The organism is Bacteroidota bacterium, assembly GCA_038746285.1.
Classification (GTDB): Bacteria; Bacteroidota; Rhodothermia; order Rhodothermales; family JANQRZ01; genus JANQRZ01.
This window is the reverse complement of the sequence record JBCDKT010000014.1, coordinates 1-55866: the sequence shown is the minus strand read 5'-3', so window position 1 is coordinate 55866 and position 55866 is coordinate 1. Positions and strand designations below refer to the sequence as shown.

Genomic DNA, 55866 nt, shown 5'->3' with positions numbered 1-55866 from the left:
CGACGAGCTCGCCTTCGCACTCCACGTCGCCGCCCACATCGGGCGCGAGATGCTCCTCGCTTGGCAGCACGCCGAGGCCCCGAGCCGGGTCTACACTGCGGGCGGCACGGGGTCCGACGTTACGCCGCCCCGCCCCTTCGTCAACCACCTCGGGTGAGCCATGAGCATCCAGAACCTCTACCGGTTGGGCCAGCACTCGTTCGGCGTGTTCAGCGCCCAGATGAACATCGCGGGGCAGAACATCGCCAACGCCGCGACGCCAGGCTACTCGCGCCGCCGCCTCACCCTCGCCACCATCGGCCCGCCGGGGCGAGGGCCGCAGTTCGGCTCCTCGTTCCCAACCGTCGGCGTCGGTGTGTCGGCTGAGCGCCTGGAGCGGATGCGCGACGGGCTGCTGGTGTCGGCGGCGGACGACGCCCGCACCCGGTTCGGCGGTGCCGACGAGGAAGCGCGCCTGCTGGGCGCGGTCGAGGGCTTGTTCGGGGTCGGCAGCGGGGCCTCGCTGCAGGACACGATGGGCGACTTCTGGAACGCGTGGAGCGACCTCGCGGGCAACCCCACGGACACCGGCGTGCGCACTTCGCTGCTCAGCCAGGCCGAGACCGTCGCCGGAACGCTCAACGACCTCGACAGCAACCTCAACCGGCTCGCGGGCGAGACCCAGACCGCGCTCGGCGAGAGCGTGGGCGAAGTCAACGGGCTGCTCGACGAGATCGCCGCGCTCAACACCCAGATCCGCGCCGCGCAGGCGGCCGGCTCGCCGGACCTCGCGGCGGAGGACCGGCGCGACGCTGCCGTCGCCGCCCTCTCGGCCTACGTCCCCGTCAGCGTCTCCGAGGAGTCCGACGGCTACGCGGTCACCATCGACGGCATGATCGCCGTGCAGGGCGACCAAGCGCTCGGCCTCACGCTCGACACGGCACCTGGGGAGCCCGCCAGCGTCCGGTTCGAGGGTACCACCGTCGCCTTCTCGGCCTCCGACGGCAAGGTCGGAGCCCAGCTTCGCACGCTCAACGAGACCATCCCCGGCACCCGCGACGCGCTCAACAGCTTCACCGAGGCGCTCGTCACCGAGGTCAACGCAAAGCACGCCGCCGGCTTCGGGCTCGACGGCAGCACGGGGCTCAACTTCTTCGACCCGGCTGGCCTCACCGCCGGGTCCATCCAGCTCTCCAGCGACCTGGACGATCCTGCGAAGATCGCCGCCTCCGGTGTGCTGGGCGAGCTCGGCAACTCCGACGTAGCGCTCGCGCTCGCCAAGCTCCGCGAGGGCTTCGACCAGCAGGTCGTCGACCTCGTCTCGGGCGTCGGGACCCAGCTCCGGGCCGCCCAGACGGCGGCCAACGGGCACGCCTCCGTGGTGTCCCACCTCGACGCGATGGCGCGGGGCGTCTCCGGCGTCTCCATCGACGAGGAGATGACCTATCTCCTCGAAGCGCAGCAAGCCTTCGCCGCCGCCGCCCGCATCATCAACACCGCCGAGGAGATGATGGATACGCTTCTAGCCCTGTAGCTCTCGAACCCTACCCTCCCATGATCTCATCCCGCATTGCGCGCCAGGAGAGCCTCTACGTCTCGTACGCGAACTCTGCCATCCCCGGGATCCGGCGCGACCTCGCCGGCTTTCAGGAGCAGCTCATCACCGGGCGCCGGGTCAACCGGCCGTCGGACGACCCGGTGGCGTTCGCCCAGGCGCGGATGCTAGAATCCCTCGACGAGCGCTACGCCCAGTACGGCCGCACGATCGACTCGTCGCGGCTCTGGGTCAACCGAACGTCGGACGAACTCAGCAACCTCACCGAGCGCTTCGCCGAGGCCTACGAGGAAGGCTTGCAGGCGCTCAACGACACCCTCAACGAAGGCGACCGCGAGGCCATCGCCGGCCGCGTCGAGGCACTGCTGGACGAGGTGATCGACGGCCTGAACGCCCAGTCCGGCAGCGAGTACCTCTTCGCCGGGACGCGCACCACGACCGCGCCGTTCGACGAGGACGGGGCTCCCACCGGCGACCTGAGCGGGGCGCGCAACCGGCAGATCGGCCCGAACACCGAGCTTGCGATCAACATCTCCGGCGAGCAGGTGCTCGATCCTGGCGAAGGCTTTACGATCGTCGAGAGCCTGCAGAACCTCGCCGACGCCTTGCGCGGCGCCGACATCGGCGTGCCGGGCGACGAGCCGTCGGACCTGGCCGAGGCCGTCGGGCAGGTGGGCACAGCGCGCGACCACCTCATCGACCTCGGGGCCGCGCTGGGTGCCACGGCGCGGCGCCTGACGACGGCCGAGTACCAGCTCCAGAACGCCTCCATCGAGACCGAGCGCCGCCGCTCCGAACTCGAGGACGCCGACTACTTCGAGACCGTCACGGCGTTTCAGCAGGCCCAGACCACCCTCGAGGCCGCCCTCGCCACCACCGCGTCTATCACTCAGACTACCCTGCTCGACTACCTCCGCTAGCCGGCATGCCCCTAGTCTGACCGTGCCCCATGACCCCCGCCACGCGCCCATCCCCTAGTCCGGCCAGTTCGCTCGGGAGCCTGGAGCTCCGGTGCCCACCACTGCCGCACACGCTCGTCGAGGCCCTCAACCTCGTCGACAACCCGGCGCAGATCAACACCAAGACCGTGACGTCGCTGCTCGAGCGCGACCCGCTCGTGATCGCCCGGCTGCTCCAGACAGTCAACTCGGCGTACTACGGCCTCCCGCGCACCATCAGCAGCCCCGAGCGGGCCGTCGTCATGCTCGGGCCGGTGGCCGTCGTGGGGATTATCGTGGGGATGAGCATGCTTCGGCTGCGCTCCGTGCTCGAGGGCCCCGCCAGCGACTGCTTCTCGCGGCTCATCCTCCACAGCATCGCCACGGCCTACCTCGCCGACTCTCTGACGAAGGACCAGAGCCCGTGTGTGACCCCGCCCGCCGGCCGGACGCGGACCGGGTCGGGCTACACCGCAGGCCTCCTCCACGACTTCGGCAAGATTATCCTCGTCTACAACGTCCCCGACAAGGCGGTCGCGCTCTACGACGAGGGCTCGCTCTCGGTGCGCGCCGAGAGCGCATGCGAGATGGAGAGCCTCCTGTTCGGGTCCGACCATACGGAGGCCGGCGCGTTCGCCGCTCGCAAGCTCCGGTTCCCGGACCCGCTCGCCCACGTCGCCCGGCACCACCATGCCCCGGAGCAGGCCGATCCCGAAGCGGCCCCGCTCGTCCGCGCCGTGGCCGTGGCCAACCTGGCTGCCGGCGCGATGGGCTACGGCTTCACCGAGGCCCGCTCGTGGGAGGCCTGCACGGCCGACCCAGTGTGGGCGCTCTATGCGGAGCATGCCCCGCCCTGCACGCCCGAGGCGCTGACCGACCTGCTGGCCGCGAAGCAGACCGACCTGGACGAGTACGTCCGCTCCTTCACCATGCCCACCCCCTAGGGCGTGTGAACATTCACCCGAACCGGCTCTCACGGGCCAGATTCCATCCTCGCGGCGTTGCACTCGTCGCCCGATGCTATGGCATCGACGTGGAGTCGCTTCGCTCCTCGATGCTGCGCATTCTCGTGCGCCTTGCGAGGCCGCAATCGTGACCTCGCGCGAGCCTAGTCTTGCAATTGTCCACACGCCCTAGTCCACCTACCGCGGCCCCACTATGCCTGCCTCCCCCTCTGCCCTCAGCGGCCTCGAGCTTCGCTGCCCCCCGATGCCCGAGACCCTCCTCGAAGCGCTCACCCTCTCGAAACAGCCCGACCGGGTCACGCCGGCGAGCGTCACGGCGATGCTGCAGAAAGATCCGCTGGCCGTAGCCTGGCTGCTCAAGATGGCCAACTCGTCGCTGCACGGCCTCCGCCGGGGTATCAGCACGCCGGAGCGCGCCGTGCTCATGCTCGGCCCGATGCAGGTGCTCGGCCTCGTCGTGGGCATGAGCATGCTCAGGCTCCGCTCCGCGCTCAGCGGCCCCGCCGGACCGAGCTTCAACCGGCTCATCCGCCACAGCGTGGCGGCGGGCCACCTCGCGCGCTTCCTGGTCGAGGAGCTGCCGGCCCAGCACGGCGCGGCCCCGAAGGCGAGCCTCAAGGGGGTCGGGATGACGGCGGGGCTGCTGCACGACTTCGGCAAGATCGTCCTCGTCTACAACTTCCCCGACAAGGCCGTCCCGCTCTACGACCAGTACGGCCTCACCGAGACCGACGTGGCGGCGCTCCAGGAGCGCGAGCGCCACCTCTTCGGCTGCGACCACACCGAGGCCGGCGTCTTCGCCGCAAACGAGCTCGACTTCCCCGACATGCTCGCCCAGGTCATCCACTTCCACCACCGTCCGAGCCAGGTGCCGGGCGACGCCGCCATGCGCCACCTCGTCGCCACCTCGTCGCTGGCCGACCTCGCCGCGCGCGCCCTGGGCTACGCCTTCACCGCCCCCTGCTCGCAGGAGACGTGCAGGGCCGACCCCATGTGGGCCCACTACCTCCCCTTCGCGCCGGCGGCCATCGGTGCCCCGGAGCAGCTAGCCGACGCGGTCTTCGCGCTGAAGGAGCACCTCGACCAGCAGGTCCAGTCGTTCTCCCCACCGAGTATGGCCTAGGTCGTGTGGACAGTTGCAGGGTCAGGTTCGCACGCGGTCACGATCTCGACCTCGCGATCTCGACCTCGCAAGGCGCACAAGAATGCGAAGCCTCGAGGAGCGAAGCGACTCCACCCAGATGCCGCAGCATCGGGCAGAGCCTGTCCTGAGCGGAGTCGAAGGAAGTGCAACGCAGCGAGGGTGGAATCCGGCCCGTGAGAGACGATCTGGGCAGACGTCCACACGGCCTACGTGCTGCGACAAGCTCCCGTTGACAGGTATGTCGTCCTGAACGTGGTTCAGACCGCGCAGCAGCGGCGCAGCCCATCTACGGGCCACGCCCCAGATCCCGGATCGGGGTCCGGGATGACAAAGAAGAAAGCCTGTCCGTCTCAACGTGCCAGAGGACTAAGGCTTTGTTTTCACCCTCTAGCGTCATCCTGAACTCGCTTCGGGACCTCGGGCGTGCGCCTCAGGCTCGGCGAGGCCCCAGGACCGGGCACGACGGCCCTCCTGTGCTTCCGAACGCGCCCTAGACGAGCCCCCAACGCCGCGCCGGTCAGGGGCAGCGCCGAACGCCAGCGCCCCCCCTTTTGCGTGGGCGTCCGGGCACAGGAACGATCCTATATCCTGCCTGCATAGCTACTTAGCCGAGATTTTCTGGTGCCGCGCTTAGTGCGGCTGACGGGGACTCGATAACTGGACCAACATCACGAACCATCCTACCCCCAGCCACACACCAATAGGTACACCATCATGGGTATCGGAGACCTCAACAGGATCAACTCCAACGTCCAGTCGCTCCAGGCGCTGGGCTCGTTCAACAAGACCAATGACATGCTCGGCATGCGCCAGCTCCGCCTCTCGACTGGCATGCGGATCAACCGCGCCGAGGACGACTCGGCCGGCTACGCGATCGCCAAGAAGCTCGAGAGCCGGGTGCGCGGGCAGGCCCAGGCCATGTCCAACGTCGGCGACGCCAAGAGCATGCTCACCGTCGCCGAAGGCGCGCTCGGCAACGTGATGGACATCCTCCAGACGATGAAGGAGAAGTCCGTCCAGGCCGCCAACGACTCGCTCGGCGACTCCGAGCGCAACGCCATCCAGAACCAGATCGACGCCCTCTCGAGCGAGATCACGGACATCCTCGAGACGGCCGAGTTCAACGGCAAGGACCTCTTCACCGACGCCGCCGCCGGCACCGACCTCTCGTTCCACGTCGGCTCCGACAAGGGCGACAGCTTCGACGTCAACATCGGGCGCACCAGCAAGAAGGCGCTGATCGGCAACGGATCGAGCGTTGACACCTCCGGCCTCACCGCCGGCGACGTCACCGTGCGGGCCTACAACGGCACCTCGGCGAAGGACTACACCGTCACGCTCGACACCACAGTGGACGAAGCCGCCGACACCGAGAACCGGATCGCGGCGGGTGCCACGTTCACGCCCGGGGCCACCTCGTTCGCCGTCGGCGAGACGGTCGAGTTCCGCGCCGTCACCAATGAGGTTGGTAGCGCCACCGACGCGCAAAAGGCTGCGAGCATGCGCCTCGAGATCAAGAACGCGGACGGTGAGTTTGAAACCGTCTCTGGCTTCGACGACATCGACCTCAGCGATGGCGCGGGCGACGTCACGGTCGGCCTCAACGGCCTGTCGTTCGACATCACCGACGCCGCTGACGGCACCGACGAAGGCACGATCGCCGACGGATTCACCTTTTCACTGACCACGGGCGGCCTGACCGACGGTGACGGTGGAGTGGCGTACAACGGAGCCACGGGGACGTATACGTCCAACGATGGCCTCCTCCAGTTCAGCGGCGACTTCGCCGGCGCCGCCGCCAGCGACACGTTCTCCGTCTCGGCCGACACCGGCGGCGTCAACGTCACCTCCAACGACGCCGCCCGGGACTCGATCGATACAATCGAGACCGCCATCCAGGCGCTCTCGGATCAGCTCGGCTCGATCGGCGACAGCCAGTCGCGGCTCTCGTTCAAGCTGGACAACCTCCAGACGGCGATGACCAACAACGAGGCGGCCCGGAGCCGGATCGAGGACGCGGACTTCGCCAAGGAGCAGATGGAGATCGTGAAGCTCCAGATCCTCCAGCAGACCGGCATCGCCTCGCTGGCCCAGTCCAACGCGGCCCCGCAGTCGATCCTCTCGCTCCTCGGCTAAGCCGGGATCAGTAGACCGGCAGCAGGTCGCACGCAGGCTGAGCCGCCGCTTCCCCCGGGAGGCGGCGGCTCGCTCATTGGGCCAGGCCGGCGGCGCTTAGTGGTGCCTACTCAGACCCGATAACCAGAGCAGACCCACTCCTTACTTCCTCCCCCCTATTCCCATGCATGCTGCCTCTCGGATGCGCCAGTACCAGCAGCAGGACGTCACGACCTCCTCGCCCGAGCGCCTCGTCGTGAAGCTCTACGACCTCGGCATCGCGGCCTGCTACCGGGGCGACCGCGCGAAGACCCGCGCGGTCCTCGTCGAGTTGATGTCGGCGCTCGACCATGAGCAGGGCGGCGACTTGGCCGCCCGGCTCTACGGGCTCTACGTCTTCTGCCTCGACGAGAGCGCCCGCGGCGACCTCGCCGTTGTGGCGGACCTCCTCGGCGGCCTCCGCGAAGCGTGGCAGGACGGCGTCCTGAGCCGCGCTGCCTAGCCCTTCTCCACCAGCCGACTGGAACGATGACCATTTCCTCTCTCAACGGCGGCGATCCCTACGAACTGCTCATCGCGCAGATCATCCAGATCGAGCGCCAGCCGCAGTTCGCCCTTCAGCAGAAGAAGAGCGAGCAGACGATCTTCAAAGCTGTCCTGAGCGATTTCGACAGCACGCTCTCGGCCCTCGACGCCTCGCTGGGCCGCATGACGGACCTGCTCGCCAACCCGTTCGGCGCGCTCACCGCCACGGTCCCCGAAGGCGCAGGCTTCAGCGTTCTGGCCTCCGACAGTGCAGCGCCTGGCCCGCGCACGCTCCAGGTGGAGCGCCTCGCCACGGCCGACAGCCGCCTCTCGAAGCAGTTTGCCCAGGACGGCGGCACGCTCCGCTCGTTTTTCGACGCCAACGGCGCGCAGACCTTCACCGTCGAGGTCGCCAGCCCGACCGAGGACGACCCCGACGCGCGCGTCGGGGTCGAGGTCACCGTGAACCCCACCGGCGACACCGACGCCGAGGTCCTCGGCGAGATCAGCGCCGCCATTGACGAGGCGATGGACGCCGCCGCCGACGCGGGCACCATCCAGCGCGGCGACGGGGCCGCGGCTTCGATCGTGAACGAGACCTCGGGGACGGCCCGCCTCTCGCTGCGCAGCGGCGAGACCGGCTTCGCCAGCCGCCTCTCGTTCACCGACTCCAGCGACGGCCTGCTCGGCTTCCTCCAGGTCAACGCCGACGGCCTCGTCGGCGACCCCGTCACCACGACGACCCCCGCGACGGCCGCCTCGCTTACCGGCGACGCCCTCGACGCGCCGGTCTCGGTGGGCCTGTTCGGGGGCGACCTGGAGATCGAAGTCAACGGCGCGGCGACCACCGTCTCGTTCGGCGCGGGCACCTACACCGCCGAGGACATCGCGGCCACGCTGAGCAACGAGCTCGGGGCCGACGTGGAGGTCGAGGTCGCGGGCGGCGCGTTGCAGTTCACGACGGCCGCCACCGGGTCGGCCGCCTCGCTCCAGGTCACGGGCGGGAGCCTCGCCGAAGACTTCGGCCTCGAGGTCATGGCCTCGCCCGTCACGGGGACCGATGAGGCGACGACCACGCAGACCGAAGGCACCGGCGGCCAGGTCACCGCCATCGGCACGGGCGAGACCGACAGCCTGCTCAACAGCCGCTTCCAACTCGACGGCCTGACCCTCTACCGCGGCACCAACGAGATCACCGACGCGGTCGAAGGCCTCACCCTCTCGCTCGGCAGCGCCGGGGACCTGACCACCTTCACAGTCGGGGCCGACGGCGAAAGCGTCGCTGGCGAGGTCAAGAGCTTCATCAAAGCGTACAACGACGTCCTCTCCTTCATCAAGCAGCGCTCCACCGTGGACCCCGAGGCGGGCACGCGCGGCGACTTCGCCGGAGACGCGGCGATCGCCGGGCTCCGGTTCGGGATGCGGAACGACAGCCTCCTCGCCGTCGGGAGCCAGCCTGCCGGGACACCCACCCTGCTGGCCGACCTCGGGATCGAGTTCGACGACGACGGCGCGCTCCGGCTCGCCGACGAGGACAAACTCGTCGCGGCCGCTCAGGCAGACCCCGACGGCGTACAGTCGTTCTTCGCAGCGGAGGACGGGCTCGCCACCCGGCTCCAGGCCCGCCTCGACACGTTCCTCGGCACGGACGGCATTCTCGACAACCGGACCGACACCATAGACTCCCGCATCCGGCGCCTCGACACGCAGATCGACCGGTGGGACGAGCGGCTCTCGCTGCGCGAGGATCAGCTGCGCGCTCAGTACGCCTCGCTCCAGGAAACCCTCGCGCTTCTGGAGGGCCAGCAGAACTCCCTGGTCTCGTTCTACACCTGATCCCAGGTCTGCAGCAACACGCTGGGAGAACCAGGGCGCGAGGCGGAGGGGGGAGCAGACGCCGGAAGGCTGGTCAGCCTCTTCTCACGGGAGCCCGCCCCTTCCTTCCTCTTTGCCCTCCACGCCGACGCGCTCGCCCACCACGCCAAACAGCCTCATGCCCTCTCCCCTGATCGACGCCACTCTCGCAGCCGGCGAGCGCCTGCTCGCGGCGATCCAGACCGAAGACTTCGGGCGCACCGCCGAACTCGCGGCGGCGCGCGGCGTGCTCATGGACCGCCTCCTGGCCGAAACGACGCCGGCGATGCACACGGAGGAGGACCGGAGGGCACTTACGGCACAGCACCGCGCGCTTACCGGGCTGCTGAACACGCAGGAGGGCACGCTGCGCAGCGCGTTCGCTACCTCTAGGCAGCACCGGCGGGCACACGCGTCTTACCACGCCCCCCCGTCCCGTCCGAGCGTACTTCGCGCAGTCCACGGATAGCCTGCTTCGTACTATTCAGGGGTCGTGCTGCTCAGGGGCCTTAGTGCTCTCCTGGCGCTGCCGATAACCAGGCCAGCACCACCCTGACCACCCACCGTCCTGCACAGCTTCTACCATGAACATCCAACCTACGCGCTCCGGCCCGATGGGCCTGGATCCGAAGGCTGCGGAGGCTGCTAACCCTGCGCGCGCTCCCCAAGCCTCTCCCGCCGAGCTATCCACCCCGGCCCCTGCCGACGCAGCCCCTGCCGACGCAGACCGGATCGAGCTCTCCGACGCAGCCCGCGCGCGCGCGGACGGCGCGCAAGACCCGGTGTCCGAGCAGGCAAGCCAGCTTCTCCGCGACTGGCCGAGCCTCGACCCCGAACGCATGGAGATGATCTTGTCCCGCCTAGAGCAGGGCGTCTACGAGGCACCGGAATCGGTCAAGCAGGTAGCCGAGCGCCTCTACGCCGACCTGACCGAGCAGCCGCTCGACGCTCAGGGTCCGAAGCCCTAGAGCACCAGGACACCTCCGCTAGAGCGAGAGGCTCATCTCGGCGTGCCCTTCCTGGCGGTACTTCTTGAGCTTGTTGCGGATCGTCCGCGCGCAGATGCCGAGCTTCTCGGCGGCCTCGCGCTGGTTGTTGCCTGAGGCCGCCAGGGCTTCGAGGATCATGTGGCGCTCCATCTCCTCGATCGTCAGCGTCTCGCCGTCGGTGGTGGTGAACGAGACCCCGGCCGGGGCCGACGCCGCGGGGGCTCCCGAGAAGAACGCGTTCATCACGTCGTCGGCCGCGATCGTGTCCGACTCGGCCGCCATCACGACGCCGCGGTGGATCATGTTCTCCAGCTCGCGGACATTGCCGGGCCAGGGGTGGGCCTGGAACCGCTGCAGTAGGTCCGGCGCGAGCGTCTTCATCGGCAGGCCGTAGAGGAGGCTGTACTTCTTCGCGAACTGTGCAGCTAGGAGCGGGACGTCCGAGCGACGGGCGCGCAGCGGGGGGAGCGTCACGGGGAACACCGCGAGCCGGTGATAGAGGTCCTCGCGGAAAATGCCCTCGGCTACAGCCGCCTGCAGGTCGCGGTTGCTCGTGGCGATGATGCGGACGTTGGTCCGGCGCGGCTTCGGGTCGCCGACGCGGCGGTACTCCTGCTCCTGGAGCACGCGGAGCAGCTTGGCCTGCACCGAGGGCTCGACCTCGGTCACCTCGTCCAGCAGCAGTGTCCCGCCCTCGGCCTGCTCGAACGCCCCGACGACGTCGTCCACGGCCCCGGTGAAGGCGCCTTTCCGGTGCCCAAAGAGGTGGCTCTCGACGAGCTCGCGCGGCAAGTTGGCGCAGTTAATCGCGATGAACGGGCCGGCGGCGCGGTCGCTCTGCTCGTGGACGAGGCGGGAGACGACCTCCTTGCCCGTCCCGCTCTCGCCGTGGACAAAGATCGGGGCGAGGCTCTGCGCCACACGGCCGACGAGGGCGCGGAGCGATTCGATGCTCGGGTGCTCGCCGACGAAGGTGGTCTGCGCGGCGGCGGCGCGGCCCGAACGCGCGGAGGGCGAGGTCGCGCGCGGCGCGGCGTCGGTCGTGCCCAGGCGCGCTAGCTGTTCCTGCACGCGCTCCAGCAGTGCCGACGTCGAGAACGGCTTCGGGAGGTAGTCCACCGCCCCGTTTGCCATGGCCTGCACGGCGTGCTGGATGTTGGCGTGGCCCGTGATCATGATGACCCCGACGCTCGGGTAGCCCTCGCGCACATGCGCCAGCAGTTCGAACCCGTTCATGCCCGGCATCTGGAAGTCGGTGATGACCAGGTCCACGGCCTCGCGTCCCAGCACGCCCAGCGCGTCGGTCGCGCCGTGGCAGCTCGTGACGCGCATCCCGTGGCGCGTCAGCAGGCGCTCTAGCACGCCGTGGAGCAGGTGTTCGTCGTCGACGACGAGGATGTGGGGCTGGCGGTCCTGCTTGGCAGAAGGTGGCATGGGGGGCACGGACGTATAAGGGGTGGCGGTGTGAGCCAAAAGGGATCGTTCACATGTCTCTGTTATTCGACAGACGGTATAAATCTATCGACGAACGACCTTTTTAATTCGACCAATCGTTATCAAACGCCATACCTAAATCCGTCCCCTGAACATAAACCTATGTTTTATATGTTCATCTAGTCCCGCGCCTATTGCGCGATGTTGGTGTAATTACCAGCGGACGGTAGCAGAAGGGTAAAGGTGACACCGTTTTCTCCGATAGCGGCCTCTTGCCCCGCGAGCTCCAGGCGGCCCCGGTGTGCCTCGGCGATGCGCCGCGCGATCGGCAGACCGATACCGAGGTTGCTCGACTTGGTGGTGAAGAACGGCGAGAACATTTGGGCCTCTCGGAGTCCGCCCACGCCTCCGGCGTTCCACACCTCGAAGCGCGTCATGGCCGGGTCCGCCGCCTCGGCCGGGGTCCGCCGCACGGAGCACCGGACGCCCGGCGCGCAGGCGGGCACGTCCGCGGCGGCGTCGAGGGCGTTTTCGAGCAGGATGAGGAGGGCTTGCTGGATCAGCAGCGGGTCGCCCTGGACGCGCGTGCCCGGCTCCACCTCCACCGCCACCTCGGCCTGCGTCTCGCCCAGGCCGGTGAGCACGTCCGCCATCAGCTGGCCGGCGTCGAGCACGCGCGGCATCGGGCTGGCGGTGACGCTGTAGCGGTTCAGGTCGGCGAGCGTCTTCTCGAGCGAGGACACGCTCTCGAAGATGCGGAGCACCATGTCGCGCTCCTCGTAAGGGCCGACGCTGTCGGCCAGCAGCTCGGTGTAGCACTGGATGCTCGTGAGTGGTCCCCGCATGCGGTGGGCCAGCACCTGGGCGAGGTCGGCGATCAGGTCGTGTTCCGCGGGCGCAGCGCCGGAGGGCGCAGGGAAATGAGACATAGTGTGCGAGGCGGTTGGCGATGGGCGGTGTCTGTTGTCGGCGACGGCAAGTTTTTCCGAAGGCGGGCGGGAGCCTGTTCCCGGGACTTCAGCGTCCCGCCGCAGGGCCTGGTCTAGGCTGCCCAGCGTGGGGGACGGGGCTGCAGGAGCCCATTCAGGCACAAACCAGGCCCTTTCTGCTGCAGCCGCATGTGCCTCGGCGCGGCGGCGCGTGCCTCGGCGCGGCGGCACGCGGCGCGGCGGCACAGGGCTTGTCCCAGGGCAGAACACCACGCAGCCCTACCGCGCTATGGACACGCCCAAGCTCTCCGTTCTCCGCCACGCCATGCAGGCCTACGCGATGCGGACCCAGGCGCTGGCCGGCAACATCGCCAACCTGGACACGCCCGACTACCAGCGCGAGACGGTCCGCTTCGAGGCCGAGCTCCAGGCCCGCCGCCGCAGCACGCCCGGCCACCGCACCCCCGAGGACGTCCAGGCCCGCTACGCCCGCGAGGACGCACCCGCGCTGCTCGAAGACGAGATGATGAGCCTCGCCGACACGCAGATGCGGACCCAGCTCACAACGCGCGCCCTCCGCGAGCACTTCGACCTGCTCCGCACCGGCATCACCGGCCGTACCGGCTAATCCACCGCACCGGCTCCCCCCACTGCGCCATGCCGATCATCCGCAACACGCCGTCGCTCTCCATCTTCCGCACCGCCGCGCGCGGGCTCGAAGCTCAGCGCCGCGCCCTGGGCGCAGCCACGGACAACATCGCCAACGCCACCTCGTCGCGGGCCGAGGACGGCAACGCCTACGCCATCAAGCGCGCCGTCACCGTGGCCGACGAGCCCCGCCGCTTCGGCCGCCTGCTGACCGAGGCCAAGACGGACCTCCAGCGCACCGACGCCCGCCACTTCCCCAACGGCCGCCTCCTCGGCCGCTTCCGCGACGCCGACGCCGGGCCCGCCACCGAGATCGAGGAGGTCAACGACGAGCGCTTCGAGTACGACCCGGACCACCCGCACGCCGACCTCGACGGCTACGTCACCTACCCCGACGTCAACGTGGCCGAGGAGATGGCGCACATGATCTCGGCCAACCGCATCTACGAGGCCAACCTCACGACCGTCGAGGCCGTGAAGGAAATGCTCAAACGCACGCTAGAGATTTGACGCTATGAAGATCCCCTCTCAGCAGACTGCCGCCGCCGCGTACACTCGCGTCCAGACGCCGCCCGCGCAGGCGGCCCCGCCCGCACCGCCCGGTGAGGCGAAGGCGGCGACCGAGGCTCCGCCCGCCGCCGGCACGCCGGCCCGGACCGGTGGCCTCTCCATCGCCGAGCAGCAGATGATCGACCGGTACTTCCCGCCGAGGCCGGAGATGACGCTCCGCCTCTACGGCCCCGGCCGCGAGGCGCAGACCGTCAGCCCCGGCGCCCTCGGCGGCCGCCTCGACCTCAGCGCCTGACGCCGCAGTGCTCAGCGACGCCGCGCCTGACGGCCGAGCGGACGCGGGCGCAGGGGCCGCACCACAGCCCCCGAAGCCGCGCTCCTCCCCCACTCCTCCCACCCGCCCGTTCCCCCGATGACCGTCTCCGAACTCCAGCGCCTGCGCCAGGTCGCGCCCGCCGGGAACGACGCCTTCCCGCGCGTGCCCTTCGGGGGCGAGGCCGAGGACACGCGCTTCAGCGACACGCTCGCGGCGGCCATCGGCGAGGTGGACACGGCGCAAAAAGTGGCCGACGAGAACGTCGAGGCGTTCATCGCGGGCGAGCAGGAGAACGTCCACGAGGTGATGATCTCGATGAACGAGGCCAAGACGCACTTCCAGCTCATGACCGAGGTCCGCAACCGGATGCTGGAGACCTACCAGGAGCTGATGCGCATGCAAGTCTAACCAACGACGAATGACGAGCGACGAGCGCCGAGCACCTGCACCCCCTCGTCGTTCGTCGCTCGCAACTCGCCACTCGAATGTCTTTCTTCCAGAACGTTCGGCAGTTCGTGCTGCGCCTCGCGCCGGGGCAGCGGTTCCTCCTCGGGGCGGTGCTCGTCGGCGGCCTCGCGGTCCTCGGCGGGATCGCCTACTGGGCGGGGCAGCCCGACTACACCCTCCTCTTCGGCCGCCTCGAAGCGACCGACGCGAGCCGGGTCGTGGAGACGCTGCGCGCCGAGGGCGTCCCTTACAAGCTCGAAGAGGGCGGCGGCGCGATCTACGTCCCGCGCCAGCAGGTCTACGACCTTCGCCTCCGGTTCGCGGGCGAGGGCGTCGTCTCCGAGGGCCCGGTGGGCTACGAGCTCTTCAACAGCGGCACGATCGGGATGACGGACTTCATGCAGAAGCTCAACTACAAGCGCGCGCTCGAGGGCGAGCTCTCCCGGACGGTCTCGAACATCCGCCAGGTGGCGCAGGCGCGCGTCCACCTCGTCCTCCCCGAGCGCAGCCCGTTCCGCGACCGCCAGACGCGGCCGAGCGCGAGCGTGGTCCTCCAGCTCGGCGGCGGCGGCGGCCTGGCCCCGGGACAGATCGAGGGCGTCGCGTCGCTCGTCGCCGGGGCCGTCGAGGGGATGAGCGTGGCCGACGTCACCGTGCTCGACACGCGCGGCACGCTCCTCTCCAACCCTGACGCGGGCAACCCTGACGTCACGCTCACCTCGAACCAGCTCCGCACCCAGCACGCCGTAGAGGAGCACCTCGCCCAGAGCGGGCAGTCGATGCTGGACCGGATGCTCGGGCCGGGCCGGGCCGTCGTCCGCGTCGCCGCCAAGCTCGACTTCAGCCGGACCGTCGAGGAGAGCGACGCCATCGACCCGGAGAGCGCCACCGTCATCAGCGAGGAGCGGCTCGAGGAGCAGGCCGCCGCCGACGCCTCCAACGCGACCGTCCGCAACTACGAGCTCAGCCGCAAGCGCGAGCGCACCGAGCGCACCGCTGGAGCCGTCGAGGTGCTCACCGTCTCCGTCGTCCTCGACTACAAGCTGCCCGTCCAAGCCGTGGCCGACGAAGACGCGCCCCTCCCCGAGCCGGAGCCGTACGCCCCGCAGCAGGTCCGGGAGATCGAGAACCTCGTCAAGAACGCTGTCGGCTTCGACGCGGCGCGCGGCGACCGCTTCGCGATTCACCAGGCCCGCTTCGACACGTCGGCCGACGACCGGCTGGCCGAGGAGATGGACGCGGCCGGGCGCAGCGAGCGGCTCCAGTCCTACCTACGCTACGGCCTGATGGCGCTCGCGCTCGGGCTTGCGGCGTTTCTCATCCGCTCCACCGTCAGCAGCGTAGCCGGTGCCGGCAGCGACCCGCTCGCCCTGATCGCGGGCGAGGACCCGGCTTCGCTCACCGGCCGCCGCACCGCGGGCGAGCTCGCGGAGCGGGCCGAGGCCGACCAGGCCCTCCTCGCGACCGGCACCGAGGGTGCCGACGCGCCGCTCTCGGCAGACGACCTCTACACGAGCAAGCTGTCGGACGAGGCAAAAGCCCGGCTCAGCGCGCGCAGCGAGATCTACGAGGAAGTCAAGCAGAGCATCCTCGGCCAGCCCGAGGAGGCCGCCGAGCTGCTCAAGACGTGGATCGCGGAGGACCTCTTCCGGGAAGAACACGCCGCCTCCTGACCCCGCCTGACGATGTCCGAAACCGCCACCTTCCAGGCTCCCGCCACGGCCGCTCCCGAGCCGTCGCCGAGTGCTGCTCTCACGGGGTCGCAGCGCGCGGCCTCCTTCCTCATCCTCCTCGGCGTCGAGACGGCCTCCAAAGTCCTCGCGCTCCTCCCCGCCGAATACCTCGAGCGGGTATCCGTGGAGATCGCCCGCCTCCGAAACGTGCCCAGCGAGATCGTCGACGAACTGCTCTTCGACTACCACGACATGGCGCTCGCCCGGGAGCACGTCGCGCAGGGGGGGATCAGCTACGCCCGCGAAGTGCTCGAGAGCACGCTCGGGGCCAACCGGGCCGAGGACGTGATGATGCGCGTGGAAGCGGCCGTCGAGGTCTCGGCCTTCCACCTCCTCCAGACCGTCGAGATCGGGCGGCTCACGCGGTTCGTCGAGCGCGAGCACCCCCAGACGGCTGCGCTCATCCTAGCGCACCTCAACCCGCGCAAGTCCAGCGAAATCCTCGCCGAGCTCGCCGAGCCTCAGCGGGGCGAGGTCGTCTACCGCCTCGCGACCATGGGCCAGACCTCGCCCGAGCTGCTGCGCGACATCGAGGAGGTCATCCGCCAGCAGATCGGGTCGGTCTTCGCGGCGAGCGAGCGCGCGACGGGCGGCGTCAACCAGGTGGCACAGATCCTCAACGGCGCACCCCGCGCCGCCGAACGCGAGATCATGAACGGGCTCCGCGAGCGCGACCCCGACCTCGCCACGGCCGTCAAAAACCTCATGTTCGTCTTCGACGACCTCATCCACATCAGCGGGCGCGATCTCCAGCGGCTGCTGGTCGAGGTGGAACAGCAGAGCCTCGTGCTCGCCCTCAAAGGGGCGTCGGACGCCTTTACCGACCGGGTCCTCGAGAACGTCAGCGAGCGCGTGGCGGAGACCATCAAGGAAGAGCTCGACCTGCTCGGGCCTGTCCGCATCGCGGACGTCGAGGAGGCGCAGCAGGTCATCTTGGAGCGCGCGCAGGAGCTGGAGGAGTCTGAGGAGATCTCGCTCGACCCCGACAGCCAGGAGGAGATGCTCTAGCCGCTCATGGTTCCCCGTGCTCCCGCGCCGAGAAACGCCGCCCGACCGGTACCGGTCGGCGAGGCGTCGCCCGACCAGGCCCCGTTCGTCAGCGGCGTCATCCGCGGCGCGGGCACGCGGCGGGCGGGCGGCCTCACCGTGCGCCCGTGCCTGCTGCACGGGCCGGACCTGTCTGCGCCTCCTGCGTCTCCCGAGTCCGCGCCGGAGGCACCGGACCTCGCCGCCCTACGCGAGGCCTGGGAGGCCGAGTGGACGCAGCAGGCCGAAGCCGAGCGCGACGCCCACGCCGCGGCCGTCCGCGAGGAGGCCTATGCCGCCGGCTTCGCCGCCGCCCGCGACGCGTGCCGCGCCGAGCGCGAGGCCGAGCGCGAGGCCTTCGCCCGTGACGCGGCCAGCCTCCACGGTCTGTGGCAGGCACACCTGGAGCGCGCCGACCCGCTGCTCGTCGGCCTCGCCGTGGAGGTGGCAGAGGCGGTGCTGGGCCGTCCGCCCGACGAGGCGTCGCACGGTGCCATGACCGCCGCTGTGACGGCGGCGGTAGAGCGGCTTGCCGACCGGCCGCCGCTCGTCGTCGCGCTTCACCCCGTAGACCAGCTCCGCCTGCAGGAGACCGGGATGGCCGAGGCGCTCACGGCCGCGCACCCCGGCCTGCGCTGGGTGCCGGACGCGGGCCTCGCCGAGGGCGACTGGACCCTCGACGCCGATGGCGAGGCCGTGCGCCACGTCCGTGCCGAGGTACTCTCCGACCTGCGCCGCCGTCTCGGCCTCGCGCCGGACCCGCCGCCCGACAGCGCCCCATGACCGCCCTCGCGCACGCGCTCCAGCAGGCCCGCGCCCTGCCTCGCGGCCCGGTCGCCTACGGCAAGGTGCGCTCGATCGTCGGGCTCCTCGTCGAGGCCACCGGGCTGAGCGCCGCTGTCGGCGAGCTGTGCTACGTCTACGAGGGCACCCGGCCGAGCGGGCGGCGCATCAAGGCTGAGGTGGTCGGTGTCCGAGCCGGGGCGGCGGTGCTGATGCCGCTCGAGGAGACCCACGGCCTGCGAGCCGGCAGCCTTGTCCAGCGCTCGCACCTCCCCCTCTCGGTCCGCGTCGGCTCTGGCCTGCTGGGCCGGGTGATCGACGCGAACGGACGCCCCATCGACGGGGCTGGCCCGCTCGTGCTGGCGGACGAGCGCCCCGTGCAGGCCCCGCCCCCGCCCGCGATGGAGCGGCAGCTCGTCGACACGCCGCTGCTGACGGGCGTCCGCGCGGTCGATGCGTTCACTGCGCTTGGCAGGGGCCAGCGCATCGGCATCTTCGCCGGGTCGGGCGTCGGCAAGAGCACGCTCCTCGGCATGATGGCGCGGCAGACCGAGGCCGACGTCAACGTCATCGCCCTCATCGGCGAGCGTAGCCGCGAGGTGCGCGAGTTCGTCCACGACACGCTCGGCGAGGAGGGCTTGCAGCGCTCCGTCGTGATTGCGGCGACGGGCGACCAGGCCGCGATGACCCGGGTCAAGGCGGCCACGGCCGCCCTCGCCATCGCCGAGCACTTCCGGGACGAGGGCCGGGACGTCCTCCTGATGATGGACTCGGTCACGCGCGTGGCGATGGCGCAGCGCGAGATCGGCCTCGCCGTCGGCGAGCCGCCGACGACGCGGGGCTACACCCCGAGCGTGTTCGCGCTCCTCCCCCGCCTGCTGGAGCGGGCCGGGCCGGGGGCGGTCGGGACCATCACGGGCCTCTTCACCGTGCTCGTCGACGGCGACGACATGGACGAGCCCGTGGGCGACGCCGCGCGCGGCATCCTCGACGGACACGTCGTGCTCGCGCGCAAGCTGGCGCACGCGGGCCACTTCCCCGCCATCGACGTGCTCCAGAGCGTGAGCCGGGTGATGGAGCGCGTGACCTCGCCTGAGGCCCGCGCGGCAGCGGCCGAGGCCCGCAGCCTGCTCACCGCCCACCGCGAGATCGAAGACCTCGTCCGGGTCGGCGCCTACGAGCGCGGCCAGGACCCGCAGGCCGACCGCGCCCTCGACGCGCACGGCGCGCTCACCGCCTTCCTCCGCCAGCGCACGGACGAGCCCTCAGACCCGGACCCTGCCGCCACGCTCCGCCGGGTGCTCAGCGACGTGCCCGCCTAGCCCTTTGGCGCAGGGCTTGCCACAGTACCAGGACTGCCGCCCGCTCCCCTCGAACCACCCTCTGCACAGCTATGGCCGGAAAGACCTTCCGTTTCTCGCTGCAAAGCGTTCTCGACCTCCGCCGCCGCGAGGTTGAGGAGGCGGAGCACGCCCTGGGCCGCGCCGTGCAGGAGCGCCGGGAGCGCGAGGAGCACCTCGCTGCCACCCGCCGGAAGCGCGCCGAGGCCCACGCCGCTATGCCGGACGGCCCCATCGACCCGACCGTGCTCCGCCGCCGCGCCGGCTTCCTCGGCGACCTCCGCAGCGCTGAGGCCGAAGCTGCCCGACGCCTCGACGTGGTCCGGGAGCAGGAGACCGAGGCGCGGTGCGCGCTCACCGCGCGTCGCCAACCGGAAGAGGCGCTCAGGGTGCTCCGCGATCAGGAAGCGAGCGCCCACCGGCGCGCCCAGGCCAAAGCCGAAGCCGACTTTCTCGACGAGCAGGCCTCGACCAGGCACCGCCGGCGCATCCGTCCCGTCCCGCACTCCTGACTCTATGCGCAGCATTCTCTTCATCGCGCTCGGCTCCGTCGCCGCCTTCGTCGCTGGCCTCGCGGGGACGTACGTCCTGATGCCCATCGTGGCCCCCGACTTCGTCGCCGCCGAGCGCATGGTGGCCGACAGCCTCGCGGCCGACAGCCTCGCAGCCGACAGCCTGGAGGCTGCTGCTCTCGTTGCCGAAACTGAGGCGCCCACTCCGGCCTCGGCGGACTCGCTCGCGGCCCTGCAGCGGCGCCTAGCGGAGTACGAGGCCCAGATCGGCGCGCTCCAGACGGAGATCGGGACGACGAAGGCACAGCAGGCCCAGGCTCGGGACCTCATAGCCACCCTGATCAAACTCGAGCGCGACGACCTCTCCGCCGTCCTCGCACGCCTCGACTTCGATGTCCTGGCGCTCCTCTACGCGGAGGCGTCGGCGCGCGACCGGACGCGCCTGCTTGCCGCCCTCGAGCCCTCCCGGACAGCGATGTTCGTACGCCGCCTCGCTTCACAGCCCGGCCAGGGCACGGCCATTTCCAGCTGACGCTTCCACCGTGCTGATCCCTCTCCTCCCTGCTTCCCCGGAGGCACTTGCCTCGGACACCCCTCAGCCCCTTGCGGGGACAGACGCCCGCCTGGGGTTCGGCGAGGCGCTCGGCCGCGCTCTGGCCTCTCTCGCTTCCGCCTCTCCGCTCCCAGGCACGGAGGCTCCGCGCCCTGGCCCTGTCGCTGCGGCGGCCTCTACCCTGCCAGCCAGTAAGCCGCTCGCCACCGGCCTCGAAGCGGGTTCCGGAGCTGCTGCGGAGGCAGACCCGGTGGACGCGTTGCCCCTCTCTGGACCCAACCCGCTGTCGGAGGAGCCTAACACAGAGCCGGCACCCGGTGCAGAGCCAGAGTCGGACGTAGAGCCGGCACTCGGTGTCGGTGCGACCGAACCCGCCGGTGCAGCGGCGCTGCGCCAGCCCAGCGACCGGCGGTCGGTGCTACGGCAGCAGGCTGCACCCTCGACCTCGGAGAGCACCCTGCCTCCTGCGCAGCCCGGCGAGGGCCTGCCCGCACCTGACGCAGAGCCACTCGGTGCCTCGCCTGCACCTGCCGGTACCCTCCAGACCGGTAGGCCGCCGTCTCTGGCGGAGGCGACTCGGGCAGAGCCTGCCTACCCCTTCGCGCGCATGCCCTCGGCACCTGCATCTCCGAGACCGGCTCCTTCGGCGTCCACGTTCTCAGCGCCGGTACCCCCGGTGCCCGAGCGCTCGGCACCGGCTCGGCCAGAGCGTCCGGTGGAGGAACGCACTGCCGGTGCGCCGGCACCTGCCCTCGCGCCGCACCAGGGCTTGGCGCGCGCCCGCGGCGCGGCTGGCGCGCGGCCAGCTCAGCCGTCCCCGGCCCAGGCGCTCCCCGCCGATCCGCTCGCTGCAAACGCAAGCGCTGCAGAAGCTGAGGCACCGGACGCTGCCGGCGCTGTGAGGCCTAGTTCTACGCTACCTGTTCGCCTAGCTTCGGAGCCGCCGCCGCGGGCTGCGCTGCTCACTCCTCCGAACGCACCGCCTGCTCCCGCCGAGGCCCCGCGCCGGGTTCCTGCGGAGCCTCCCCCAGCACCAGAGGCCGCAAGGGTTGCCGCGAGCGATGACCCGCCTGCTGCCCTGTCGCCTCTGGCCGTCGCGCTCCCTGCACCGGCTCCCGCTGGGCGTGCCGGGGTGCCGATGCTTCAGCGCGCAGCGCCTCGTGCGCCGGCCCTAGGGCCTGACGCTCCCGCGCTTCAGCGGCCGGGCGTACCGCAGGTGGGTGCCGAACCGCACCCGGCCCCTGACATCCCGCGCCCGGCCATCACTGCCCCAGAGTTTGTCTCGCCCCCGGGCCGGCCGCTGGGTCTCGCCAGCACGCCCCAGGCTGGGTCACCTCCGGCGCGCGCCGCGACGCCGCAGACCGCCGAGCGTCTGACCACGGACCCGCGCCAGCCGAGCGAGCCTCGCCCCGTAGCCCTCGACTCGCTGTCGGCTGCCGAGACCCCTTCGGAGGCGAACCCGGAGCCTCCACCTGTGCCGAGCCCGCATGCGGCCCCCGACGCCTCGGCGGCCGAAGCGGTGCTGCCCGAGGCTGAACCCGTCCAACTTGCCGCTTCCGAACGCGCCTCCGCACCGGTACCCTCGGGCAAGAGCGAGCCGGCCGCGCTGCTGCCGCGCCCGATCCTCTCGGCAGCGTGGCTCCAGCGTCTCGGCGAGATGGCCCCGCGCGCCGTCGCCGGAGCGTGGCAGACGGTGCGCCTCGCGCTAGGCGGTGCCGACGGTGAGCTCACCGTCAGCACGCGGCGCGACGAGGACCGGGTCTCCGTCGCGGTCCAGTTCAGCGACCCCCGCCTCCGCACCCTTGCCGCCGAGCACGTCGACCGGCTCCAAGGCGCTCTCGAAAGCCGGTACGACGCCGACGTGGACCTCTCGTTCGCCCAGGACGAGGGCCGTCCCTCGCAGGAGGGGACTCCGGAGCCTGCTCCTGCTCTTCATTCGCCCGCATCCCCGACCGCCACGGAGGCTGCCGAGTCCGCACGCACGGACCGTCCCGCTCGTCCCCTAGGCCGCAACGAGTGGGTAGGCTAAGGCCCTCACCTGAACCCCCAACCCTATGGAGCTATTCCCCATTTCCGACGTCTCGCAAGGGCAGAACCCCTTCCCGACCTCGGACCGCTCGGCCGACCTCGACCGGGACGACTTCCTGCAACTGCTCGTGGCGCAGCTCGCCAACCAGGACCCGACCAATCCCCAGGAAGGGCACGAGTTTGCCGCGCAGCTCGCGCAGTTCTCGTCCGTCGAGCAGCTCGCCAACATCAGCGGCACGCTCGCGGTCCACTCCGAGCAACTCGCGATCCTCTCCGAAGGCACGGCGGCGGCGGCAGGCCAGCAGATCGCGCTGGCGAGCGCCATCAACGACCGGACGACGCTCACCGCGGCCACCGCGCTCATCGGGCAGACGGTCGAGGCCGAGGGCAACACGACCGTTTTCAACGGCACCGACCCGTCGGCACTCTCCTTCTCGCTCGCCGCCCCGGCGTCCGACGTGACGATCACGATCCGCGACGCTAGCGGGGCCGTCGTCCGGACGGTCAGCCCGGGCCATCTCGGCGAGGGCGCGCACGTCCCGACCTGGGACGGCCTGGACGACAAAGGCGACCCCGTGGAGCCCGGCGCCTACACCTTCGAAGTCAAGGCCACGGACACCGACGGCGAGGCCGTCGAGGCAACCACGTTTACGCGCGGACGCGTGGACCGGATCAGCATCGACGAGGACGGGCCGAGGCTCTGGATCGGGCCGTTCGCGCTGGCGCTCGACGACGTGATCAGCGTCATCCCCTAGCCCTGTTTCTGCTCACCAACCCGACCTCCCGTGAACGTCCGTCACCTCGCCTCCCGCGTCGACGCGCCCGGCCTGCCGGCGGGGCCGTCGCCGGCACCGCGCCCCGCGCCTCCGGGCGAGGCGTTCGCCGAGACGCTGCGGCGAGCCCAGGGGCCGGACCTCACCGTCTCGGCCCACGCCGCCGGCCGGATCGCGCAGCGCGGCATCTCGCTGAGCCAGGCCGACCGCGCCTCGATCACGGAGGCGATGCAGCACCTCGACGCCAAGGGCGCACGCGACGCCCTCCTGCTCCGCACCGACGCCGCCTTCGTCGTCAACGTCCCCAACCGGACGGTCGTGACGGCGCTCGGGCAGCAGGACCTCAAAGACCGCGTCTTCACCGGGATCGACAGCGCCTTCGTGCTCTGATCCCGCCCCGCAACCCTCCCGTTTCACTAACCACGTACCACCGGCTGGCCCCACCGCTGCGCGCAGGAGCTTCGGCGCGCCGCACCGGGAGGCCGGACCGTAGCTGACCGACCGACGCTGCGGACCACCCTAACCACAGGACCCTCCTATGATTCGCTCTCTCCGCACCGGCATCTCCGGCCTGCGCAACCACCAAGTCCGCATGGACGTCATCGGTAACAACATCGCCAACGTCAACACGGTCGCCTTCAAGCGCAGCCGCGTGGCCTTCAACGAGCTGCTCGGGCAGAAGCTGCTCGGCCTCGGCCGCTCGGCGGGCGGCCAGGGCGTCAACCCCGCCACCGTCGGCAACGGCGTCGCCGTGGCCTCCATCGACCAGGACTGGAACGTCGGGTCGTTCGAGAACACGAGCATCGGCACCGACCTCGCCCTGGCCGGCGACGGGTTCTTCATCGCCGAAGGGATCGAGGGGAACGTGCTCACGCGCGCCGGCAACTTCCGCTTCAACGCCGCCGGCAACCTCGTTACCTCGGGCGGCCTCGCCGTCCAGGGCTGGGCCTTCGCCGAGGACGGCACGCTCAACACGGGCCAGCTCCAGGACATCTACCTCGACCTCGACGCGACCGCCTCGCCCGTGGAGACGGCCAACGTCAGGCTCAGCGGCAACCTCTCCGCCGACATCGACGCCACCTCGGACGACAACGAGGTGACGCGCACGTCGGTCATCCACGACGCGCAGGGCAAGGCCCATACGCTCGTCATGACGATGCGCAAGACCGACGTCGACGAGTGGGAGATCGCCTCCGTCGAGATCGCTGGCGACCCTGACGCGGAGCCGCCCGTCCCACCGACGGCGCTCACCGTCTCGGCCGGCACGATCGAGTTCGACACCGACGGCAACCTCGTCGCGCCGGACCCGGCGACGTTCGACATCACCGGCACCTTCCCGGACTCCGCCGGGGACGACGTCGCGATCACGCTCGACATCGGCGACCTCACCCAGTACGGCGGCTCGACGACAGCGGCCGTGAGCGAGCAGGACGGGCAGGCCGCGGGCCGCGTCATCAGCTACGGCATCAACCCCTCGGGCATCCTCACCGTCGGGTTCTCGAACGGCGAGCAGCGCTCGATCGCCCAGCTCGCCATCGGTACGGTCAACAACCCGGGGGGCCTGGAGCAGCTCGGCGAGAACTTCTACGGCGCGACCAGCGTCTCGGGCGACCTGCTGATCGGGCGCGCGGGGCAGGAGGTGGTCACCTCGGTCGTGGCCGGGGCCCTCGAGGCGAGCAACGTGGACCTCGCCACCGAGTTCACCGAGATGATCGTGACGCAGCGGGGCTACCAGGCCTCGGCCCGGGTCATCACCACCTCGGACGAGCTGCTGCAGGAGGTCGTCCAGCTCAAGCGGTAGGCCCCGCTCCTCGCAGCCCTGGCACGAGCCGCGCCCGTCGACCCTCTAGTCGACGGGCGCGGCGCTTCTAGGCTCTGTCTGGACTCTCCCTCTGGCGTCACCCCGAACCCGCCTCAGGGTCTCGGGTACGCCTCGGGCTCGGCGAGGTCCCGGACCGGGGTCCGGGATGGCAGCCCCCTGCGTTTCCGAACGTGCCCCAGGTTTGGCGCGGGCCATCGGGCCTCCGCTTAGCAGCGCCTTGCCGGGGTCGATAAAAAGACCGAGCCTACCCCCTGCCGCACCCCTGGGCTGCCGAGGCGTCACGCGCGTGGCCCTGGCAGCGCGACGGGCGCAGCGGCATGATTTTCCGCTGCACGCCTACCCTCTTTCCCCCTCCGCCTGTTATGGAGAAGTCAACTCCCATCGGTCTCGGCGTGGGTTTCGTCCTCATCTTCGGGACGATCCTCATGGGCGACGGCTGGACGACGTTCCTGGACCCGGGCTCGCTGCTGATCGTGCTCGGGGGGATGACCGCGGCGCTGTTCGTGGCCTTCTCGATGCAGGAGATGATGGGCGTGCTCCCCGCCCTCAAGGCGTTCCTGGCCTTCCAGGAGCCCGACCTGCGCGCCCACGTCGACGAACTGGCAGACCTCGCCCGGCTGGCACGGCGCGAGGGCCTGCTCGCCCTGGACCGCCGCCTCGGCGAGACCGAGAACGAACTGCTCCGGCTCGGGCTCGAGATGATGGTCGACGGGGTGGAGCCGCAGGAGATCGAGGAGCTGATGCGCGCCCAGTTGGAGGAGGGGCTCCGGACGCCCCACCTCTTTTCGCGCGTCTGCGACACGGCCGGGCTCTACGCCCCGGCCTTCGGCATGATTGGCACGCTGATTGGTCTCATCCAGATGCTCCAGAACCTCAACGACCCCAGCGCCATCGGCCCCGCGATGGCCGTCGCCATGATCACCACCTTCTACGGCGCGTTCGTCGCCAACCTCATCTTCCTCCCGCTGGCCAACAAGTCGAAGAAGCAGCGGGCGGTGATGGCGCAGGAGGGCCACCTGCTGCTGACCGGCGTCCTCGGCCTCGCCCGCGGCGACAGTCCCAACTTCCTCGAGAAGCGCCTGCGGGCCTTCGTCGGGGGCGAGGAGGACCCGGCGGCCGCTGACGACTCCGCCCCCGCCCTCGCCCAAGCGGCCTGACCCGGCGCGCGCCTGACCCCTCACGGACTAAACCTGGTATGGAAGAGGAAGAAGACAACGGCATGCCCACCGCGCCATTCTGGATGGCGACGTTCAGCGACATGGTGACGCTGCTCTTGGCCTTCTTCGTGATGATCGTGGCGATGTCCGAGGTGGAGGTCAAGAAGTTCGAGGAGGCGCTGAGCTACTTCAGCGGTGGCACGGGCCCGATGAACCACCGGGCCGCAACCCCCTCTCGCCGCATGTCGCCCGAGGAGATGACCAGGAGGCGCACACGGTCGGAGCGGTACGAGAAGCTGCTCCAGTACCTCAAGGACAACGACCTGGAAGACGCCGTCACCGTTCACCTCACCGACGAGGGGTTGCACGTCATCATCACGGACTCCGTCATGTTCCGGTCCGGCGAGGCCGACCTGCTCGAGCCCTCGCGGCGGCTCCTGAGCAAGCTCTCCGGCATCCTCGGGTCGGGCGGCCTCGAAGCCGTGCTCGTGGAGGGCCACACCGACGACCGCCCCATCCGAACCCCTCGCTTCCCGTCCAACTGGGAGTTGTCGGCGGCGCGCGCTACCTCGGTAGTGCGCTACCTGCTCGGCCAGGAGCACGCGCTCGACCCGGCACGCTACACGGCCACCGGGCACGCCGAGCACCGTCCCCTCGCCCCCAACGAGGACGCGGCCCGACGCGCTCGCAACCGGCGCGTCGAGATCCTGTTCGAGTGGGGGGGCGCGGCAGAGCCCGCGGGGGCCTCCTCCCCTGTCCCCGGCTCAGTCGACAGGCCCCGGCTTCCGACCCCGATCTCTGCGCGCGCACCGCGCCCTTCCGATGGCAGCTGACCCTACCCCTGAAGCTGAGCACCCCGACGGCGCGGCACCGGCCCCTGAAGGCGGTCGCGGGCGCGGCCGGGTCATCCTGGCGGCCGCCCTGCTAGCTGCGGCCGGCCTCGGAGCCACCGTGGCCTACAGCCAGTTCGGAGCGGTCGACCGCATTGTGAACGCGCAGCAGGACGACCCCGAGGACGTACCGCCTGTGGAATACGGGGAGTTCATGCAGCTCGAGCCGCTCGTCGTCAACCCGGCCGAGACCGGCGGGGCCCGCTTCCTCATGGTGAGCGTAGCGCTGGAGAGTGCCGAGGCTGCTGTGCTCGAAGAGGTCGCGCTGAAAGACGTCGTCGTCCGCGATGCCATCAACTACGCCCTCAGCCAGAAGACCGTCGGCACCCTCGGGGACGTCGGCAGCCGCGAGGCCATCAAGGAGGAGATCCGCACGCTCGTCAACGGCCTCCTCAGCGAAGGCACCGTCGACAGGCTCTACTTCACCCAGTTCATGCTCCAGTAGCTCACAGCCCCGATGCCGGACGCTCCCGACCAGCCTCTCCCCCTCGACCCGACGGACCTCGACCTCTTGCACGAGACGCTTGGGGAGGACGAGATCGATGCGCTGCTGCAGATGCGCTCCGCGATAGGCGTGGACAGTGCCCCTATCGATTTCAACCTGCTGGACGAGTTGGCAGAGTCGAAGAGGCATCAGGCCGTCACCTACGACTTCAGGCGGCCGCGCCTGTTCTCCCTGGACCAGACACGGGTTCTCCAGTACGTCCACGAGTCGTTCGCCCGCGACCTGTCGGTCTACCTCTCGGCCCAGCTCCGCACGATGGTCGAGATCACCCTGTCCGCTGTGCAGCAGCTCCTCTATTCGGAGTACGTCGCCTCGAGCGTCGCGCCCTCGGCGCTCTACATCGGCGAGGCGAGGGGCCAGCGCCTGGAGCACCAGTTCATCCTCGAGCTGGACTCCCGGTTTGGCATCTACATGATAGAGAAGCTCTTCGGCGGGCCGGGGCAGTTCCCTGCGGCAACGCAGGAGGCCTCCCAGATCGAGCAGCGTATCATAGGCCGGGTTGTCCGCCGCGCGTTCGACGAGTTGGAGACGTCGTGGGAGCGCCTTCAGGAGATCAAACTTCGCGAGGTCGCGTTCGAGTCGAACGCGGAGTTCGTCCAGATCCTCCCGAGCATGGAGCCCGTCCTGGTCGCCGCCTTCGACCTCCAGGTGCAGGGCCACGTCTCGTTCGTCAAGCTCTGCTACCCCTACCTCATGCTGGAGCACATGATGGGGCACGCGGGCATGCAGCGCTGGATGTCGAGCAAGGTGACCGCCGTGCCTCCCGAGACCCGCGCCCGCTACGAGCGCGCCCTCCGCACGATGGACGTGGAGCTCCGCGCCGAGCTCGGCCGGACGCGCCTGTCGATCCATGACCTGACGACCCTCCAGGAAGGGGACGTCATCCCGCTTCAGCGCCGGACGCAGGAGCCCGTCCAGGTGTTCATCGGGGAGCACGAGAAGTTCAGCGCCGTCGCCGGTCATGCTGGACAGCAGCGCGCCCTCCGCATCCTCGACGTTGCACAGCCGGCGGCGTTCCCTCCTACTGCCTGAAGACCATGAGTGTCTCTCTCTCCATGCAGGACCTCCTCGGCGCGGTACGCACCGTGCTCTCCAGCCTCCTCGGCCGCGAGGTCCAGCTCACTGCTCAGCCCACCGAGGCACCCGACGACGTGGCGGCAGAACGTCATAAGCTGACAGCGAGCTCGGAGGCGGGCGAGCTGCTCTTTACGGTGGCCCTCGACGCCGGGTGGGTACCTGCGCTCTCCGAAGCCCTGCCAGGCGAAGCCCCGGCCGAGACGGACGATCTCCTGCTGGACCTCGCCTCCCGGATCTACAGCGGGCTCCTGGACCAAGCGAAGACGGCAGGGCTGGCGGTGCCGGAGGCCGTCTTCGCCGTGGCAGCATCGGCTCCTGCGCTGCCGACGCCGGGGCAGGCCGTCGCCTTCGAGTGGGCGCAGGACGACGCCTCGCTGGCCGGCTATCTGCTTTTTCCAGACCGTGCGGCTTCCCCGCCTCCGCCCGGACCCGCGGCCGAAGCCATCCCAGGCATTGCCCGACCCTCCTTCGAGGACCTGGGCAGCGAGCGCCTCGGCGGCGGCGAGGCTGGCAATCTGGACATGCTCTCCGACGTAGAGCTCGAGGTGACCGTCGAGCTCGGCCGCCGCCGGTTGCCGCTTGCCGACGTGCTCCGCCTCACCACAGGCAGCATCGTCGAACTAGACAAGCTCGTCGGGCAGCCGCTGGACATCTACGCGAACGGCCGGCTGGTCGCTGAGGGCGAAGCCGTCGTGATCGACGAGCAATTCGGCGTGCGCGTGACGAGCCTCGCCGCCCGTCAGCGGCAGCAGAAGACGCTGTTCTGACGGCGCACGGGCGGAGCTGTGTACCGCAAGGCGTTCCCCCGGCGGGACGAAAGCTTTTCCGCTCCGCCCGGCTCCGAGCGGCAGGCGTCGCCAGGGACGGCGCTGCCCGGAGGCCGAGCCGGGCGGCACCGTTTTTGGCGCTGGCCGGCGCAGACTCCATCCGCCCTCTGATGCGCTTCCGCCTCCGCCCCGGCCTCGCCACGCCGCGCCCGCTCCGCCGCGCGCTGCTCTTCGCCGGGGGCCTGCTCCTGCTCTTCCTCGTCGTCCACCTCGCCCCTGCGTCCGAGACGGCCCGCGCCGGGCCCCGCCTCCTGAGCGCGGGCAATCTGCTTGCCCTCGCTCTCCTGGCGGGCGGCGGGGCGTGGGCGCTCCACCTCCGCAAGCGTGCGGCTTCGGCCGGGCACGCGCCGGCGCTGCTGGAGCCGGTCGGGCAGATGCAGCTGGCGGCGGGGCAGCAGCTCCGGCTCGTCCGCTGCGGCGGCGAGGTGCTGCTGCTCGGCGTGGCGAGCGGGCAGATCACGCTCCTGCGGCGCTACGACGCCGAGGCGTTCGACATCGAGGCATTCGGTGCGGAGCGTGCTCCCGACCTCGCGGAAGATGCTCCGATGCCACCGGGCTTCGCCGAGCTTCTCCGCACTAGCCTCGGGCGACCCACGCATGCGTAACGCCCGCCCGGTCCGCCTCCTCCTGCTCGCCCTGCTGCTGGTCGGTTTCGCGCCGGGGGCCGCGGCGCAGGAGACGTCGCCAGACCTCGCTACCGAGGCAACGGCGACGGGCAGTGCAGCGGGTGGTGGATCAGGCAGCGTGCTCACTCCGCTCCCCGGCGTCTCCGTCACCGGCGGCGGCGAGGACCTCGCCCTCCCGATCCAACTCCTGCTGCTGCTGACGGTGCTCACGCTCGCGCCGTCGATCATCATCCTGATGACCAGCTTCACGCGGCTCGTGGTCATCTTCAGCATCCTGCGGACCGCGCTCGGGATGCAGCAGTCGCCGCCGACGCAGATCATCATCGGGCTGGCGCTCTTCCTGACCTTCTTCATCATGTCCCCGGTGATCGAGGAGGCCAACACGAACGCGCTCCAACCCTACCTCGCCGACAAGATTACCCAGGCCGACGCCCTCGCGCTCGCCGCCGCGCCGACGAAGGCGTTCATGCTGGAGCAGACGCGCGACAAGGACCTCATGCTGTTCATGGACATGGCCGGCATCGACGGGTTCGCCGACGTGTCCGAGGTGCCGCTGCACGTCCTCGTCCCGGCGTTCGTGATCTCGGAGCTTCGGATCGCCTTCCAGATCGGGTTCATGCTGTTCCTGCCGTTCCTCGTGGTCGACCTGATCGTGGCGAGCGTGCTGATGTCGATGGGCATGATGATGCTCCCGCCGGTGATGATCTCGCTCCCGATCAAGCTCCTGCTGTTCGTCCTCACCGACGGGTGGTACCTGATCGTCGAGTCTGTCGTGCGCGGGTATCTGGGAGGATGAGGGCGTGGGGGGAACGGGAGGAAAGGAGGGAATGGAGAGAGAATCCAGAATCTAAAATCTGAGAATTCCCAACCGTATGAACACCGACGTAGCCCTGTTCTGGATGCGCGAGGCGATGCAGCTCGCGGTCCTCGTGACGGCCCCGATGCTCGGCGTCGCGCTCGCGGTCGGTCTCCTGGTGAGCCTCTTCCAGGCGGTGACCTCGATGCAGGAGATGACGCTGAGCTACATCCCGAAAATCCTCGCGATCGCCCTCATGCTCCTGCTCCTTGCCCCGTGGATGCTGGAGATGCTGACCGACTTCGCCGCGCAGGCGTTCTCGTTCATCCCGAACGTCTCGCGGTGAGTTCGGAACGAAGGGCGTGGAGGGCAGGGAGAGCGTGGAGGGCCTGATGCCGACCGCCTCCTCCCACCTCGCAGCCTCCTCCTTTCCACCCTCCTCTCCTTCCATTCCCTCCACGCCGAACAATCCCTCGCCGTGCTCCTCGACCCCGACCACCTGCTGCGCGCGCTGCTCGTCTTCGTCCGCGTCGGCGGGCTGTTTGTGGCGGCGCCGTTCTTCGGGCAGCGGCTGATTCCAGTGCAGGTCAAGGTGATGCTGGCAGCCGTCCTCGCGTTCAGCCTCGCCGGGCTCGTCGGCGGCGCGCTCCCGCCGGGCGTTACGCACCCGGTCGGCTTCGTCGTGGCCCTCGCTGTCGAGGCGCTGACGGGAGCGCTGCTCGGGTTCGCGGCGCAGTTCGTGTTCTACGCCGTGCAGTTCGCGGGCGACGTGATCGGGTTCCAGATGAGCCTGAGCCTCGCGCAGATCTACAACCCGATCAGCGGCGAGCCGTCGAACCCGCTCGGGCGCGTGCTCACGCTGGGGTTCATGCTGCTCTTCATCCTGCTCGGCGGGCCGCAGCAGCTCGTTCTGGCGCTCGTCTCGTCGTTCCAGGTGGTGCCGCTGGCCGGGGCCGACCTCGCGGCGGGCGGGCCGCTGCTGCTCCAGTGGACGGGGGCGTTTTTCACGACGGCCCTCCGCCTCGCCGCCCCGTTCATGGTGACGCTCTTCCTGATCGACGTCGCGCTCGGCGTCTTCGCCCGCGTGGTCCCGCAGGCCGACCTGTTCTCGCTGGGCCTGCCGCTCAAGATCCTCGCCGGGCTGAGCCTCTTCGCGCTCTTCGTCCAGCAGTTCGGCCCCGTCGCCCCGGACCTCGTCGCGCGGATGGTCGAGGACGTAGCGCAGCTCCTCGGCGTGCTCGGCGGCTAGGTGGGGTTGGGCGTGTGGGGGGTGAGGCTCTGGGAGTGTAGGGAAAGGCTTTCCTGAACAGACGGCGTGGGCTTCCAGAAGCTAAGCCCTCCGCAAGCGTCAGCATGGTTCTACGCGTCGTTGACGCGCTGGCACGCTCGTTGACATGGCACGGCGGAATCCCCACGCCGAGCCGTGAGCGACCAGCCCGACCGACAGGAAAAGATTCACGACCCGACCCCGACGCGCCTGAAGAAGGCGCGCGAGGAGGGCAACCTGTTTCGCTCGAAGGAGATGTCGTCGGTGGGGCTGCTGGCCGTCAGCGCGGCGCTCCTCATCCTGGGCATGCCAGCGGCGTTCGGCGCGCTGCAGCACCTGACGGCGCGGCTGTTCCTCGGGGCCCCGACGATGGAGTTCACGACGGCGAGCGTGCAGGGCCTCGTCGCGGACATCGGCTGGCAGGTGACGCTCGTGCTCGCGCCGTTCTTCGCCGCCCTCCTCGTGGCCGGGGCCGGGCTCAGCGTCGCCCAGACCGGCTGGAACGTCTCCGTCAAGCCGCTCGTGCCGAAGGCCAACCGCATCTCGCCGCTCCAGGGCTTCAAGCGCATGTTCTCGTCGAAGGGGCTGTTCGAGACGGCCAAGTCGCTGGTCAAGATCGCCGTCGTGGGGCCGCTCGCGTTTCTCGCCATCCGGAGCCATCTGCCGCAGATCCTGTCGCTGCACACGGTCCCGCTCGAGGGCATCTTCACGATGGCCGCCGGGTGGATCGCGCTCCTGCTCGTCCAGATGCTCGCCGCCCTCGCGGTGCTCTCCGCCGCCGACTTCTCGTTCGAGAAGTGGAAGTACAAGCAAGACCTCAAGATGACCGACCGGGAGCTGAAGGACGAGGCCAAAAACCAGGACGGCGACCCGCTCCTCAAGGGCAAGCGCCGGCAACTCGCCCGCGAGATGGCCCGCCGCCCGCGCCTCGACCACGCCGTGATGCAGGCCGACGTCGTCGTCACCAACCCGACGCACTACGCCGTCGCGCTCGCCTACGACCCGCTCACCGGCAGCGCGCCGCGCGTCCTCGCCAAAGGCGTCCGCAAGCGCGCCCTCCGCATCAAAGAACTCGCCGCCGACCTCGGCACCCCGACCGTCGAGGACCGGCCGCTGGCGCGGGCGCTCCACGCGACGGTCGACGAGGGCCACGAGATCGCCGAGGACCTCTACCCCGCCGTCGCCGCCGTCCTCGCCGAAGTCTACCGCCAACGTGATGCAACGGTAGGAGCTTGATTACAACGGTAGGGGCTTGATTAATCAAGCCCCTACGCCGCCACGCCTGACCCGGGCGCAGCATGCTGCGCCCCTTCTGCTCGCTGCCCTCTGCCTTCTGCTCGCTGAACCGCCGTGTCCAACCTTCCCGCTCCGGCCCCACCGCCCGCGCCGCCGACGTTCCGCGTCGGGACCGACATGGTGGTCGCCGGCAGCGTCGTGTTCGTACTGTTCGTGCTCGTCGTGCCGCTGCCGGGGTTCCTGCTGGACCTCCTGCTGGCGACCAACATCGCGATCAGCCTCGCGGTGCTGCTGACGGCGTTCTACGCCAACCGGCCGCTCGACTTCGCCATCTTCCCGGGCCTGCTCCTGATGACGACGCTCTTCCGGCTGTCGCTCAACGTGGCGAGCACGCGGCTGATCCTGAGCGAGGCCAAGGCCGGCGCGCTCATCGCCGCCTTCGGCGACTTCGTCGTGGCCGGCAACTTCGTCGTCGGCGGGATCGTCTTCCTGGTCCTCGTCCTCATCAACTTCGTCGTCATCACGAAGGGGTCGGGGCGCATCGCCGAGGTCGGGGCGCGCTTCACGCTCGACGCGCTCCCCGGCAAGCAGATGGCGATCGACGCCGACCTCAACGCCGGGCTGATCGGCGAGGCCGAGGCGCGGCAGCGCCGCGAGGACGTCTCGCGCGAGGCCGACTTCTACGGCGCGATGGACGGGGCCTCGAAGTTCGTCCGGGGCGACGCCATCGCCGGCCTCATCATCACCGCCGTCAACATCATCGGCGGCCTCCTGATCGGTGCGGCGCAGTACGGGATGACGCTCAGCGAGGCCGCGCAGACGTTCACGCTCCTCTCGATTGGCGACGGCCTCGTCAGCCAGATTCCGGCCCTCCTGATCTCGACCGCGGCGGGGATCATCGTCAGCCGCGCCTCGGGCGAGGGCAACCTCGCGGGCGAACTCAAGGGCCAGCTCTTCACGAAGTCGCAGCCGATCCTGCTGACCGGCGGCTTCCTCGTGCTCCTCGGACTGATGCCGGGGCTCCCGCTGCTCCCGTTCTGGATGCTCGCCGGCGGGACGCTCCTGCTCGGCAAGTCGCGGAGCGAGGCGGAGCACGCCGAAGCCATCGAGGTCCACGAGGCCGAACTGCGCGAGGCCGCCGCCGCCGAGGCCGATACGGAAACCGCCCCGGCCGACCTCCTCCTCGTCGACCCGCTCGAACTGGAGATCGGCTACTCGCTGATCTCGGTCGTCGACCCGAACCAGCAGGGCGACCTCCTGGAGCGCGTCAAGATGCTCCGGCACCAGCTCGCGGTCGAGCTCGGGGTCGTGATCCCGCCCGTCCGCATCCGCGACAACGTCGGGGTCGGGGCCAACACCTACGTCATCAAGCTGCGCGGCAACGCGATCGCCGAGGGCGAGGTGATGCCGGGCTACCACCTCGCGCTGTTGCCCGACGACGCGAGCGGCGTACCGCCGGGCGTCCGCTGCGAGGACCCGACGTTCGGCCTCCCCGCCGTGTGGGTGGCCGAGCGCAACCTGGGCGAAGCCGAGCGGCTCGGCCTGACCGTGGTCGAGGCCGCCGCCGTCATCACGACGCACCTCCTCGAAGTGCTCCGCGGGCACGCCTACAAACTCCTCGACCGCCAGGAGACGAAGAAGCTGATCGACAAGGTGAAGGAGACCGCCCCGGCGCTCGTCGAGGAGCTCGTGCCGAACGTGCTCTCGGTCGGCGACGTGCGGCGGGTGCTCGCCCGCCTCCTCCAGGAGCGCATCCCGATCCGCGACCTCGTCACGATCCTTGAAGCCCTCGCCGACTACGCCCCGCAGACCAAGAATCTCGACGTGCTCACCGAGTACGTCCGCGCCGCGCTGGCCCCGACGATCACACAGCAGTTTGCCCAGGACGGGAGCGTCCACTGCTTCGTCCTCGACCCGGTCTTGGAACAGCACTTGTTGGACCAGGCAGAAGCTGGCACGCTCAACCCGAACACCCTCGGCCTCGACCCCGGCCGCGCCGAGACGTTCGTCGCCGAAGCGAGCCGGCTCACGAAGGCGCTGCTCGGGCATGGCTACCCGCCGGTCCTGCTCACCTCGCCGGTGCTCCGCGCGGCCCTCTTCGGGTTCCTCTCGCCCATGCTCTCGGACCTCACCGTGCTCTCCTACAATGACCTCGTCCCCGACGCTGCCGTGGACGTGGACGACCAGCTCAAGATCGTCTGACGGAGCTCCTGGCTTTTAGCTCTTAGCTATTGGCTACCAGCAGGATAGAACGCAACTACCAGCTAACAGCCACCAGCCCGTAGCTATGAACATCAAGACCCTGACCGGCTCCAGCATCCAGTCCGCGCTCGCCGAGGCGCGCCGCCTGCTCGGGGACGAGGTGCTGCTGCTGGAGTCCGTCGCGGCGACCGAGTCCGAGCCGGCGCGCGTCACGGTGATGGTGGACAGCGTGGCCGCCGTCCCGCATGCAGCGCCCGCCGCCGAGCCCGCCCCAGCCGTCGCTGAGCCGGTAGGCTACGGCTATGGCGCGCAGGCCGCCTTCGTGCAAGCGGAAAAACCTGCCGCTGCCGCGACCGCACTTTCTTCCGCGCCGCCCCCTCCGGCACGCCCCCTGTTCGAGCCCGAACCGGTCGCTCCCGTTACCGATTTCGCGGCTATTGCGTCGCTCCTCGACGGGCGGTTCGGAGACCTCCTCGACCGGCTGCGCGCCTTCGACGCTGACCGGCCCGGACTCGGCCGGCAGTGGCTCGTCCACCCGCTCTACGGCGACCTCCTCGCCTCCGGCCTCCGGCCCGACACGGCCGACCGGCTCTTTCAGGCCGTCGCCCAGCGCGGCTTCCGCGCCGCCGACCGCAGCCCGCAGATGCTCGGCGAGATGCGGTGGGCGCTGATGCAAGAGCTGCGCGAACTCCTCCACCGCCCCGCCGCCTCGCACGACACGGCGGGCACGCTCGTCCTCCTCGGGCCGAGCGGGGCCGGCAAGACCTCGCTCCTGCTCAAGCTTGCCCTCCACCCGAGCTTCTACGGGCGGCGCCGGACCGCGGCCCTCGTCCTCGTTCCCGAGCATACCGACCACCTCCACCAGAGTCCGACCGACCTCTACCGCCGCCACGGACTTCCGGTCCAGACCGCGCGCACGCCCGACGAGGTCCGCCAGGCCCTCGCCCGCACCGCCGCCTTCGACCAGGTCCTCGTCGATACGCCCTCGCTCCCGGCGAACCCGCGTCTGGCTCGGCAGGGGACGATGTGGCTGAACGATCTCCTCAGCGAGGTCGACGCGTTCGACGTGCACCTCGTCCTCGACGCGACGCGGGCGCTCGAAGGCTTCGACGACGCCTACCTGCGCAGCCTCACCCTTCGCCCGACAGCCGCCTCGCTCACCCGGCTCGACGAGACCCGGGGCTGGGGGCGCGTGGCCGAGTGGCTGCTCGCGCTCAGCCTGCCGGTGCAGTTCGTCTCGACGAGCCCGCGCCTGGCCGACGGCGTGCGGACGTTCACGCCGGGCTGGTTCGTCGAGCAGATCGCGGACGGCCGGGCCGCCGAGACCGGAGGGCTGACCGCATGGAGCTAGTCCGACCCAAAGGCCCGACCACGATTGCCATCGTCAGCGGGAAAGGCGGCGTCGGCAAGAGCGTAGTCGCCGTCAACCTCGCCGAGACGCTCGCCGAGACGGGGGCCCGCGTAGCGCTCGTGGACGTCGACTTCGGGCAGGGCGCATGCGCGGTCCTCGTCAACGAGACGCCGGCCTCGACCGTCTACGAGTGGTCGAAGCGGCGTGGGCCGGTGGCCGACCTCTGCCTCCGCACCGCTGCCGGCGTGACACTCGTCCAGGGTGCGGCCGGTCCCCTCCCGCTCCGCGAAACCGCCTCCCTGCTGGCCGACCTCGACCGGGTCGTGACCGCGCTCCGGGCGAACCACGACTACGTCCTCCTCGACGCGCCCGCTGGGCTCGACGGCCCCGTCCGGTGGGCGCTCGACGCGGCCGACCTCGGTCTGCTCGTCCTCGCGGGCGAGCCGACGGCTGTGGCCGACGCCTACCGCCTCGCTCGGCTCGTCTGGGAGAGCGACCCTGGCTACGCGCTCTGCGCCGTCGTCAACCTGGCCGACACCGAGGACGACGCCCGGAGCGTGAGCGAGCGCTTCGGGGCCATCACCGAGCGCTTCACCGGGCGCTGCCCGGACTACCTCGGCTGGGTGCCCTACGCGGCCGAGATGCGCCGCGCCGTTCGGGCGCAGACGCCGGCCGTCCGTGCGCCCGGCTCGATGCGCCAGGCCTTCGGCGCGGTCGCGGCCGCCCTCGGTGAGCGGCAGAGCGAGCGCTTCCCCCTCGGCCTCTGAGCCTGTCCTATGCGATCTCTCCTCCTCCAGGTCAGCAGCATCAGCGCGCTGCTCGTGCTGCTGAGCCAGCTCTGGCGCTACGCCTCGCTCGAGCGCGCCCTCGTGGTCACCCTCGTGGCCGGCGGGGCCGTCTACGCGGTCCTGCTCGTGGGCCGCACCGTCACCCGGTACCTCGTGGCGGCGAGCGAGGACGCGCCCCCGCCCACCCCTGAACCCGCCACCCCGCCGCCCGACCCGACCTCGTCCACGAACGCTACCTCCTGACTATGAAGGCGGACGACCTCCAGACGCACGCACTACGCTACACCTCCGACCCGACGCCGCGCCACCGCGAGGCGGTCGTGCTGGCGGCCCTGCCGCTGGTGCGCTCGCTCGTCGGCAAGCTGACGCTGCCCAACCACCCGCTCGCGTCGTGGGACGACCTCGAAGGGGCGGGCCTGCTCGGGCTGATGCAGGCGCTCGACAGCTACGACCCCGAGCGTGGCGCGCAGTTCTCGACCCACGCCTACCGCCGCGTGCAGGGGGCGCTCGTGGACTACCTCCGGTCCATCGACGTGCTCTCGCGCGACAAGCGCCAGCTCATGGCCGAGGCCCAGCGCGCCCTCGGTACGCTCGCCCAGATGCTCGGCGGCGAGCCCAGCGACGAGGACGTGGCCGACTACCTCGGCATCACGCTGGCCGACTACCAGAACCTGCTCTCCGAGGCGCAGCACCGGTTCACGCTGTCGATGGACCAGCCGATCGGCGAGGAGCAGGGGCAGCGCATCGGCGACACGATCACCCTGGACGCTGCCCTCGAAGGGTTCGAGGCCGTCGAGGCCCGGTCCGAGCTGGCTGCGCTCGAAAAGATCATCCCGGCGCTGCCCGAGCGCGAGCGCACGATCCTGGCGCTCTACTACATCGAGGACCTCACGCTGCGCGAGGTCGGCGAGATCCTCGGCGTCAGCGACGCGCGCATCTCGCAGATCCTGGGCAAGACGCTGCTCAAGCTGCGCAACCTCCTCACCGCGACCCAGCCACCGGGCACGATGCGCCCCGCCGCCTGACGCGGCCTACCGGTTGCTGCGGCTGACGGCACCGTTGTAGGGGCGTAGCATGCTACGCCCCTACGAGCACCGGGTAAGAAGCGAGAGGCTTACGGGGTGCGCGCCGGGATCGTCCCGTCGGCGTCCGAGATCACGATCTCGACGCGGCGGTTCTGCTGGCGGCCGGCGTTCGAGGCGTTGTCCGCCACCGGGTAGGCCTCGCCGAAGCCCTGGGTGCGGATGCGCGTTCCGGCGATGCCCGCCTCGACGAGCGAGGCGCGCACCGCGTCGGCGCGGCGCTGCGACAGGCCGAGGTTCATCGACTCGGAGCCGACGCTGTCGGTGAAGCCCTCGATCATCACGTTGCGCTCGGGGTTCTCGTTGAGGAACGTGACGAGGGCGGCCGTGGTGCGGGCCGCGCCCGGCTTGAGCGTCGCCTGCCCCGTGTCGAAGAGCACGTCGCCGAGGGTGAGGACGAGGCCGCGCTTGGTCAGTTCGGCTTCGAGCTCGTTGACCTGGGCGGCGAGCTCGTTGGCGCGGGCGAGGGCGGCTTCGGCTTCGGCGCGGGCGGCCTCGGCGCGCATCCGCTCCGCGGCGGCGCGGCGCTCGGCGGCGGCGGCCTCGGCGGCGCGAGCTTCGAGCACGACCGCCTGCCGCTCGTTGCGGACGTTCTCGATCTCCTTCTCGGCGGCGCGCTGCTTCGCCTTCTCCTCGGCGATGCGGACCCGCTGGTGCGCGAGGTAGGCGTAGTGGTTCACGTCGTCGGTGCCCTCTTTGGCCTCCCACACCGAGACGGCGCGGCGCAGGGCCTCCTCGGCCTCCTGCAGCGCTACCGGCGCGTTGGAGACGATGGTCGGGTCGTTGGAGGCGTCGGTGTAGGCCTGGCGGGCGTCGGCGAGGGCGGGGTTGGCCGCGGGCGGCCCACCGCACCCGGCGACGAGCAGCGCGCTCAGGGCGAGGGCGGGGAGGAAACAGAATCGGGGCATGGCGAAAGAAGTCAGGGTGGGGGAAGCAGAGCGGAGACGCTGCGCGCTCACCGGTCGCCGGTCCGGCGGCTGCGGTTGATCTCCTCGCGGAGCACGCGGATGCTCTCGCGGAGTTCGTCCACGGCCGCCATCGCGGTAGCCGAGCGCGCCCTCGCCTCGGCGAGTTCGGCGTCCACCTGGGCCTGGTCGGCGAGGTAGCGCGCCTGCCCGTAGTCCTCCCGCTCGACGGCCTGCTCGGCCTGGTCGAGCTTCTGGCGGGCGTTGCGCAGCGCGAGCGGGGCGGCCTCGCTCGCGCCGGACTCGTCGGCCTCCGCGATGGCGTTCTGCGCCGTGGAAAGGTTGGGCGGCGGCAGCTTGCTCCCGGCGCAACCGGCGGTGACAAGGGCGAGCGCGAGGACGAGACTCGGCACAGAGCGGGCGGGGTGTTTCACAGTGAGACCTCGTAGGATGAGCGGTAAGAGGGGCAGTGGGAATATACGGAGGCGGGCTTCAGGAGCGGAGGATCGGAAGAGCGGAGGATCGGAAGAGCGGAGGATCGGAAGAGCGGAGGATTCTGGGAGTCAGCGCTGAGCCTGGCTTCCGCTCTTCCCCGCCCTATCCGGCCAGGCCGCGCAGCACGTCGGCGTCGAGGCGGTGCTCGCCGTCGAAGCGGACGGACTCGAACGGGACTTGGGCCTCGCGCAGCCGGCGCTCCTGCTCCGCGATGCGCTCCGGCGTGGCGTACGTGTCCGCGTCTCCAACCACGAGCGTGAGCCCGACGCGCCGCAGCCAAGCGCCGTGCTCATCCAGGTCGAGGTCGTGCGGGAGCACCGAGCCCCAGAGGACGAGCCGGTCGGCCGGCGGATCGCCGAGCATGGGGCTGCGGGCGAGCCACCGGGTGACGGTCGCCCCGCCCTGCGAGAAGCCGAGGGCCACGAGCCGAACCCGAGGTCGGCGCGCCCGGGTCAGCACGTCGGTGTGGACCGTGTCCAGGAGGCGCACGTAGTCCTCGATCTCATCCTCCCGCGCCTCGCGCGTCATCCACGACGCCCCGACGTACTTATGGTCGACCCCGTAGAAGCGGGACAGCCCTTCGGGAGCCACGACCAGGCGATGCGGAGCCTCGACCGCCCGGAAAGACCGGAGGAAGTAGGGCGCTAGTTGCCCGTAGCCGTGGCACACCATCCATACCTCGTCCACCGGATCCGACGGCTCGCCGAGCGTGCAGTAGCGCGCGGTGCGGTAGACCGAGAGCGTGTGCTCCTGCATGGCGCGCGCGCCGCGTCAGGTCGTGGTGACGGTCTCGCCGTTGAGCGCGTGCCCGTTGTAGACCGCGCTGGGCGCGCGGAACAGGCCGCGGTCGTTGATGTGCCCGGCGTAGCGCCCCAGGAGCTTCACCTGGTCGCTGCGGACGTGCTCCTCGTCACCGTCGAGGTACTGGAGGCAGAGCCCGTCTGACTCGTGGTAGACGCGGCAGAGCGCCACTGTCCCTTCGCAGATCACGGTCGACACATGCCCGTCGCCGATGCTTCCTTCCTGGAGCAGCAGGTAGCCACCGGCTATGTCGTCGAGCCCGCGCACCAGGTGTCCGTTGGTAGCCACGGCGAAGGTCCTGTCGAGGCCGGGGAAGAGGTCCTTGAGCGTGATCTCGTCGATGCTGAGGCTGACCTTGAACTCCTCGTCCTCGAGCACGCCCTGGACCGGGAAGCCGCCGGGGTTCAGGCCTGCGCGCTGCCCGAGGAGCCGGTAGCCGTTCTGGTCGCGCGTGAGGTAGCCTTTCTTAGCGAGGGCCTGGAGGTTCTGCGTAACGGAGTTGGGGGAGCGATACCCAAACTCCTCAACGATCTCGCGGTACGTTGGCCAGACCTTCTGCCGGCGTACGTGGTCGGCGAGGAACTGGAGAAAGGTGTGCTGCTTGGAGGTGAGTTGCTTGCGGCTCATGATGGATGAGGGGTTTCAGAAGGGCCTAAGCCTGAGCAACGCTTGACTCCGCAAACTAACCGAGCGCCTGTCTATAAGTCAAGCCCCGATCCTTACCAACCTGATTATGTCACAACATAACGCACACGAGGACAGCCCCCCGGTGTTTATCCGGTCGTACCGGATACGCTCACCCAGGCGTACCCGCGCGCCCATGATGGGGCCTTCCCCTAGCGTTCCGCCCTGGGCTCCACGCCGCTAGCCTGGGTGCCCGGCAGGCAACGGCAGAGCACCTACCGGACGTGCTCGCTGTCAGCGCGCCCTACGCCGGAGGCGCGCTCGGCGGCGGGGTGAGTTGCCCTGCCACCTTTCGGACCCGGTCGGGGTAGGCCTCCTCGACGTGGTAGCGCAGGTAGGCGTCGACGAGCCGCTGGACCTCATCGCGGAGGTCTGCCGAGAGCGCCATCCGCATGGCCGTAGCGAGGTCGGCGCGGGCGAAGACGGCGAAGGCGCGGAGGGCTTGCCGCCCCACCCGCGCCCCGGCCTTCGGGGCGGCGGCAAGCGGGAGGACGGCCCCGGTGTCGAGCGCGAGGACGCCGCCCTCGTCGGGGAGCGCGAGCACGTCGCCCCGCTGCACGTCCGGCGCGAACCCAAGCACCGTCGCCATGCGGAGTTGGAAGTGCGGGAGCACGTTCGCAGCGCGCTCCGCGGCCCCGTCGAGTTCGAGGAGCGCTTGCACGAGGAGCGTGAAGAGGAGCGGGTTCTCCTCCTGGTCCTCAGTCAGCGCCCGCACGAGTTCGACGAGGCGGAGGCCGACGGTGATCTTCTCGATGTCCGCCGCGACGCCGTGGAGCACCTGGACGTGTGCGCTCTCCTTGAGGGTCTGGAGGCCGCGCCCCGGCTTGTAGTAGTAGACGACCTGCACGTACCCCATCGGCTGGAGCGCCGAGCCGAAGCGGGACTTGGGCCGCCGCGCCCCCTTCGCCATGACGGTGACCTGCCCGTGCCGCCGCGTGAAGAGCGTGACGATCAGGCTCGTCTCGCCGTACTCGATGGCGCGGAGCACGACAGCGTCGGTGCGAACAATCATGAGGAGTCAGGGCGAGGGTTCTGGGCCGGGTGACAGGCAATCGTAGGGGCGAGGCATGCCTCGCCCGGGTCGCTGCGCCTCGCCCGAAACTACCTGGCTTCGCTGCCAGCGGTCCGTCACGGTCAACGCCCCGGCCGCGCCCTGGTGCCGAAAAAGTCAGCGCGGGGGTTATGGATTGCCGCGCCCAGCGTCTAGACCACTGTCCGGGCCGCCGTCTCACTCCCCCGCTTCTCCGCGATGCCTTCGCTCTACCGCCTCCAGCAGCGCCTCGCCATCACCGCCCCCGAGGCCGCCGCGCTCCTCTTCGTCGCGGGCGTGCTCCTCGCCGGCCTGGGCGTCCGCTACTACCAGAACCACACGGTCCCTTATGCGCCCGACTACTACGCCGCCCTCGACGCCGCCCTCGACGCGCGGGCCGTCGCGCTTCGCACCGGCAGCGACACGGCGGCTGTCGCAGCCTCCGATTCTATCCGGGCGAAGGACGTAGCCCCGCACGCGGCGTTGCCTGTCGTAGCGGCCTCGGCGTGGGCCTCCCGTTCGGCACGGCGGAGCGCGTTGGGGCCCGTGCGGATGAACCTCAACACTGCCTCCGAGCGCTTGCTCCAGCGCCTGCCCGGCATCGGCCCTGCCCTTGCCGGGCGGATCACTACTTACCGCAGCCAGCACGGGGACTTCGCCCAGCCGGGGCACCTCGTCCGTGTCAAAGGCATCGGCCCGAAGACGTTCGAGAAGCTGGAGCCGTACCTGTTTGTCGCCGACGGTGAGGAGTAGGGTCAGCGGCGCGGCGTGACCTCGGGCGGATCGGGCGGCTCTCCGTGCGGACCGAGGCTGCCGTCGCCGCGCGGCCCGCGGCGGGCGATCTCGCCGGGCGTCCACGAGCGGCTCGACTCCTCCTCGCGGTTGATGAACCGGTAGACGGGGAAGAGCAAGATGAAGGCCAGAAAGAAGAAGCCGAGGGTGGCTCCGGCGATGACCCAGTAGACGTTGTCGAGGTCGCTCAGCTCCACGAGAAAGGAGATAGGTGACGAGGGTGGGGACAGTACCTTCTGTCCACCGTCTTCTGTCTACTGTCATCCGGCATGATCGTTCTCGTCATCAACTGCGGCTCCTCGTCCCTCAAGTTCGACGTGCTCGACGTGGAAGAGCGGGTCACGCTGGCCGAGGGGCAGGTCGAGCGCATCGGCGCGGTGTCGTCGCTGGTCTCGTTCAGGATCGGGGACGGCAAGAAGCAGCGGCGGGCGCTCCAGGCGGCCGACCACGGCGAGGCGCTGCGCTTCGTGATGAAGGCGCTCTTCGAGGGCGAGGGCAGGCTCGACGCGGCGGTCGAGGCCGTCGGGCACCGCGTGGTCCACGGCGGCGAGGACTTTGCCGACTCGGTCCTGATCGACGACGAGGTGATCGAGGCCATCCGCGACGCCTTCGACCTGGCGCCGCTCCACAACCCGGCCAACCTGCGTGGCATCCGGGCGGCGCAGGCCGCGCTGCCGGACGTGCCGCACGTCGCCGTCTTCGACACGGCCTTCCACCAGACGCTCCCCGCGCACGCCTACCTCTACGCCATCCCGAACCGGCTCTACCGCCGCCACAAGATCCGGCGCTACGGCTTCCACGGCACCAGCCACTACTACGTCAGCCGCACGCTCTACCGGCTCGCCGGCATCGAGAAGACCAACAGCCGCGTCATCACCGCCCACCTCGGCAATGGCTGCTCGGTGTGCGCCATCCGCGACGGGCAGAGCGTGGACACCTCGATGGGCATGACGCCGCTCGCGGGCCTCGTGATGGGCACCCGCTGCGGCACGCTCGACCCGAGCATCGTCTTCGACCTCGTCGAGAAGGAGGAGCTGACCCTCGCCGAGGTCCACACGCTCCTCAACAAGTACAGCGGGCTGCTCGGGCTCTCGGGCTACGCCGCCGACATGCGCGACCTCCTGGCCGAGGCCGCCGACGGCGACGTGCGCTGCCGCCAGGCGGTCGACGTGTTCTGCTACCGCGTCAAGGGCTTCGTCGGGCAGTACCTCGCCGCGCTCGGCGGGGCCGACGCGCTCGTCTTCACCGCCGGCATCGGGCAGCACAGCCCGGTGATCCGGGCGCAGATTTGCGCTGGCCTGGAGGGCCTCGGCATCGAGATCGACCCGGCGCGCAACGAAGCCGCCGTCGGCACGGAGTCGATCATTTCAACCGACGCCAGCACGGTCCAGGTCTGGACGATCCCCACGAACGAGGAACTGGTCATCGCCATCGACACTGGGAAAATCGCTGCCGCGCGTAGGCAAAACCCCTATGCCTGAGCCGGGCGCTGCGGTATCTTCCGGCCCCGCGTACCAAGCCCGACCGACCGATGCCCGACCCCTCCTCGAACGCGCAGCGCATGGGCGTGGCGATGCGCGAGAACTCGCCCTTCACCGCGCTGACCGAAGCGCTCGCCGACGCCGTCCTGATCGTCGCCGAGACCGGCGAGGTGCTCTACGCCAGCGAGCGCTTCAGCGACCTCCTCCGCTGGAAGCCGGCCGAGGTTGTCGGGACGGACTTCTTCGCCCTCTTCCACGAGGACGACCGCCCGATGCTGCCGGACCAGATGGCCGGCGGCGGCCTCGGCGTGCAGTGGACCGCCCGGATGCTGGACCGCGACGGCGGCACGCGCTGGATGAGCCTCGGCCTGCGCCAGCCCGAAGGCGCGAAGCCGGAGGGGACCTACGTCCTGGCGCGCCCGCTCGACACCCCGCCCGAGATCACCGACGCCGCCGTGCTCTTCCAGCGCGCCCTCGACGCGGCCAACAACCTCGTCGTCATCACCGACGCCCGGCGCAAGGACAACCCCATCATCTTCGCCAACGACTACTTTCTCGAAGTCACCGGCTACGAAGAAGACGAGGTCCTCGGCCGCAACTGCCGCTTCCTGCAGTTCCTCCCGGACGGCACGCGCGACGACCAGCCCGAGCGCTACCAGCTCCGCGATGCCCAGGACGCCGGCCGGCCGGCGACGGTTCTGATGCGGAACTACAGCAAGAGCGGCGACCTCTTCTGGAACGAACTCTACGTCACCCCCCTCTTCGACCCCGACGGGACCCTCACCCACTTCATCGGCGTCCAGAACAACGTCACGGACCGCGTCGAGGCGCAGGAGGACGTGCGCCGCCGCGGGGCGCTGCTTCAGTCGTTCTACGACAGCGCCCCGATGATGATGGGCGTCACGACGCTCAGCGAGGACGGCTCCGTCGTCCACCGGTCGGCTAATCAGACGGCGAGCCGGTTCTACGGCGTCGCCCCCGAAGCCGTCGAGGGCAAGACCGAGCGTGACCTGGGCTACACCGAGGGCGAGTCGGCGCGCTGGCAGGCGCACTACCGCGAGGCCCTCGCCTCGGGCAAGCCGGTCCGCTTCGATACGTGCTACCCCTGGGACGGCGACCCCCGAGGCGCGGACGTCCGCAACCTCACCGTTGCGCTCAATCACATCCCCGGCACCGGCCAGGGAGGGGACGGGCACGAAGGCAACGGCGACGAAGCCGACCTCCCGCTGTTCTCGTACGTCGTCCAGGACGTGACCGAGCAGCGCCGCACCGAGCGGGCGCGGGGAATGCTGGAGCAGGCCCTGGAGAGCACGACGACGCCGTTCCTCATCACCGACGCCGACCTCGACCGGCCCGGGCCGCGCGTGACCTACGTCAACCCGGCCTACACCGGGATGACCGGCTACCCGCGGGACGAGGTCGTCGGCCAGACGCCGCGCCTCACGCAGGGGGCCAAGACCGACCGCGCCCTCCTCGACCGGCTCCGCCGCCAGCTCGAAGCCGGCGAGGCCTTCCACGGCGAGACGGTCAACTACCGCAAGGACGGCTCGGAGTACGTCCTCAACTGGAGCATCCAGCCCATCCGCAACCCCGACGGCGAGATCACCCACTACGTGGCGACCCAGAACGACGTCACCCGCCGCCGCGAGCTCGAGCAGGAGGTCCTCGAGATCTCGGCCCGCGAGCAGGAGCGCATCGCCAGCGACCTCCACGACGGCCTCGGCCAGGTGCTCACCGGCGTCTCGTTCCTCACGGCGAGCGTCGAGAACCGCCTGCGCGAGCAGGGGTCGCCCCACCTCGAAGATGTCGCGCAGATCCGGTCCTACGTCGAGGAGGCCGTCGAGCAGGCGCGCGCCCTCGCCCACGGCCTCCACCCCGTCAGCACCGAGCCGGACGGCCTGATCAAAGCGCTCGCCTACCTCGCCGACACGGTCGAGGCCGCCTACGGCATCTCGTGCTCGTTCGTCTACAACCGCCCGGTCCTCGTGGCCGACCTCAACCAGGCGACCCACCTCTACCGCATCGCGCAGGAGGCGACGACGAACGCGGTCCGCCACGGCGAGGCGAGCGAGATCGCCCTCTCGCTCTACGACCTCGCCGCCGAGGCAGACCCTCACGCCGCCCCAGGCGAGGCCGTCCTCACCGTGTTCGACGACGGCCACGGGATCACCGACGCCGCGCTCGAGGAGAGCGACGGCATGGGCCTCCACACGATGCGCAACCGCGCCCGCCGCATCGGCGGGACGCTGGAGGTCGGGCGCCGGGGCGAGGGCGGGACGTACGTCCGCTGCCGGTTCACCCCGGAGGCGTAGCCGGGGCGAGAGGGTATACAGGGCGTGGAGGGTACGAAGGGCTCGGAGGGTAGAACCGACGAGGGGTAGCAGCGCGGCTGCACTCCATACTCTCCTTTCCCTCCTCGCCGAACGACCTCTCCCCGCCGAGCCACTCCTCCTCGCCGTACCTTTCCGGCTCCCTCCGCTTCTGCCTCTCCCCCATGAAAAACACCATTCGCATCGCCTCCGGCCAGGGCTTCTGGGGCGACCTCCAGCGCGCCCCCATCGACCAGGCGCGCGGCGGCCCCATCGACTACCTCGTCATGGACTACCTCGCCGAGGTCACCATGTCGATCCTCCAGAAGCAGAAGCTCCGCAACCCCGCCTTCGGCTACGCGCGCGACTTCGTCGAGGTGGTCACCGAACTGCTGCCGGACATCAAAGAAAAGGGGTTCACGATCGTCTCGAACGCGGGCGGCGTCAACCCCCTCGGCTGCCGCGACGCGATCCTGGCGAACGCAGCGGCGCGCGGCATCGCGGGCGTGCGCATCGCCGTCGTGACCGGCGACGACCTGCTCGGCGACCTCGACACGCTCCTCGCCGAAGGGGTCGAGCTGAAGCACATGGAGACGGGCGAGCCGCTTGCGCCGGTCCGCGACCAGATGGTGAGCGCCAACGCCTACCTCGGGGCCGGGCCGATCGTCGAAGCCCTCGCCGAGGGCGCGGACGTGGTCATCACCGGGCGCACGACCGACACCGGCCTCACGCTCGCCCCGATGATCCACGCCTTCGGCTGGGATCCAGCGGACTGGGACAAGATGGCCGCCGGGACGGTCGCCGGACACATCCTCGAGTGCGGCGCGCAGTCGTCGGGCGGCAACTTCACCGACTGGGACACGGTCCCCGACATGGCCCGGATCGGCTTCCCGATTGTCGAGGCCCGTCCCGACGGGACGTTTACCGTCACCAAGCACGACGGCACCGGCGGGCTCGTCTCCACCGCGACCGTCGCCGAGCAGCTCCTCTACGAGATCGGCGACCCGACCGACTACATCACCCCGGACTGCGTTGCCGACTTCACCTCGATCCACCTCGAGGCCGACGGCGAGAACCGCGTCCGCGTCCACGGCATCGCGGGCTCGGAGGACACCGCGTTCTACAAGGTCAGCGCCGCCTACGCCGACGGCTGGAAGGCATCGTCCACGCTCGTCTACGCCTGGCCCGACGCGGCCAAGAAAGCCCGCGCCGCCGCCGACATCCTCAAGGCCCGCCTTGACCGCCTCGGCCTGTCGTTCGAGGAGTACCGCGCCGAACTGATCGGCCTGAACGCGCTCACCGAGGACGACGACGCGCGCCGCGAGAACGACCTCGATGAGGTGATGCTCCGCGTCTCGGTCCGCGCGGCCGACCGCGCGCCCGTCGAGCAGTTCGGGCGCGAGATCGCCCCGCTGATCCTGACCGGACCGAGCGCCGTCACCGGCTTCGCCGGGGGCCGCCCGAAGCCGAGCGAGGTGATCGCCTACTGGCCCGCGCTGATCCCGAAGGACCGCGTAACGCCTGAGGTGACGGTCGTCGAAACGTGATAGGAACGGAAGCAAGGAAGAGCGGAAGCGGGGAAGACTGGCTCGGCGCTGAATCCTGAACCCTTCCGCTCTTCCCATCCCCCGCTCTTCCGATCCTGTAGCTGGATCACCCCTCGCGTCGGGGCGTTCGGGAGGGATGCCGTCCTCCGCGCACCCGCTCCGCCGTCTCAACTCCTACCTCTGGACGTACAAAGGCCTGATGATCCCGGGCCTGCTTGCCGCGCTCACCTCGGCGGCGTTTGCGATCATCGTCCCCATCGTCGTGCGCGAGGCCGTCGACGCGATCCCGCGGATGGTGACGGTCTACGCGCTCTACGCGGGCACCCCCGCCGAGGGCTTCCTGTGGCGCACCTTTGCCTACACGCTCGTCGTGATCGGGGCGGCCATCATCGGGCTCTCCGTCGTCAGCGGCGTGTTCTCGTTCTGGACGCGGCAGACGGTGATCGTCGCGAGCCGGCACATCGAGTTCGACCTTCGCAACCGGCTCTACGGCCACCTCCAGACGCTCTCGGCCGGGTTCTACCACCGGACTCCGACGGGCGACGTGCTGACGCGCGCCACGAGCGACATCGAGAAGATCCGCCGCTACGTCGGCCCGGCGATCATGTACGCCGTCCGCGCCGTCACGACGGTCGCCACGGTCCTCGTCGTGATGATGCTGATCTCGCCCGTCCTGACGCTGTGGGCGCTGCTCCCCATGCCGGTCCTGGCCGTCGCCATCTTCTTCGTCTCGAAGCTCGTCCACACCCGCACCGACGCGATGCAGCGGCAGTACTCGGCGCTCACGAGCCGGGTGCAGGAGGCGCTCGCGGGCATCCGCGTCGTGAAGGCCTACACGCGGGAGATTTTCGAGGCCGAGCGGTTCGAGGGCGAAAGCCGGGACTACAAGCGGCGGGCGCTCGACCTCGCGCTCGTCGACGCCGCCTTCCGGCCGGTCATGCAGATCCTCATCGGCGCGAGCACGATCCTCGTCGTCTGGGTCGGCGGGCGGCTCGTCGTCGAGGGTACGATCACGCTCGGCAACATCGCCGAGTACATCATCTACGTCGCCATCATGACGTGGCCGGTGGCGTCGTTCGGGTACGTGATCTCGCTCGTCCAGCAGGCGAGCGCCTCGGCCACCCGCCTCTTCGAAATTCTCGACACGCCGCCCGACGTACTCGACACCGAGCGGACCGACGCCGAGGTCGAGGCCATCGAGGGCCGGGTCACGTTCGAGGGCGTGCGCTACCGCTACACGCCGGGCGGCCCAGACGTGCTGCACGGCCTCTCGTTCGACGTTCCCGCCGGGTCGACCCTCGGCGTCGTCGGGCGGACGGGGGCCGGCAAGTCGACGCTCGTCGAGCTGATCCCGCGCCTGATCGAGCCGACTGAGGGCGTAGTCCGCGTGGACGGGCGCGACGTGCAGGCGATCCCGCTGGAGACGCTGCGCTCGAACATCGGCACCGTCCCGCAGGAGGTCTTCCTGTTCTCCGACTCGGTTGGCCACAACATCGCCTTCGGCGAGCTCGACGCGTCGCCGGCCGAGATCGAGCAGGCCGCCCTCGAAGCCGACCTCCTGGCCAACATCGACGCCTTCCCCGAAGGGTTCGGGACGCGCGTCGGCGAGCGCGGGATCACGCTCTCGGGCGGGCAGAAGCAGCGCACCGCGATCGCCCGCGCGCTCATCCGCGCCCCGCGCATCCTCATCTTCGACGACGCCCTCTCGGCCGTCGACACCCGCACCGAGGCCACGATCCTCGGCCACCTCCGAAGCCACTACGGCGAGCGCACGATCGTCGTCGTGAGCCACCGCATCTCGGCCGTGCAGGACGCCGACCAAATCCTCGTCCTCGACGACGGCCGGATCGCCGAGCGCGGCGACCACCGCACCCTCATCGAGCACGACGGCCTCTACGCCGACCTCTACCGGAAGCAGTTGCTGGAGGAAGAACTGGCTGGGGTAGTATGATCTGCCCCGACCCGTAGGGGCTTGATTAACCAAACCCCTACGCCACGGTCACCCATGTCGTATCGAACAGAACTCATCCCTCTCGGCACGGCGAGCGCGATCCCGGCGCACGGGCGACACCTCGCCGGGTGCGCGCTCCGGCGCGGAGGCCGCGTGCTGCTCTTCGACTGCGGCGAGGGCACGCAGTACCGGCTCCTCGAAGCCGGCGTCAAGCGCTCGCGCATCGAAGCCATCTTTCTCACCCATTTCCACGGCGACCACCTCTACGGCCTGCCGGGCATCCTCACGACGATGGCCCTCCTGGAGCGGACCGACCCGCTCACACTCGTCGGCCCGGCAGGGCTCCAGGGCATTCTCGAATCGCTGCCCGGGCTGAAAAACGGCTGGCTCCCGTTCGACGTCGACTACGTCGAACTCGGCGAAGGCTTCGGGCACGCGGTCGTGTACGAGACCGAGGACTTTACGGTCGAGGCGCGGCCCATCGACCACCGCGTCTTCGCTGCCGGCTTCCGGTTCGCCGAGCGCGCGCGGCCGGGCCGGGTGGACGCGGAGCGGGCCGCGGCGCTCGGGGTCGCCGGGCCCGACATCGGACGGCTCGTCCGGGGCGAGGCCGTGACGACGGCCGACGGGCGGACCGTCGAGCCGGCGGAGGTCGTCGGGCCGGAGCGGCCGGGGGCGGTCTTCGCCTACGTTCTCGACACGGCCCCGTGCCCCGGCGGGCGCGCCCTCGCCGACGGTGCCGACCTTCTCCTCCACGAGGCGACGTTTACCGAGGCCCACGCCGAGCGCGCCGCCGAGACCGGGCACTCGACCGCCCGGCAGGCCGCCGAGGTCGCCCGCGACGCCGGGGCGAAGCGGCTCCTGCTGACCCACTTCTCGGCGCGCTACGAGACCTCGGACGCGCTCGTAGCCGAGGCGCGCGCCGTCTTCCAGAACACGGATGCGGCTCGGGAATTAGAAACGGTCCGGCTGGTGCCGGGAGAAGAGAGAGGATAGACGATGGAGGAATAGAATCCATTCCCCATCCTCCATCTTCCATTCTCACCCAACGAAAGTATGGCGGAAGACACCGGTACCAACGGACAGGCCAGTGCCGAGGAGCGGGCCAGCGAAGCCACCGTGTACGACGGACGGCTCTTCCGCCGGATTATGTCGTTTCTCGGGCCGTACAAAGGCCGGGTACTCGTCGCCAGCGTGCTCGTCCTCGGGACAGCGTTCCTCGGGGCACTCCAGCCGAAGCTCGTCCAGCTCGCCATCGACAACCACATCGTCGAGGGCGACGTGCCGGGGCTGCTGCGGATCGTCGGGCTGCTCGCGCTCGTGCTCGTCGGGCAGGGGATCGCGTCGTTCGCCGGGGGCTACCTCACGCAGTGGGTCGGGCAGCAGGCGCTCTACGACCTCCGCACGCGCGTCTTCCGCCACATCCAGCGTCAGCCGCTCGGCTACTTCGACCGGACGCCCATCGGGCGGCTCATCACGCGGACGACGTCGGACATCGAGGCGCTGTCCGATCTGCTTTCGGCGGGCGTCGTCTCGATCCTCGGGAGCCTCTCGCAGCTCGTCTTCATCACCTACTTCATGTTCACGCTCAACGCGCGCCTCGCGCTCGTGGCGCTGGCGGTGATGCCGCTCATGTTCTGGGCGACGATGACCTTCCGCAGCCGGGTCCGCGTGGTCTACCGCGAGACGCGCGCCCAGATCAGCCGCCTGAACTCGTTCCTCCAGGAGCATGTGACCGGGATGCAGGTGGTCCAACTCTTCAACCGCGAGCGCGAGGAGATGCGCCGCTTCAGCGCCATCAACGACGCGCACCGCGAGGCGCAGGTCAAGGGCGTGTTCTACTACGCCCTCTTCTTCCCCGCCGTCGACATCATCGCGGCCCTCGCGCTCGCGCTCGTGATCTGGTTCGGCGGGACCGAGGCGATGCGGGCCACGCTGACGGTCGGCGTGCTGATCGCGTTCATCCAGTACGTCCGCCGCTTCTTCGAGCCCATCCGCAACCTGTCGGACCAGTACAACACGCTCCAGGGCGCGATGGCGGCTTCGGAGCGCGTCTTCGACGTGCTCGACCACGACGCCGCGCTCGCCGAGCCCGACGAGCCGACCGTCCTCGCCGAGTGCCGGGGCCGGATCGAGTTCGAGAACGTGTGGTTCGCCTACGAGACCCTGCCCGACTCCGACGAGCCGAACTGGGTGCTCCGCGACGTGTCGTTCACCGTCGAGCCCGGGCAGACCGTCGCGCTCGTGGGAGCGACGGGCTCGGGCAAGACGACAATCATCAACCTGCTGCTCCGGTTCTACGAAGTGCAACGCGGCACGATTCGCGTGGACGGTGTCCCGATCCGCGACCTCGCGCTCGCCGACCTCCGGCGGCACATCGGCCTCGTCCTCCAGGACGTGTTCCTCTTCTCCGGCTCCCTCGCCGACAACATCACGCTCGGCGACCCGGCCAAGAACCTCCAGGACGTGGCGCGCGCCGTCGACCTCGTCGGTGCCGACCGGTTCATCGGCATGCTGCCGGACGGGCTCGCGCACGAGATCGGCGAGCGCGGGGTGACGCTCTCGCACGGCCAGCGCCAGCTCGTCTCCTTCATCCGCGCGCTCGTCTACGACCCCGCGATCATCGTCCTGGACGAGGCGACGAGCTCGGTAGATACCGAGACCGAGGAGCTGGTGCAGACGGCGCTCGGGACACTGATGGACGGGCGGAGCGCGCTCGTCGTGGCCCACCGCCTCTCGACGATCCAGGACGCCGGGCAGATCCTGGTGATGCACAAAGGACAGGTCCGCGAGCGGGGGACGCATCAAGACCTCCTCGCTGCGGGCGGCCTCTACCGGCGGCTCTACGAACTCCAGTACGCCGACCAGGAGCACACTACAGCCTGAGTATATTCGCCCATGCTCCGCGACCGCATCACGATTGACCCTGCCATCTGCCACGGAAAGCCCTGCATCCGTGGGCTACGGTATCCCGTGGAGACGATCCTCGAACTGCTCAGCTCGGGGGTGAGCACGGACGACATTCTGGCCGGTTACGAGGACCTGGAGCGCGACGATGTGCTGGCCGCGCTGGACTACGCCGCACGGCTGAGCCAGACGAAGCGCGTGCAAGCGGTCCGGCTGTGAGATTCCTGATCGATGCTCAGCTTCCTCGCCGCCTAGCCTACCGCCTGCGCGAGGCCGGGCACGACGCCGTCCATACCCTCGACCTCCCGGAGGGCAACCGCACGACGGACGCAGAGATCAACCGGCGCTCCGTCGAGGAGAGGCGAGTCGCCGTGACGAAGGATGCTGATTTTGTAGACGCATTGCTTGTCCAGGACCTCCCGTTCAAGCTGCTGCTCATTTCGACGGGCAACATTGGCCTCGGTATCGACGGCGGCGGAGTCGGGAGTAGCTCGCATGATGAGCGAGGTGAGCGTGCAAGGAGGGACTCCCGAGGTAGCGACGCATCCGTTTTCTAACGGGGCGGCACGGCACGCCGGAGCACATAACACTGCTTTGGTTGTACCCTACACTCTTCCTAAGCCCTGCCCGCATGCTGCCTCTCTCGTCGCTCTGCCGCGCTGTCGCGCTCGCGGCCGTCCTGTCCGTTCCGGCCCTTGCCCAGCGCGACGCTGCGCCAGCCGGTGGGGCGTCCGTTTACACCACGCGGGAAGACTTCGACGTGGCCTGCGGGACGGCAGCGGTCTCGGGACGGGCTGCGGTAGACAACCTGTCGTTCGGCAGCGAGGGGCCGTTCCGGCTGATACTGAGCGCGCGCGGCTCCACCACCGTCGCGCCGGGCAGTTCGGCGAGGCTCAAGTACACCGTGACGAATCAGACAGCGCAGGCGCTGGAGGGCGGCCTGTTCTTCTACGCCGAGCGTGACAGTACTACCCTGCTGCAAGGCGCCATCCTGGAAGGCGCGTTCGCTCCGGGGCAAATCAGCAGGGTCTACCGGCAGGCCGTGCCCCGTGCCGCCCGACCCGGAGCCTACACGTATTTCCTCTGCATCGGCCCAGACATCGGCGCGCGCACTGCCTGCTCCGCCCCGCTCGCGGTCACCGTCATGGGCGCTGGCGCGGAATAGGGCTGCGGGCAGCCACCCGCTCTCTCCAGGGCACGGCCTCTATCATGCGCTTCTGGCGCATCCTGCATGCGCTTCTGGAGCATCCGTGTTGGAGAAGCGAAAATTAATTGGTCATGGCTAGCTTTTTGTCTTCTTTGTTCTTTCATTAGAGGCCTCTTCCGGAGTAGCACTCTGCTTCTCCGTCCTTCACCTTAAACCCCGTACCCGTTATGTCAAACACACTACGTGTTTTCCTTGTGACCGTGCTCTTCGCGATGGTCACTCCGTTCGCGCTCGCTCAGCAGCGCTCGGCCTCCCCCGAGCACCAGCTCTCGGCCAAGAGCGTCCCGTCGTCCATCGAGGTGCTCTCCGAGCGCGGCGGGGCTACCGTCTTCACCGATCGCGCCGCCTTCGAGGCCGCGTGCGGCATGCTCACGACAGAGGACTTTGAGGAAGCTAACCTTCCCTCGGGCGAGTTCGCGGCGATCAATGCCCCGCTGCCGCCAGCGGACGGTGTCATCTTCCAGCCTGGCGACATTGAGCCTGGGCTCATAGTCACGCTCGACAGCACGGGCGTGAACCCGGATACAGGAGACCCTGACGACCTCTTCGTCGCCCGCGACTTCTTCTCGGTCGGCGTTCAGGTTGGAAACAACACCATCTTCGATAAGCTCATCTACTCGTTCTCACCGGCCGTGGAGTGCGCGGGCTACGATGTGGACCTGAACCGGAACGGAGCTGAAACGACGCTCCGCGCCGTCGACGGTGGCGGCAACACGCTCGGCTCGGTTTCGATCACTGGCTTTGACCTGTTCTTCTTCGGTGTCATGTCCGACGTGCCAGTCGCGTCGCTCATTGCTGACGGCGACATCTCTGAGGAGTTCGTCGACGCAGATAACGCCTCGTACACCGCCATGATGACGGGTGACAACTTCGAGATCGACGCCGACCCCGAGTCGCAGACCGTCACCGCCCCCGGCACGGCCAACTTCACCTACACCGTGACCAACAACACCGCCTCGGCACAGTCCGGCGTGGTCTTCTACCAGGCCTTCCTCGGCTCCAACCCGGTCAGCCCGGTCGTCCAGGTACAGTCCG

The 55866-nt window shown here is 69.9% G+C and carries 58 protein-coding genes (1 of these 58 only partly in view); 50 read left to right on the top strand and 8 right to left on the bottom strand.

Annotated elements, in window-relative coordinates:
- From flgN to AAGI91_06580, 10 genes are all read left to right on the top strand, one after another.
- Positions 1-157, top strand: the 3' portion of a protein-coding gene (flgN, locus tag AAGI91_06625) for a flagellar export chaperone FlgN (protein MEM1042291.1). 383 nt of this gene lie to the left of the window's left edge; the window shows 157 of its 540 coding nt (coding positions 384-540); the start codon falls outside the window, past its left edge; its stop codon occupies positions 155-157.
- A gap of 3 nt (positions 158-160) precedes the next feature.
- Complete coding sequence (gene flgK / locus AAGI91_06620; GenBank protein ID MEM1042290.1) at positions 161-1513, top strand: flagellar hook-associated protein FlgK; 1353 nt, start codon at positions 161-163, stop codon at positions 1511-1513.
- Between the two features lie 20 nt (positions 1514-1533).
- Positions 1534-2454: a flagellin gene (locus AAGI91_06615; GenBank protein MEM1042289.1), complete on the top strand. Its 921-nt coding sequence runs from the start codon at positions 1534-1536 to the stop codon at positions 2452-2454.
- Between the two features lie 29 nt (positions 2455-2483).
- Entirely contained in the window at positions 2484-3416 is a 933-nt protein-coding gene (locus tag AAGI91_06610; protein ID MEM1042288.1) for an HDOD domain-containing protein, read from the top strand.
- Between the two features lie 214 nt (positions 3417-3630).
- On the top strand, positions 3631-4560 hold the full coding sequence (locus AAGI91_06605; protein MEM1042287.1) for an HDOD domain-containing protein: 930 nt from the start codon (positions 3631-3633) through the stop codon (positions 4558-4560).
- 735 nt (positions 4561-5295) lie between these two features.
- Entirely contained in the window at positions 5296-6717 is a 1422-nt protein-coding gene (locus tag AAGI91_06600; protein ID MEM1042286.1) for a flagellin, read from the top strand.
- Positions 6718-6880: 163 nt separating this feature from the next.
- Positions 6881-7198: a flagellar export chaperone FliS gene (locus AAGI91_06595; GenBank protein ID MEM1042285.1), complete on the top strand. Its 318-nt coding sequence runs from the start codon at positions 6881-6883 to the stop codon at positions 7196-7198.
- 26 nt (positions 7199-7224) lie between these two features.
- Positions 7225-9057, top strand: a complete 1833-nt coding sequence (gene fliD / locus AAGI91_06590; GenBank protein MEM1042284.1) for a flagellar filament capping protein FliD — start codon at positions 7225-7227, stop codon at positions 9055-9057.
- 157 nt (positions 9058-9214) lie between these two features.
- Complete coding sequence (locus AAGI91_06585) at positions 9215-9544, top strand: flagellar protein FliT (GenBank protein ID MEM1042283.1); 330 nt, start codon at positions 9215-9217, stop codon at positions 9542-9544.
- A 115-nt stretch (positions 9545-9659) separates the two neighbouring features.
- Entirely contained in the window at positions 9660-10043 is a 384-nt protein-coding gene (locus tag AAGI91_06580; protein ID MEM1042282.1) for a hypothetical protein, read from the top strand.
- A gap of 18 nt (positions 10044-10061) precedes the next feature.
- Here the strand turns inward: AAGI91_06580 and AAGI91_06575 are convergent, their stop codons facing one another.
- Complete coding sequence (locus tag AAGI91_06575; GenBank protein MEM1042281.1) at positions 10062-11498, bottom strand: sigma-54 dependent transcriptional regulator; 1437 nt, start codon at positions 11496-11498, stop codon at positions 10062-10064.
- Positions 11499-11689: 191 nt separating this feature from the next.
- Positions 11690-12427: a HAMP domain-containing sensor histidine kinase gene (locus AAGI91_06570; GenBank protein ID MEM1042280.1), complete on the bottom strand. Its 738-nt coding sequence runs from the start codon at positions 12425-12427 to the stop codon at positions 11690-11692.
- A 289-nt stretch (positions 12428-12716) separates the two neighbouring features.
- On the opposite strand from AAGI91_06570, the gene AAGI91_06565 reads away from it, so the two are divergent.
- From AAGI91_06565 to AAGI91_06425, 29 genes are all read left to right on the top strand, one after another.
- A complete protein-coding gene (locus AAGI91_06565; GenBank protein MEM1042279.1) occupies positions 12717-13055 on the top strand; it encodes a flagellar biosynthesis protein FlgB in 339 nt (112 codons plus the stop codon).
- A 29-nt stretch (positions 13056-13084) separates the two neighbouring features.
- Positions 13085-13585: a flagellar basal body rod protein FlgC gene (flgC, locus tag AAGI91_06560; protein ID MEM1042278.1), complete on the top strand. Its 501-nt coding sequence runs from the start codon at positions 13085-13087 to the stop codon at positions 13583-13585.
- A 4-nt stretch (positions 13586-13589) separates the two neighbouring features.
- A complete protein-coding gene (locus tag AAGI91_06555; protein ID MEM1042277.1) occupies positions 13590-13880 on the top strand; it encodes a hypothetical protein in 291 nt (96 codons plus the stop codon).
- Between the two features lie 117 nt (positions 13881-13997).
- The gene (fliE, locus tag AAGI91_06550; protein MEM1042276.1) at positions 13998-14309 is read left to right on the top strand and encodes a flagellar hook-basal body complex protein FliE; all 312 of its coding nucleotides are present in this window, start codon (positions 13998-14000) and stop codon (positions 14307-14309) included.
- A 77-nt stretch (positions 14310-14386) separates the two neighbouring features.
- Positions 14387-16021, top strand: coding sequence for a flagellar basal-body MS-ring/collar protein FliF (fliF, locus tag AAGI91_06545; GenBank protein MEM1042275.1), 1635 nt, complete (start codon positions 14387-14389; stop codon positions 16019-16021).
- Between the two features lie 12 nt (positions 16022-16033).
- The gene (fliG, locus tag AAGI91_06540; protein ID MEM1042274.1) at positions 16034-17089 is read left to right on the top strand and encodes a flagellar motor switch protein FliG; all 1056 of its coding nucleotides are present in this window, start codon (positions 16034-16036) and stop codon (positions 17087-17089) included.
- 6 nt (positions 17090-17095) lie between these two features.
- Positions 17096-17890 (top strand): hypothetical protein, encoded by a 795-nt coding sequence (locus AAGI91_06535; protein ID MEM1042273.1) that lies wholly within the window; start codon positions 17096-17098, stop codon positions 17888-17890.
- A complete protein-coding gene (locus tag AAGI91_06530) occupies positions 17887-19212 on the top strand; it encodes a FliI/YscN family ATPase (protein ID MEM1042272.1) in 1326 nt (441 codons plus the stop codon). Before AAGI91_06535 ends, AAGI91_06530 begins: the two co-directional genes overlap by 4 nt.
- 71 nt (positions 19213-19283) lie before the next feature.
- On the top strand, positions 19284-19742 hold the full coding sequence (fliJ, locus tag AAGI91_06525) for a flagellar export protein FliJ (protein ID MEM1042271.1): 459 nt from the start codon (positions 19284-19286) through the stop codon (positions 19740-19742).
- 4 nt (positions 19743-19746) lie between these two features.
- Positions 19747-20274 carry a hypothetical protein gene (locus AAGI91_06520; protein MEM1042270.1) on the top strand — a complete coding sequence of 176 codons (528 nt, stop codon included), beginning with the start codon at positions 19747-19749 and terminating at the stop codon, positions 20272-20274.
- Positions 20275-21511: 1237 nt separating this feature from the next.
- Positions 21512-22324, top strand: coding sequence for a hypothetical protein (locus AAGI91_06515; GenBank protein MEM1042269.1), 813 nt, complete (start codon positions 21512-21514; stop codon positions 22322-22324).
- 25 nt (positions 22325-22349) lie between these two features.
- The gene (locus AAGI91_06510; GenBank protein MEM1042268.1) at positions 22350-23078 is read left to right on the top strand and encodes a FlgD immunoglobulin-like domain containing protein; all 729 of its coding nucleotides are present in this window, start codon (positions 22350-22352) and stop codon (positions 23076-23078) included.
- A 30-nt stretch (positions 23079-23108) separates the two neighbouring features.
- Positions 23109-23486, top strand: coding sequence for a TIGR02530 family flagellar biosynthesis protein (locus AAGI91_06505; protein MEM1042267.1), 378 nt, complete (start codon positions 23109-23111; stop codon positions 23484-23486).
- Between the two features lie 148 nt (positions 23487-23634).
- The gene (locus AAGI91_06500) at positions 23635-24897 is read left to right on the top strand and encodes a flagellar hook protein FlgE (GenBank protein MEM1042266.1); all 1263 of its coding nucleotides are present in this window, start codon (positions 23635-23637) and stop codon (positions 24895-24897) included.
- Between the two features lie 383 nt (positions 24898-25280).
- Positions 25281-26075 carry a MotA/TolQ/ExbB proton channel family protein gene (locus AAGI91_06495; GenBank protein MEM1042265.1) on the top strand — a complete coding sequence of 265 codons (795 nt, stop codon included), beginning with the start codon at positions 25281-25283 and terminating at the stop codon, positions 26073-26075.
- 38 nt (positions 26076-26113) lie between these two features.
- Entirely contained in the window at positions 26114-26908 is a 795-nt protein-coding gene (locus AAGI91_06490; protein ID MEM1042264.1) for a flagellar motor protein MotB, read from the top strand.
- Complete coding sequence (locus AAGI91_06485; protein ID MEM1042263.1) at positions 26898-27410, top strand: flagellar basal body-associated FliL family protein; 513 nt, start codon at positions 26898-26900, stop codon at positions 27408-27410. Before AAGI91_06490 ends, AAGI91_06485 begins: the two co-directional genes overlap by 11 nt.
- Before the next feature lie 12 nt (positions 27411-27422).
- Positions 27423-28502 (top strand): flagellar motor switch protein FliM, encoded by a 1080-nt coding sequence (gene fliM, locus AAGI91_06480; GenBank protein MEM1042262.1) that lies wholly within the window; start codon positions 27423-27425, stop codon positions 28500-28502.
- 5 nt (positions 28503-28507) lie between these two features.
- The gene (gene fliN, locus AAGI91_06475; GenBank protein MEM1042261.1) at positions 28508-29314 is read left to right on the top strand and encodes a flagellar motor switch protein FliN; all 807 of its coding nucleotides are present in this window, start codon (positions 28508-28510) and stop codon (positions 29312-29314) included.
- Positions 29315-29484: 170 nt separating this feature from the next.
- Positions 29485-29979 carry a flagellar biosynthetic protein FliO gene (locus tag AAGI91_06470; protein ID MEM1042260.1) on the top strand — a complete coding sequence of 165 codons (495 nt, stop codon included), beginning with the start codon at positions 29485-29487 and terminating at the stop codon, positions 29977-29979.
- Positions 29972-30796 carry a flagellar type III secretion system pore protein FliP gene (fliP, locus tag AAGI91_06465; protein ID MEM1042259.1) on the top strand — a complete coding sequence of 275 codons (825 nt, stop codon included), beginning with the start codon at positions 29972-29974 and terminating at the stop codon, positions 30794-30796. The genes AAGI91_06470 and fliP overlap by 8 nt, the downstream gene beginning before the upstream one ends.
- Before the next feature lie 76 nt (positions 30797-30872).
- Positions 30873-31142: a flagellar biosynthesis protein FliQ gene (fliQ, locus tag AAGI91_06460; GenBank protein ID MEM1042258.1), complete on the top strand. Its 270-nt coding sequence runs from the start codon at positions 30873-30875 to the stop codon at positions 31140-31142.
- A 132-nt stretch (positions 31143-31274) separates the two neighbouring features.
- The gene (fliR, locus tag AAGI91_06455) at positions 31275-32045 is read left to right on the top strand and encodes a flagellar biosynthetic protein FliR (GenBank protein ID MEM1042257.1); all 771 of its coding nucleotides are present in this window, start codon (positions 31275-31277) and stop codon (positions 32043-32045) included.
- Between the two features lie 174 nt (positions 32046-32219).
- Complete coding sequence (locus AAGI91_06450) at positions 32220-33299, top strand: EscU/YscU/HrcU family type III secretion system export apparatus switch protein (GenBank protein MEM1042256.1); 1080 nt, start codon at positions 32220-32222, stop codon at positions 33297-33299.
- A 114-nt stretch (positions 33300-33413) separates the two neighbouring features.
- On the top strand, positions 33414-35501 hold the full coding sequence (flhA, locus tag AAGI91_06445; protein ID MEM1042255.1) for a flagellar biosynthesis protein FlhA: 2088 nt from the start codon (positions 33414-33416) through the stop codon (positions 35499-35501).
- A gap of 85 nt (positions 35502-35586) precedes the next feature.
- Positions 35587-36852, top strand: a complete 1266-nt coding sequence (locus AAGI91_06440; GenBank protein MEM1042254.1) for a flagellar biosynthesis protein FlhF — start codon at positions 35587-35589, stop codon at positions 36850-36852.
- Positions 36843-37619: an AAA family ATPase gene (locus tag AAGI91_06435; protein ID MEM1042253.1), complete on the top strand. Its 777-nt coding sequence runs from the start codon at positions 36843-36845 to the stop codon at positions 37617-37619. Before AAGI91_06440 ends, AAGI91_06435 begins: the two co-directional genes overlap by 10 nt.
- Before the next feature lie 9 nt (positions 37620-37628).
- Complete coding sequence (locus tag AAGI91_06430) at positions 37629-37883, top strand: hypothetical protein (protein ID MEM1042252.1); 255 nt, start codon at positions 37629-37631, stop codon at positions 37881-37883.
- Between the two features lie 2 nt (positions 37884-37885).
- Positions 37886-38665, top strand: coding sequence for a FliA/WhiG family RNA polymerase sigma factor (locus AAGI91_06425; GenBank protein ID MEM1042251.1), 780 nt, complete (start codon positions 37886-37888; stop codon positions 38663-38665).
- 89 nt (positions 38666-38754) lie between these two features.
- Here the strand turns inward: AAGI91_06425 and AAGI91_06420 are convergent, their stop codons facing one another.
- The 5 genes from AAGI91_06420 to recO all read right to left on the bottom strand — a co-directional run bounded on the left by AAGI91_06420 (position 38755) and on the right by recO (position 42619).
- Positions 38755-39630 carry an OmpA family protein gene (locus AAGI91_06420; protein MEM1042250.1) on the bottom strand — a complete coding sequence of 292 codons (876 nt, stop codon included), beginning with the start codon at positions 39628-39630 and terminating at the stop codon, positions 38755-38757.
- 47 nt (positions 39631-39677) lie between these two features.
- Positions 39678-40061: a DUF4398 domain-containing protein gene (locus tag AAGI91_06415; GenBank protein MEM1042249.1), complete on the bottom strand. Its 384-nt coding sequence runs from the start codon at positions 40059-40061 to the stop codon at positions 39678-39680.
- A 163-nt stretch (positions 40062-40224) separates the two neighbouring features.
- Positions 40225-40878: an esterase gene (locus AAGI91_06410; GenBank protein ID MEM1042248.1), complete on the bottom strand. Its 654-nt coding sequence runs from the start codon at positions 40876-40878 to the stop codon at positions 40225-40227.
- Positions 40879-40893: 15 nt separating this feature from the next.
- Positions 40894-41550, bottom strand: a complete 657-nt coding sequence (locus AAGI91_06405) for a repressor LexA (GenBank protein ID MEM1042247.1) — start codon at positions 41548-41550, stop codon at positions 40894-40896.
- 301 nt (positions 41551-41851) lie between these two features.
- Positions 41852-42619, bottom strand: a complete 768-nt coding sequence (recO, locus tag AAGI91_06400) for a DNA repair protein RecO (protein ID MEM1042246.1) — start codon at positions 42617-42619, stop codon at positions 41852-41854.
- Between the two features lie 237 nt (positions 42620-42856).
- Here recO and AAGI91_06395 point away from each other — a divergent pair, with 237 nt between their 5' ends.
- Complete coding sequence (locus tag AAGI91_06395; protein ID MEM1042245.1) at positions 42857-43390, top strand: helix-hairpin-helix domain-containing protein; 534 nt, start codon at positions 42857-42859, stop codon at positions 43388-43390.
- Positions 43391-43392: 2 nt separating this feature from the next.
- Here AAGI91_06395 and AAGI91_06390 read toward each other — a convergent pair whose 3' ends face one another.
- Positions 43393-43626 carry a hypothetical protein gene (locus AAGI91_06390; GenBank protein MEM1042244.1) on the bottom strand — a complete coding sequence of 78 codons (234 nt, stop codon included), beginning with the start codon at positions 43624-43626 and terminating at the stop codon, positions 43393-43395.
- Positions 43627-43698: 72 nt separating this feature from the next.
- On the opposite strand from AAGI91_06390, the gene AAGI91_06385 reads away from it, so the two are divergent.
- From AAGI91_06385 to AAGI91_06340, 10 genes are all read left to right on the top strand, one after another.
- Positions 43699-44910 carry an acetate kinase gene (locus AAGI91_06385; protein MEM1042243.1) on the top strand — a complete coding sequence of 404 codons (1212 nt, stop codon included), beginning with the start codon at positions 43699-43701 and terminating at the stop codon, positions 44908-44910.
- A 50-nt stretch (positions 44911-44960) separates the two neighbouring features.
- On the top strand, positions 44961-47222 hold the full coding sequence (locus tag AAGI91_06380) for a PAS domain S-box protein (GenBank protein MEM1042242.1): 2262 nt from the start codon (positions 44961-44963) through the stop codon (positions 47220-47222).
- Positions 47223-47404: 182 nt separating this feature from the next.
- Positions 47405-48766: an acyclic terpene utilization AtuA family protein gene (locus tag AAGI91_06375; protein MEM1042241.1), complete on the top strand. Its 1362-nt coding sequence runs from the start codon at positions 47405-47407 to the stop codon at positions 48764-48766.
- Positions 48767-48902: 136 nt separating this feature from the next.
- On the top strand, positions 48903-50717 hold the full coding sequence (locus AAGI91_06370; GenBank protein ID MEM1042240.1) for an ABC transporter ATP-binding protein: 1815 nt from the start codon (positions 48903-48905) through the stop codon (positions 50715-50717).
- 54 nt (positions 50718-50771) lie between these two features.
- Positions 50772-51713, top strand: coding sequence for a ribonuclease Z (gene rnz, locus AAGI91_06365; GenBank protein ID MEM1042239.1), 942 nt, complete (start codon positions 50772-50774; stop codon positions 51711-51713).
- A gap of 60 nt (positions 51714-51773) precedes the next feature.
- Positions 51774-53603 (top strand): ABC transporter ATP-binding protein, encoded by a 1830-nt coding sequence (locus tag AAGI91_06360; GenBank protein MEM1042238.1) that lies wholly within the window; start codon positions 51774-51776, stop codon positions 53601-53603.
- A gap of 12 nt (positions 53604-53615) precedes the next feature.
- Positions 53616-53843: a DUF433 domain-containing protein gene (locus AAGI91_06355; GenBank protein MEM1042237.1), complete on the top strand. Its 228-nt coding sequence runs from the start codon at positions 53616-53618 to the stop codon at positions 53841-53843.
- Entirely contained in the window at positions 53840-54181 is a 342-nt protein-coding gene (locus tag AAGI91_06350) for a DUF5615 family PIN-like protein (protein ID MEM1042236.1), read from the top strand. Before AAGI91_06355 ends, AAGI91_06350 begins: the two co-directional genes overlap by 4 nt.
- A gap of 74 nt (positions 54182-54255) precedes the next feature.
- Entirely contained in the window at positions 54256-54789 is a 534-nt protein-coding gene (locus AAGI91_06345) for a hypothetical protein (GenBank protein MEM1042235.1), read from the top strand.
- Positions 54790-55025: 236 nt separating this feature from the next.
- A partial coding sequence (locus tag AAGI91_06340; GenBank protein MEM1042234.1) for a hypothetical protein occupies positions 55026-55866 on the top strand: 841 nt, incomplete at its 3' end.

Bases quoted from the DNA above. Each gene is read 5' to 3' on its own strand.
- flgC (MEM1042278.1), top strand. From the start codon at position 13,085: ATGCCGATCATCCGCAACACGCCGTCGCTCTCCATCTTCCGCACCGCC.
- AAGI91_06360 (MEM1042238.1), top strand. From the start codon at position 51,774: ATGGCGGAAGACACCGGTACCAACGGACAGGCCAGTGCCGAGGAGCGG.
- fliP (MEM1042259.1), top strand. From the start codon at position 29,972: ATGCGTAACGCCCGCCCGGTCCGCCTCCTCCTGCTCGCCCTGCTGCTG.
- AAGI91_06485 (MEM1042263.1), top strand. From the start codon at position 26,898: ATGGCAGCTGACCCTACCCCTGAAGCTGAGCACCCCGACGGCGCGGCA.
- fliJ (MEM1042271.1), top strand. From the start codon at position 19,284: ATGGCCGGAAAGACCTTCCGTTTCTCGCTGCAAAGCGTTCTCGACCTC.
- AAGI91_06345 (MEM1042235.1), top strand. From the start codon at position 54,256: ATGCTGCCTCTCTCGTCGCTCTGCCGCGCTGTCGCGCTCGCGGCCGTC.
- fliQ (MEM1042258.1), top strand. From the start codon at position 30,873: ATGAACACCGACGTAGCCCTGTTCTGGATGCGCGAGGCGATGCAGCTC.
- AAGI91_06430 (MEM1042252.1), top strand. From the start codon at position 37,629: ATGCGATCTCTCCTCCTCCAGGTCAGCAGCATCAGCGCGCTGCTCGTG.
- AAGI91_06355 (MEM1042237.1), top strand. From the start codon at position 53,616: ATGCTCCGCGACCGCATCACGATTGACCCTGCCATCTGCCACGGAAAG.
- AAGI91_06605 (MEM1042287.1), top strand. From the start codon at position 3,631: ATGCCTGCCTCCCCCTCTGCCCTCAGCGGCCTCGAGCTTCGCTGCCCC.
- fliF (MEM1042275.1), top strand. From the start codon at position 14,387: ATGTCTTTCTTCCAGAACGTTCGGCAGTTCGTGCTGCGCCTCGCGCCG.
- recO (MEM1042246.1), bottom strand. From the start codon at position 42,619: ATGATTGTTCGCACCGACGCTGTCGTGCTCCGCGCCATCGAGTACGGC.
- fliM (MEM1042262.1), top strand. From the start codon at position 27,423: ATGCCGGACGCTCCCGACCAGCCTCTCCCCCTCGACCCGACGGACCTC.
- fliD (MEM1042284.1), top strand. From the start codon at position 7,225: ATGACCATTTCCTCTCTCAACGGCGGCGATCCCTACGAACTGCTCATC.
- AAGI91_06425 (MEM1042251.1), top strand. From the start codon at position 37,886: ATGAAGGCGGACGACCTCCAGACGCACGCACTACGCTACACCTCCGAC.
- AAGI91_06520 (MEM1042270.1), top strand. From the start codon at position 19,747: ATGCGCAGCATTCTCTTCATCGCGCTCGGCTCCGTCGCCGCCTTCGTC.
- AAGI91_06420 (MEM1042250.1), bottom strand. From the start codon at position 39,630: ATGCCCCGATTCTGTTTCCTCCCCGCCCTCGCCCTGAGCGCGCTGCTC.
- AAGI91_06530 (MEM1042272.1), top strand. From the start codon at position 17,887: ATGACCGCCCTCGCGCACGCGCTCCAGCAGGCCCGCGCCCTGCCTCGC.
- AAGI91_06615 (MEM1042289.1), top strand. From the start codon at position 1,534: ATGATCTCATCCCGCATTGCGCGCCAGGAGAGCCTCTACGTCTCGTAC.
- fliN (MEM1042261.1), top strand. From the start codon at position 28,508: ATGAGTGTCTCTCTCTCCATGCAGGACCTCCTCGGCGCGGTACGCACC.
- AAGI91_06595 (MEM1042285.1), top strand. From the start codon at position 6,881: ATGCATGCTGCCTCTCGGATGCGCCAGTACCAGCAGCAGGACGTCACG.
- AAGI91_06600 (MEM1042286.1), top strand. From the start codon at position 5,296: ATGGGTATCGGAGACCTCAACAGGATCAACTCCAACGTCCAGTCGCTC.
- AAGI91_06565 (MEM1042279.1), top strand. From the start codon at position 12,717: ATGGACACGCCCAAGCTCTCCGTTCTCCGCCACGCCATGCAGGCCTAC.
- AAGI91_06470 (MEM1042260.1), top strand. From the start codon at position 29,485: ATGCGCTTCCGCCTCCGCCCCGGCCTCGCCACGCCGCGCCCGCTCCGC.
- AAGI91_06395 (MEM1042245.1), top strand. From the start codon at position 42,857: ATGCCTTCGCTCTACCGCCTCCAGCAGCGCCTCGCCATCACCGCCCCC.
- AAGI91_06370 (MEM1042240.1), top strand. From the start codon at position 48,903: ATGCCGTCCTCCGCGCACCCGCTCCGCCGTCTCAACTCCTACCTCTGG.
- AAGI91_06580 (MEM1042282.1), top strand. From the start codon at position 9,660: ATGAACATCCAACCTACGCGCTCCGGCCCGATGGGCCTGGATCCGAAG.
- AAGI91_06495 (MEM1042265.1), top strand. From the start codon at position 25,281: ATGGAGAAGTCAACTCCCATCGGTCTCGGCGTGGGTTTCGTCCTCATC.
- AAGI91_06380 (MEM1042242.1), top strand. From the start codon at position 44,961: ATGCCCGACCCCTCCTCGAACGCGCAGCGCATGGGCGTGGCGATGCGC.
- fliE (MEM1042276.1), top strand. From the start codon at position 13,998: ATGACCGTCTCCGAACTCCAGCGCCTGCGCCAGGTCGCGCCCGCCGGG.
- AAGI91_06385 (MEM1042243.1), top strand. From the start codon at position 43,699: ATGATCGTTCTCGTCATCAACTGCGGCTCCTCGTCCCTCAAGTTCGAC.
- AAGI91_06500 (MEM1042266.1), top strand. From the start codon at position 23,635: ATGATTCGCTCTCTCCGCACCGGCATCTCCGGCCTGCGCAACCACCAA.
- AAGI91_06440 (MEM1042254.1), top strand. From the start codon at position 35,587: ATGAACATCAAGACCCTGACCGGCTCCAGCATCCAGTCCGCGCTCGCC.
- AAGI91_06405 (MEM1042247.1), bottom strand. From the start codon at position 41,550: ATGAGCCGCAAGCAACTCACCTCCAAGCAGCACACCTTTCTCCAGTTC.
- AAGI91_06410 (MEM1042248.1), bottom strand. From the start codon at position 40,878: ATGCAGGAGCACACGCTCTCGGTCTACCGCACCGCGCGCTACTGCACG.
- fliG (MEM1042274.1), top strand. From the start codon at position 16,034: ATGTCCGAAACCGCCACCTTCCAGGCTCCCGCCACGGCCGCTCCCGAG.
- AAGI91_06585 (MEM1042283.1), top strand. From the start codon at position 9,215: ATGCCCTCTCCCCTGATCGACGCCACTCTCGCAGCCGGCGAGCGCCTG.
- AAGI91_06555 (MEM1042277.1), top strand. From the start codon at position 13,590: ATGAAGATCCCCTCTCAGCAGACTGCCGCCGCCGCGTACACTCGCGTC.
- rnz (MEM1042239.1), top strand. From the start codon at position 50,772: ATGTCGTATCGAACAGAACTCATCCCTCTCGGCACGGCGAGCGCGATC.
- AAGI91_06575 (MEM1042281.1), bottom strand. From the start codon at position 11,498: ATGCCACCTTCTGCCAAGCAGGACCGCCAGCCCCACATCCTCGTCGTC.
- flgK (MEM1042290.1), top strand. From the start codon at position 161: ATGAGCATCCAGAACCTCTACCGGTTGGGCCAGCACTCGTTCGGCGTG.
- AAGI91_06510 (MEM1042268.1), top strand. From the start codon at position 22,350: ATGGAGCTATTCCCCATTTCCGACGTCTCGCAAGGGCAGAACCCCTTC.
- AAGI91_06535 (MEM1042273.1), top strand. From the start codon at position 17,096: ATGGTTCCCCGTGCTCCCGCGCCGAGAAACGCCGCCCGACCGGTACCG.
- AAGI91_06435 (MEM1042253.1), top strand. From the start codon at position 36,843: ATGGAGCTAGTCCGACCCAAAGGCCCGACCACGATTGCCATCGTCAGC.
- AAGI91_06610 (MEM1042288.1), top strand. From the start codon at position 2,484: ATGACCCCCGCCACGCGCCCATCCCCTAGTCCGGCCAGTTCGCTCGGG.
- AAGI91_06375 (MEM1042241.1), top strand. From the start codon at position 47,405: ATGAAAAACACCATTCGCATCGCCTCCGGCCAGGGCTTCTGGGGCGAC.
- AAGI91_06490 (MEM1042264.1), top strand. From the start codon at position 26,114: ATGGAAGAGGAAGAAGACAACGGCATGCCCACCGCGCCATTCTGGATG.
- AAGI91_06570 (MEM1042280.1), bottom strand. From the start codon at position 12,427: ATGTCTCATTTCCCTGCGCCCTCCGGCGCTGCGCCCGCGGAACACGAC.